Origin of the sequence: Nitrosomonas marina, from assembly GCF_900111605.1 — a bacterium.
Classification (GTDB): domain Bacteria; phylum Pseudomonadota; class Gammaproteobacteria; order Burkholderiales; family Nitrosomonadaceae; genus Nitrosomonas; species Nitrosomonas marina_A.
Window position 1 is genome coordinate 57,672 of the sequence record NZ_FOIA01000011.1, and the last position, 43,703, is coordinate 101,374.

A 43,703-nucleotide genomic window follows, 5' to 3' on the forward strand; every position below is an offset into this window, starting at 1 on the left:
GCAGCCGAAAACCCCATTTATACGCCAGCAGACGGCAATCTCTGGCTGGCCGCGAAAACCTTTGCCCAAGTCGCTGATGGCAACCACCATATATTACATACCCACGCAACGCGTATCCACTATGTCATGGAAGCTGTCATCATGGCATCACGCAGACAACTCTACAAATCACATCCACTAGCTGTGCTTCTACATCCACATTTGCAACACACGCTCAATGTTAATCATCAACATACATTTCTGAAAGACCGCAAAGGCCGTCCGGGGCGCTTTGGTGAACTATTTGCCGGAAACTATGAGGCGACCACACAGTGCATGGCCAATGGGATGACCAGCTTTCATTTCAAAGCATCGGCTTTTCCGGATGATATTGCCAGCCGGGAAGTCGACAATCCCGATCTTTTCTACCCCTATCGAGATGATGGCATTTTGTTATGGGATGCAATCCAGCACTTTAGCAAAGAATATATTGACCTCTATTACAAATCAGACAAGGATGTTACTGACGATCTTGAAATTCAGGCGTGGGCAAATGATATTGCCGCGCAAGATCGCGGCAGAATTCCCGGGTTTCCCATGAAACTTGAATCCAAACACGTGCTGGCTGAAACAATTGGCCATATCATCTTCCTCTGCACCGCGTTTCACTCCTGCATACACTTTAATCAATATAAATACCCGGGATTTGTTCCCAATATGCCGTTCTCCGCCTATGCCCCACCACCAAATAGCAAAGACAGTCAAATAGATGCGACGGATTTATTCAAGCTTCAACCGGCTTTTCGCGCTGCTTATTCACAGACCTGGACTTTTTTTCAGACCAATTTCCGTGTTAACCGGTTAGGGCAATACAGGTTACGGCAATTTGACCCGGAGGCACGCGCTGTCATAGAACGGTTTAGAGGCCGATTAGCTGAAATAGAAACCGAAATTGACCAGAGAAACCATAATCGTCTCTTTCCCTATGATCGTATGAACCCCCGGACGATTCCAAATGGGGTAACCGTTTAAAAGTCCCGGCATGCAAAATTTAGTTTTGCAGATATTTTTCAAAAAATCATATAACTTTTGACAGATTTTCTCTTAATGCAAATAAACAGAGCAAAAGCGCTGCACAGTTCCCGTTACAATATTCTGTTGTATTCCGTAAAACAGCTAACATTGCAACATAAAGAGCAAGCCAGAAAAACACTCATTGCTGGAATCAGTTGTCCGCAAGCGATTCTGAAAGGCGTTTACCCATTTCTAAAAACTGGACACACTGAGTGATAAATGGTTTACTTTCATTAACCCAAATGGAGCAGGACATAGGATGCAATACTTGTTAGTTAAGTTTCGGGAAGATCGGGATGTTGTCGTGGATGGGCATATTCTGGGTGTTACAAACCGAGTAATTGAACTGGAAGAGGGCCTGCACACTATCAGTCTTGCAGAACCATATGATTTTATGCCTGACAAATACGAAATCCCCGTAATCAACTCCACTGTTGTAAATCCTGTAGAAGTTGAGTTTAATTAGTATGTTACAGCGGATCGTGCTGATTTTAATTTTCTGTCTGCTGTCCTCAGGCTGTGCCACGTATATATTGAATCAGCCTTTGGAAAGTTATGAGCCGGACCAAGGCTATCGGTTTCCTGAAATCATCGAAGACGATTCGCCGGATACACAAAACTCCGATTCTTTATTTGTCTGTCTGGCTTTCTCAGGCGGGGGGACACGCGCTGCAGCATTTGCCTACGGCGTTCTAGAAAAACTTCATAAGACTCCTATTCAATGGGAAGGCAAAACAAGCAGTTTACTGGATGAGGTGGATTGCATCTCTGGAATATCCGGTGGTTCATTTACAGCCGCTTATTTCGGTCTTTTTGGCAAGCGCATTTTTCAGGATTTTCGTATGCGCTTCCTGAATCGGGATATTCAGGGAGAATTACTTGCACGCGCGTTGAATCCACTTAACTGGCCGCGCCTTGCTTCACCCAAATTCAACCGTATCGATCTTGCCACAGAGCTGTATAACGAAACGCTTTTTGATGGAAAAACGTTTGATGATCTGGTTGCGCGGGGAAAACGTCCGTTCATTATTATCAATGCGACCGATCTTGTCAGCGGACAATCTTTCGAATTTACGCAAAATCAATTCGATTTCCTGGGTTCTGATCTTGGTAAGCTACCGGTGGCCCGTGCTGTTTCGGCATCTTCAGCGTTTCCTTTCTTACTCAGCCCCGTCAGTTTAAAAAATTACACACTGCCTCCGGAATTCTCAACACCGGAAGACATCGCGAAAGGACTAAAAAATTACGATTACAATCGACGTCTATGGCATTGGGCCATCCGTCACTATGAATATCTAAATAAAAGTGAACGTCCTTACATTCATCTGATGGACGGTGGGCTTTCGGACAATATTGGCATGCGCGCAATTGAAAACGAATATCGACGCAGCGGTGGTTTTATACGCCAACGAATTAATAGCGCCGGAAGGAAAAGCGGCATCAAGAAACTGGTTTTTATCGTGGCAAATGCCCGCACTGAAAGCCAGGACAAAATCAGCAAAAGTGATATACCACCGGAAATATCAGAAGTCGGTTTTAAGACCGCGACTATCGCATTGGACAACTACAGCTTTGAAACTATTGAATCAATGCGCGATTTAGTCAATCAACGCCGTCAAACCCAGGACACACTGGCACAATGCAACCGCAAGATTCAAGAGTGTCCTTCGGTTCAGCCTTTCCCTCAGCTAAGCCGGGAAATCGAGCCCATTTTTATCGATTTGAATTTCGAGGCTCATCCTGACCCGAAAATCAAAAAAGAACTGCAAAGTTTACCCACCAGCTTCGTTCTACCTGAAGAAGCCGTTAACCAGTTAATACGTGCTGGCGAAGAACTGCTTGAAAATTCTGACAATTTTCGAAAACTAAGACAAAAGCTGCAACCTGACGCACCAGATTAATGTCGCCAGGAACTAAACACCAGGATATTCAATGTGAACATGACGGATCAGCAAATCAATTCCTCGGCAAACACCAGTCCTGCACAAACAGAAAACATCAAGCGGGTTTTTGATAAACAGAAATCCAATGCGCTGATATTGCGCACCAGCACCGCAGACAACCGCATCGCCAAAATCAAGAAGCTGCGCGACGCTGTTCTGGCGCGCCGGGAAGCCATATACAAGGCTTGCTATGACGATTTCAGAAAACCGGAAACCGAGGTTGACCTGACTGAAATTTTTCCGGTCAAACTGGAAGCAAATCACGCCATTCAGCATCTGAGAAAATGGATGAAGCCGGTAAATGTTATGCCCACCAAAGCTACTTTCGGCACACGCAGCCACATTCGCTACGAGCCGATGGGTGTCAATTTGATTATTTCTCCATGGAATTATCCAGTCAATTTGACCTTATGTCCGCTAGTATCCGCTATTGCAGCTGGCAATACCGTGATGATAAAACCATCAGAAATGACACCCCATACGTCGGCGTTTTTACGAGAATTGATCGAGGATTTATTTGATGAAAACGAAATAGCCCTGTTTGAAGGTGATGCCACAGTCTCCCAGCAACTATTAGACCTTCCCTTTAATCATATTTTTTTTACCGGTTCGCCAGCTGTCGGCAAAATTGTCATGGCAGCAGCAGCCAAACATTTAAGCAAAGTAACATTGGAGCTCGGCGGCAAAAGTCCGACTATCATTGACCAAAGCGCCAATATCAAACAGGCCGCCAAAACCATGGCTTTTACCAAGTACACAAACAATGGACAGACGTGTATTGCCCCGGATTATGTTTATGTGCATCACGCTGTGCAACATGATTTTGTCGCAGCAGTCAAACAGGAGATCAACCGCGCATATGGTCAAACGCCTGATGTTCAACAGGCCAGCCCTGATTACGCTCGCATTATCAATAACAATCATTTCAACCGCATAAAAGGACTCGCTGATGACGCCATTGCACATGGTGCTCAGCTAGACGCTGGCGGCATCACCCAAGATGATGGCGAGAATTTTATTTCACCTACTGTATTGAGCAATATAGACAAGACAAGCAAAATCATGCAAGAAGAGATCTTCGGACCCCTTCTTCCAATTCTTGTATTTGATGATATCAACGAAGTCATTGATCATATTAACTCCAACGAAAAACCCCTTGCGCTCTATATATTCACCAAGGACCAGGAACTCGCGCAAAAGGTTCTGAATGAGACGTCATCCGGCGACGCCTGCATCAATACAGGTCTGATACACTATTTGCATGCCAATTTGCCATTCGGAGGCGTAAACCATAGTGGTATCGGAAAATCTCACGGCATTTACGGTTTCCGTGCTTTTTCACACGAACGGTCTGTAGTACGCAATCTCTTTGCACCTACACTACTACTGGCGCCGCCCTATAACAAATTCGTAAAATGGCTGGCAAAATCTGTTGTCAAATATATGAGTTGATCGGCAGATCAGTGTACTGTTTATTAGCGCCGGGAGTAGCTACAATGCCTTGTAGACCGACTAATATCATGCGGTCAGGTTTATTTTGCGATGACTATCATAAGCAATGTGAATACCAATGACAGCGAGTATAAAGCACTGCTAGCAGAAGCTATTCGTTTGCTTGAATCCGGTGAGCACGAAGCAGCGCTGAAACATCTGCGTCACCTGAATCCAACAGAAATGGATGGCGGTGGAAACGCATTGCTTGGACTGGCTTTTTTTCGCAACGAATCCTACGAAATGGCTGCAAAATACTACGAAGCAGCGCTTAAAACACAACCGGACAGCGATGAGTGGCGCGACATGCTGGCGCGCGCACGAGCGAATATGGTTGCTGAAATCCAACGACCGGTTCCACCAATTCATTTTTTTGAACGCGACACATTGCTGGCACCGGCAGTCAATACCCAAAAAAAACTGCCTGAACCATTGCAGCCAGGCACCCCGCCAGCTATCATCAAGCGGATAAGATACATGCTTGGCAATAGTATAGGCATTATTGCAACAGGCATAATGAACGGTATGACGCTGTTATGGGGCACCCTGGCAGGCTATCGCGACAGAATCTGGACTAACTGGTACCGGCGGGGTATTTTTCTGGGAATTTTGACGCTTGCCTACATGCGCGAATGCCTCAATAAAAACAATCTCAGAACCACCTATCCTGCCGACAAACTTGTCGGTTTCCAGCCGAAGAATCAGAAACCGCCCGACGGTGTAACACACTTTCGAACGGCCGATGGCACCTGGAACAATCTTGCAGATCCCAAAGAAGGCGCAGCCGGAACACGATTTCAACGCAATGTTGCAAACACGGCGATCCTTCCCGAAAGTGACGACAGATTGATGACTCCGAATCCACGTGAGATCAGCAGGCTTTTACTGACACGCAGTGAATCAATGAAGGAAATTCCTTTCTTGAATCTGCTGGCGGCCGCTTGGATTCAATTTCAAAATCACGACTGGATCAGCCACGGTGAGAACGTATCTTGGGAATATCACAAAATTCCACTTTCTGAACACGATCCTGCGCGGACTAAATACCGGCAGACACACATGTATGTTCCCAAGACGCAGCCCGATCCGACACACACGGCTGGCAATGAGCAAACACCCATTACCTTTATCAACGAAGTCACGCATTGGTGGGATGGTTCGCAAATCTATGGCAGCGACCAGAAAACAGCCGACTTTCTTAGAAGCGGCATGGAAGGAAAGCTGCGCATAAACAAGGACGGAACGCTGCCTATTAATAACGATGGTATCGAAGAAACAGGTTTTACGCGGAACTGGTGGGTTGGCCTTGCTATGTTACACAATCTGTTTGTACGCGAACATAACGCTATTTGCGATCATCTCAAATCAGCATATCCCGCATGGAGTGACGACCGTTTATACAATGTGGCACGCCTGATCAATGCCGCGGTTATCGCAAAAATTCATTCTGTGGAATGGACACCGGCTATTTTGCCGAATCGCTGCCTCGATATTGCACTCAACGCGAACTGGTTTGGCATTTTAACCAATCTTTTCCGATCCAGACGGAACCGCAAGACCGTCGCCGATATAAACGTTCGAAACCCAGAATTGGGCGGCGTTGTTGGCAATCCCATAGATAAACACAATTCTCCTTACGGGCTCACCGAGGAATTTGTGGAAGTCTATCGCATGCACTCGTTATTACCCGAATCTCTCACGCTGCGTACCATAAGCGGCCAGAGACCTGTCGAAACAATATCAATTGCAGAAACCCGGCAAGCAGGCTCATCCAAAATCACTCAACGCATGGCATTGGCAGATTTGTTTTACTCATTTGGTAAAATGCATCCCGGACAACTGGTACTCAATAACTACCCGAAATTCATGCAGGAAATGAGTATCCCGGGCAATCCGCTTTTTGATCTCGGGGCAGTGGATCTGCTGCGCGCCCGCGAACGTGGTGTTCCCCGTTATAATGAATTTCGCCGCCAGCTCGGATTGAATCCAATTAACGCATTTGAAGACTTAACCGACAACAAGGCGCATGTCCGTACTATCCGCAGTTTGTACGGCAACGATGTAGAGCTGCTGGATCTGATGATAGGCACTTTGGCTGAAGGTCATCGCCCAACCGCTTTCGGATTTGGCGAAACCATGTTTCAGATTTTCATGCTCAACGCAACCCGGCGCCTGCAAGCGGACCGCTTCTACACCGACGACTACAATCCACAAGTGTACACGCAGGAAGGACTAGCGTGGATTGATACAACTGATTTTAAAACTGTATTGTTGCGCCACTATCCTGAACTTGGCCAGACCGGACTGGCGAATATCAATAATGCGTTCGAGCCCTGGGATACGGAAATGCCGCTTGATCCGGAACGGCATCCGCTGCACAGCCTGTACTAGTACTCTATCAATATGATATTGCCGGGTTCAGTGAGCTTGTCAGTGTTCATGGCAAGGCGTGTCTTGCAGGAAATAGCCGCTCTATTACCAAAAGACACAACGCAGCCCATGGATGCTGACAAGCTCACCCATAGGGCGTTACCGTGGTGTCCTGCAGCCGTGTTACAGTACTTGAAAAGGGAACAACCCTTTCCCGCGTACTGTGCCTTGCTCCATAACACCACGGCAACGCTGTACTTGGCAATATCATATTGATAGAGTACTAGTACTAGGTCAGGATTTTAATGTATCTGTAACCACTTTATTCTGCCGATCCTCCGTTCAAACAGATCCTCATTACGAGCAAAATGATTTGTAATAGCGCGAAGCAATGTAAACACGACATGAAACATGCAACTATACATCGTGTATAACAGACTGTGTCAGCATGAAATTTGATCTCCCGCCTTGGAACAGGTCGGCAAATAACAAGACAACCCTATTACCCGGCCAAATTCATAACGATCCTTGGCAGAACCCGAAGATTATTTCATCTACTCCAGTACCCCAATATGCTGGCGTATAGTCCCTCGTTCACCTAAGCGGATCATGAAACAAGCAAATGACTTGGCAAAACCCGGACGGGATATAACTTCTGAAAACATAGCAACAACCTGATCTTTTTTCATGATTTCCTGCGCGCGCAGTTCTTCTGATAAAGGTGCCAGAGATTCTGCAAACGACCAGGCTGCTTCCCGCGCTTTTTCCATGCTGAAATTGATAACGATATCGTCCGCTTCTGCAACAACACTATTCAACAATCGGAGCAATGGCCAGATACGCGCTAATTTCTGCTGCACTTCTTCTACCTGACTGGCCAATACCACATTGATTTTATCAAAATCATTCTTCATATCCGGTAATTCACTGACTGGAACAGTATCAACAACGGCGATTCCAAGATCTAGATTAATGTGTGCATTCATCCCCAATAATAAATGCTGTAATACAATAGGACGCCAGTGTTGAGTTTCTTGAAATGCAGCCAACCAAGACTGGGTCGACTGTTGACCTGTTAAATATTGAAAGCATGCTTGAATATAGCGATTTGCAAATATGACGGTAAGCCGGGTTATACGCAAATCGTTTTCAAACATATTCTGCTCGATGCTAATTTTTGTTTGCTCCAGAATCTGTCGATATAGCGCCGCAAAATATCCGATGCGTGAATTATTTTGTTTTGACCAGCTAATGATATGGTTTATCTGTTCGATCGCACCATTTATCGATGATGCCGGTTTCGAGATTGAATCTGGAAATGCTGTAGTAAACATAGCATCGAACCTATTTGACAGAGAGAAATAAAGCGCATTCACATCATACTGAAAAAAACTTTATTAGCAAATTCTGAAGCGAACGCTAATATCTGGACACTGGAATGACGCGGAAATCACTTTCAGTCATTTATATCGAAGTTCTGCTGGCAACACCAAAGTCATCAGGACGTTGTCAGAATCATCGCAACAATATGAGCATCAACTACCGAGGATGCGTTGGTCTGAGTTTTTGGCGCTCACGGTTTGAGCGGTACTGTTAACTGCAACCGGTGCCCAAGGATGAGCAGATGTTGATGCGACTGACTGACAAAATCCAGTCTGGAGGGACTGTAACCTGGTTCCTGGCGTACTGTTCAACCAGGCAAGTACATAGTTAAAATAAATGTCCCTGGAAAATTTACTCTGTAACTGATAATGTTTCTTGTACCTTTTTTATGGATTGTGCTAAAGTCCTTACCATGGTTATTGTTAAAAAATAGGTGGCTCTGTTATTCATAAAATCATCGTATAAATAAGAAATAAAAGCTTTTCAGCTGTTCAGGCGTTTTGTTCTCTTGGAGTTAATAATTTTTGAGTAGATTTTCAAATCTTTGAAGGAGTAACGAAAATGAATAATACGGTAAAAACCTGGTTGGGCAAATCGCGTGAGGAGCTTGATGAAATCTATCGTAATGCCGAACCGGGCAACATCCCGAGTGGCGATACGCACGGAACTGCTATATTAGCGGGTTCTATATTTTCAAAAATCGTCGCCGCATTTGCTCGTCTGTTTGCATGGCAGGGCAAAGTGTTCGATCTTTTCTGTCCTGGAGCGCAGGCAGGCCTGCTTGTCAATAAAATAACACCATTCAGCCTGTCATTCATAGTTGCAAAAGTGTATCGCGATAAAAGCTGGCTGGATGGCAAGGATACTATCGTTATAGATTATTCCAAAACTTCATTTGTTGCCAAAGCGATCCGCGACGAAATTCGTGAAATAGAACCTGGTGTCTATCTAGGCAAAGTATGGTGGGGAAAATGGCGGGTTCTTGATTTTGCCCTGACTCGCGATAACGTAGATTAGAGTTATGTACAAACAACGCCCAGCTTGAGACACAATCATGACACCTCAGTCCACTTTTATGATCACCGCGACGGTGCGCGTTGGGGAGCTTAAAAATTTACGCACACTGTTAGCATCATTGAACCAGGAAGAAATACCTGGACACGCCAATCCTGAAAACAATCTGGTACCATTTGGCAAATTTGACCGCCTGCATTTTGCGCGCTTTGTCATTATAGAAGCAAAAACAGCGCACGAAATCACTGCATTTGGTGTCAACCCGAGACCATGGCGCCCCACTCTTGCTTTTCTTGGAGACATTGACGGCGACAAGGAATCATTTCTGGCACAACTAGCTGAGCACGCAGCATCCGGCCTGAAACAAATATTTTCATATTGTGAAGATTTTTCCGAAGAAGGCTCTGACTTGTTGGAATGGATGAAACGCCACAATGTGGACCAACAGGCAAATTACGTCAACTGGATTGGTCGAACAGTCAAACAAATTCATGAAGAAGCCGCGCTACATCAGAGTTTGTCTGCTTATTTACAACAAATCGTCGATGAAGTCGGGCGGGAAAACATTCGGCCGCTACGGCAAAAACTGCTGTCTTATGTTGAAATGGAAAAGCATAAAGGCAGATTGACCCTCACACCCCCGGAACCAACACCTGTCGGTTGGAAAACTAAAAATTTAATGCACAAGTTTGGCGTTCCACTGATACTGTTGCTTTTATCACCAATTTTCCTGATTATCGCGCCTTTTTTTGCGATACGGTTACGAATGCTGGAGCGTTCGGATCCGGAACTTTTTATAAGGCCCAGTCGCGAACACATCAAGACCCTGACAGTTCAGGAGGACTGGGATGTAAGCAATCAATACAGTGTTTTCGGCGATGTGAAGCCTGGCCTTTTCCGGTTGCTGACTTTCAGATTTATCGTCTTCCTGACCGACTATATCGCCAGGCATATTTATAACCGGGGTTACCTCACGCGCATTAAAACTATTCATTTTGCACGCTGGGTATTTGTGGATAACAACCATCGTGTCTTTTTCGCCAGTAATTATGATGGCAGTCATGAAAGCTATATGGACGATTTTATTAACAAGGTCGGCTGGGGTTTAAATCTATTGTTCAGCAATGGTGTCGGTTATCCGACTACCACATGGTTAATAAAAGACGGTGCGCAACGGGAACATCCGTTCAAATACACGCAACGGCGACATCAAATACCTACCGAAGTCTGGTACAAGGCTTATCCGGGATTAACTGCCGTAGATCTGGCGCGTAACAGTCGAATCCGGCAAGGAATAGAAAACCGGCAATGGAATGATGCAGAACTCCGCGAATGGTTGAGCTTGATTTGAGCAGGGGCGTGAAATGAATAAAACAAGCAACTTTGAATTTGATGACTTGCAGGGACTGCTGCGCTTTGGCCATGGCAAGTTAACCGATACCTGTTTTTTGCTGCTGAATATTGCAGACGTAGATGCTGCCAAACAGTGGTTGAGCGCTGCGCCAATCACTGATGCCAGTACCACCGACACTTTACCGGACACCGCTTTGCAAATTGCTTTTTCCGTCGAGGGACTGCGTACGCTGAAACTCAGGGAATCCGTAATAGAAGGATTCTCGGATGAGTTTATTGTCGGCATGACAGGCGATGAAAGCCGCTCGCGTCGACTTGGGGATGTAGACGACAACACACCGTCCAAGTGGGAATGGGGAGGCAGTGAAACTGCTGTTCCGCATGTTTTATTATTGCTTTATGCCAGACAGGGCGAACTGGATCACTGGCGGACAACGGTCGAAGGAGAACATTTCGCAGAGGCATTTCATTTACTGAGTCAACTGCCGACCCAGTCTATTAATGATATTGAACCGTTCGGGTTCGTGGATGGTATCAGTCAGCCTACCATTGACTGGATGCAGAAACAAAGCACGGATATTCATGAACGTGACCGCTATTCCAATTTGCTGGCGCCAGGCGAAATGGTATTGGGCTATCCGAATGAATATGGACACTACACACCGCGACCGCTTATTGACCCGCAAGAGGACAGACTTGCAGCGGAACTGCCTGACGCCGAAGACGAACCGCGACTTAAAGACCTTGGCCGCAATGGAACTTATCTGGTAATACGGCAGCTAAGCCAGGATGTCCCTGGCTTCTGGCGATTCCTTGACAAAGAAGCGGCATCCGATGCTGACCGGCGCGAACAGATCGCTACCGCCATGGTGGGCAGAGAGCGCAACGGAACACCATTGATCGCAGAACACATCCCCGGCATTGCAGCTGAAGATCATGGAAATAATTTTACCTTTGACCTCGATCCGAAAGGAAATCATTGTCCGATTGGCGCACATATCCGCAGGGCAAATCCGCGTACAGGCGATTTTCCACCGGGTGTGACCGGTTTGTTCAGTCGCCTGATCAAAATACTCGGTTTTGCGCAGGCGCCGGAAGAGGACTTGATCGCATCCTCCCGCTTTCATCGTTTGTTACGCCGGGGACGCAGTTACGGTTCTGTATTATCGCCGGAGGACGCAGTAAAGCCTGATGCGCCTGCCGGCGATCGCGGCATACAGTTTATTTGTCTGGTCGCCAACATTTCCAGGCAATTTGAGTTTGTTCAGAATGCTTGGATGGTCAATAGTAAGTTTGGCGGCGTACAGAATGAAAGAGGACCATTGGTAGGGCACCGAAAACCATTAATTGACGGTCAATCCACTGATCATTTTAATCGTCCCGACGCAGCAGGAACGATGAGAACAGTTTGTCATTTGCCGCAATTTGTAACAGTACGCGGCGGTGGTTATTTTTTTATGCCGGGGTTACGCGCTTTGAAATACATTGCCGCCACACCGACTAACGGGAGAGATAGCGCATCATGATGGACAGAAACCCTATCGTCAGCCGTATACTTAAAGCCATTCATAATTTTCTGATTATTTTGTTGCGCATAGAGCGTCGGCTTGAGCCCTGGTTTCGTCAACAATGGGATTTTCTTTTCCGTGAACCGTCAGCCCGATTTATCCAGTACTTAAAGAACCGGCGTCGTAAAAATCTGGGGTTAAAGATTGCTGAAGAAAGAGTCGATCCTGACGAGGAAGAGAGTCTGAACCAGATTATCGATCTCATGTCCGATCAAATGCGCGGGCGTTTTAAACCTGGCGGGTATGAACGCGGCGGCAATACTAAAACGCATGGAATTGTTCGCGCGACAGTCACCATACGTGATGACCTGCCTGAACATTGTCGTAAAGGAATTTTTGCGGAACCGCGCAGTTACCCTGCTTATGTGCGTTATTCCGGACCCGGGCCGAACGTACCCGCCGACATCAACGATGTCGGTTTTATGAGCATGGCGGTAAAGCTCATGGGGGTCCCTGGCGAAAAGCTTATGGATGAGGAAAAATTCACACAGGACCTGATTACCACCAGTGGTGGCGCAACATTTGTCACACCCAACACAAGGGAAAATGTCAAACTGCAGTACTGGAGCCTAAGGGACATGACATTGTATTATTTTCTCAACCCGATGGACTCCCATATTCTCGATTTTTTCATGCAGAGCCTGTGGAACGAAACCCAGTACAACCCGCTGGGACAGCGGTACTGGAGCTGCACGCCGTATTTGCTGGGTGAAGGCCAGGCCATGATGTACACATTCATCCCCAAAACAAAAGACGTTGAACGACACATTCCGGGCCTTCCCTTCGGTGAAGTTCCCTTTAATTATCTGCGGGATAACATGGTTAAAACATTAGCTGAAAAAGATGTCGAATTTGATTTGATGATTCAACTGCAAACTGATCCGCATCTAATGCCGATCGAAGATGGATCGATTCGCTGGCCGGAAAAATTATCACCTTTTATACCAGCTGCAACTGTACATATTCCAAAACAGAAATTTGATTCCGAAGCGCAGTTTGAATTTGCCAAGCGCCTGAAAATGAACCCATGGCATTGTTTGCCCGAACATCGGCCTTTGGGCAACCTAAATCGTGCACGATTTAGAATGTATTATGAATTGTCCCGGTTTCGCCAGGAAATGAATGAAACCACACATTTGGAACCTACCGGGGACGAAGTATTTGATTAATTTAAAGACAAACACGCAGTGCTCATGCATATAAATGCCATTAACAGCGCCTTATCAAGACGCTACACACGGATTTTTGAAAATTTCTTATTCAATAATTCCGTTTTTTAGACATAATCTTTACGCAACCAAATTGATACACGTTACGACAAAAAGGAAACCCGATGCACTAGATGACCAACAATAATCCGGCCCCGGCATATTTGATCAGAAAATAGCTGTTGCTGGTTTCTTGTTTACGCGGACAAATTAAAGCAATATTTCCAGCAACAATGGGAGGATATCATGAAACTTGGTTTAGCTCTCTCTGGTGGCGGATTCCGTGCCGCTTTTTTTCATATTGGTGTTTTGGCCCGCATGGCGGAAATTGGCAAACTCAGACAAGTTGAGGTCATTTCTACGGTTTCAGGTGGTTCGATTGTAGGCGCCATGTATTACGTCAAACTGAAAAAACTGTTTGAAACGAATATATCACCTTCAAACGAACAATTGGTTCAGCTGGTTCAGGAGCTGGAAATCGAATTTCTTGAAGGCGTACAAAAAAATATCCGTATGCGGACATTCCTGAATCCGCTCAAAAATCTCAAAATGTCTCTTGCCAGCTATTCGAGGAGCGATCGCTTAGCTGAACTTTATGACAAATTTTTTTACCGCCCGGTACTCAACCCTGTCAGCAGTGAAATGATAAAAATGCGCGACCTGAAGATTAATCCCGGCGGCAGGCCAGCGCATCCCGATGAATTCAATAAAACTTCCCACCAGCATTTCGCTTCCCAGCTGCCCATTATAAACACACTAATAGAAAACGAAGCATGCAAACTACCCATAATTCTGATCAATGCCACTTCATTAAATAGCGGACATAACTGGCGCTTTGAAGCATCGCGGATGGGCGAGCCCGATGCAACAGGGTCTAAAGCTTTATCAAAAATCGACAAAAATTGCCGATTCAGCAGACCAAAAACGTATGAGGACATGCCTGAAAGACCTAGAGAAACCAAGCTGGGACATGCAGTCGCTGCCTCTGCTTGCGTGCCAGCCTTGTTTCACCCTTTGTCTGTCAGCGAACTGTATCAGGAGGATTGCCGCATCCAGCTTGTTGATGGCGGAGTACACGATAATCAGGGTATCCAAGCGCTTATCGACAGGCAATGTGACGAAATGATAGTCAGCGATGCATCTGGTCACATGAGTGATGAAACAGCGCCATCTACCCAGATACATCAGGTATTAATGCGGAGCAATAAAATCCTGATGGATAGGGTACGGGAAGAGGAACTAAAAAGTATTCTTGATGATAATGACATCAAAGTAACCTTTATGCATTTGCGTCAGGGCCTGACTAAAAAAACTTTTGCATACATCAACGAACCCAATCCGATAACATCTGAGCCGAGCCAGACTCTCTGTTTCGGCGTTCATCCGGAGATTCAGGATGCAGTTTCTCATATCCGCACCGACCTGGATTCATTTTCAGACATTGAAGCGGATACACTGATGGCTGACGGCTATTTAATGAGCAAGTATCAGTTTGAAGAAAAGAAGGCAAAGATTCAGGGGAATTGGCGATTCTCATATATGTTTGATCTGGTGACCAGCAACAACAATCCCGAGTTAATCAAGCATCTCAAAACTTCAAGCAAACAGTTCCTGAAGGTGTTCTTTTTAAAACCGATGATAAGTATCACTTTATTCCTGCTGCTTGCAGCTATCATCGGTGGCGCTATCTGGTGGTCGTTCGGCGACCAGATACAAGCCTACCTGGATCAGCCACTGAATATAGAAACAAGGTATGACTTATTCATTTATATTGCTGTGGCCGCTCTTTTCATGATTTTATCGTTTCTGTTTGCTCGATTGAAAGTGTTGTATTCCTTGCGCAAATCGATCTGGCGGTTTCTTGCACACGCTCTGCTTCCTGCATTGGGATCGATATTCATCATGCTGCACCTGGTAACATTTGATAAAGTCTTTTTGAAAGCTGGAAAACGGGAAAAATTTATCAAACAGCGCAAGGAGTAGAAATTCAAGGCAAGGCAAGGATGAACAGGGAGTATTGAAGATGATTATCATAAGCTCAAGAGAAAATTTTATTGATCCGGACAGAATTTCCGCTAAAGGACACATAATTCGGAAAATAGACTTTAACAAAGATAAAACGCTGCGTGACAATATTCTGCTTCCTGACTTCCTGATCCTACTAAAAGAATTAACCCAGATTTCCCGTTAGGAAAATTTCTAATGGAAGCCGTTAGAGAAACTTGTTGAATATAAAGTTGTTTCTATAAATTTGAGTTGCTTAAATCTGTAAGTTTTCCTTCCGGGAGATTTCGACAAAAGTTTTATTTGATTGGTTTTTCGTTATTGGGAAATCCCTAATGGAAAATCTGGGATTAAAGAACAAAAATACTTTGATATTGGTACACGGATATAATAATGAGCAGTTTGAAGGTTACGATGCATATCAAATTATAGAAAACCAGATTAAAAAAATAATTCCCGGTATCTATGATTATGTGATTAATTATTCCTGGCCTGGTGGCGATCAGTTGCTGGAATGGTGGCAGGTAAAAACAAGATCCAACTCCATTGCGCGTGTTTTTCGTTTTCTAATTGAAGCACTGGCAGGAACAGCAAACAGTCTGGACATGATGACACACAGCCTGGGGGAAAAGCCTTGGTCTTTTTTCAAAAAACAAACTGGTCGCGAAATTATATAACAGAGCAGCGCCCTTATATGTATCGGTAGCAATACCTGCGCTTGTCACATACACACGATCCATTTCTTACTCGAAAAACCAATACTGACAAATGAGGATATAGTCTCATTCTGCGCCAGTTGCCTTTAAGCAAATATTATTTGCCTGCCCTATGGTAAACTAAGTTATCTAACGCATAACTTAAAGTATGCACGGCGCGGCACGAAAAAAATTATACTGTTTTTTGTAGGGTGGACTTTAACCAAACCATGTAAATACTATAAGATTCATGTCACAATAGCAGCAGGTTAATTTGTGTTGGTGATTTGACAATATCGTTAAGACTATAACCTCGATTGATCGTTATCAAAGAGAACAAACGGCATTCACCCTCAAAGAAAAATTAGCTATTGTTTTTTAATCCTGATAGTTGTCCACACGCTGATGTTTTAGTCTATGCAAATAAAACATTACAAAAATTCACTCCTATATAGAACAAACCTGGAAATTTGTTAATAATGGGCTGGATGATGAGTACAGTTGGTAATCTGCTGGCAAATTACCTGACGAAACCGCTCAAGAAAACAACGCATATCGCACCGATCAACCAGGAAACGTTGCGGGCGACCCTGCAACCGGGCGATGTATTGCTCGTCGACGGAAATACACGTCTGAGCGTACCAATTAAATACCTGACACAGTCCACCTGGTCACATGCCGCAATGTACGTCGGCGAGGATGCGTTGCCCGCACGCGAGTCCTGGCAGATGCCGCTGGTTCTGGTCGAGGCAGATTTGAAATACGGCGTACATGCCATAACACTGGCACATTATGCACATCTAAATACGCGTATCTGCCGCCCCGTCGGTTTACTGGAAGAAGATCGCAAACGCGTAGTCGATTTTGTCGTTGAACGTATCGGCCATCATTATGATCTGAAAAATATTCTTGATCTTGGCCGCTACCTGTTTCCGTTCGCACCGGTTCCAACCAGACTGCGGCGACGGCTGTTGGCACTTGGCAGCGGTGATCCGACTCGAGCGATCTGTTCGACTCTCATCGCGCAGGCATTTTATTCCGTGTCGTATCCCATACTGCCGGACATCAAACGCGAATGGATGGATGATCCGGAGTGTGCTGACTGCTATGCCGAAATATACCATATTCGACATCACAGCCTGTACACACCACGCGATTTCGATATCTCGCCTTTCTTCGATATCATAAAACCATCGATTGTGAACGGCTTCAATTATCGCTCAATCAATCTGAAAACAAGTCATGAAACATCTCAGAGAACAGCTGAGACTTCACCCGACCCACAAAATTCCGCTTCCAAGCAAAAGCATTCCGCTTCGTAGAAGAAGAACATCAACTGGATACGGCTGAATCTAATTTAGTAGAAATAAGACAAACTAAGCAAGATCAGATACCATCATTACTTTCCCGATGAAAACAACTGCTGTCAAAAGTATTGATTTTCTGGTTTTAGTGATAGCAATGAGCGGTTCCCCTTAAAAGACAGGTTAAGTCGAGATCAGCCAGATGTTACAGCAGGCACATCAGTATCAGAAACCGATGCTGACAGCAGGATCATTCCTCAAATCTGTTTGTAATCGGGTACCGCCAGGTCGTGCCAAAATCACATTGTGTGATACGAATGCCGGGGGGCGACTGACGGCGTTTGTATTCATTGATCTTGATTAGATGAATAACACGATGAACATCCGGTTCGCTGAAGCCTTTTTCGATAATTTCAACTGACGACAAATTATTTTCAATATATGCTTCCATAACCGCATCCAGCACTTCATATGGGGGCAGACTGTCCTGATCAGTCTGATTATGGCGCAACTCTGCCGTCGGCTCGCGTTCTATAATACGCTGCGGAATGATTTCGGCAATTTGATTACGATACTTACACAGCTGATAAACCATGGTTTTGCTGATATCTTTTAAAACTGAAAAACCACCAGCCATATCGCCATATAAGGTACAGTAACCGACGGCAATTTCGGATTTATTACCGGTGGTCAGAACGATATAGCCGGTTTGATTTGACAATGCCATCAGTAATGTACCGCGTATACGTGCTTGCAGATTTTCAGGGACTGTGCTGACGTAATTATTGTCCGGTGAGACCTGAAAGTCATTTTTCAGTGTCAGTAAAAAATGATCAAACAATGGTTTAATCAAACTCTGGTTATGTTTGACACCCAATGTTTTAGCCATCGTTGCCGCATCCTCGAGGCTGAAACTCGATGTATACTGGGTGGGCAGCATGACAGTCTGTACCCGTTCGGCGCCCAGCGCATCCACTGCAATCGCCAGCGTCAATGCTGAATCTATACCACCAGACAAACCAATGAGCACGCCGGGAAAACTGTTTTTGTCAATATAGTCCCGTACCCCCACGCATAAAGCCTGATATATGCTGGCGACCGTCGACAGTTGAGGTTCGATATTACCATTCACCGGCTCACGGTTTTCGATTTCAACCAGACCTAGTTCCTCATTGAATTCCGAGAACTGGTGCGTCAATATGCCTTGCCTGTTCATCACAAAAGACGCGCCATCAAATACCAGCTCATCCTGACCACCCACTAAATTGGCATGAATTACGGTGATACCCGTTTCGTTAATAAATTGCTGGGTGAGCTGATAGCGGGAAACCTGCTTATCGATATGGTATGCTGATGCACTCAGCACCAGCAAATGATCAACATCCGCATCAAACAATACGTTGCCCTCTTGGGCATGAGCCTGCCAAAAATCTGCGCAGATCAGAATGCCAAACGTCTCTCCGGCCACTTCGAACCGGCAAGGTTCTGAGCCTTTGTCGAAATAGTAATACTCGTTGAAAAACGGGGCCCGGTTCAGAACACGCTTATGATGGAATGCTATAATTTCACCATCCTGTATGACTGATGCCGCATTGTAAAGCTTGCCATTTCTGAAGTCCGGATGACCGACAACCGCTATGATCCCGGAAATCTTTTGAGCCAGATCGGTCAATGCATTGGCGCAGTGCTCATAAAAAGCTTCTCGCAACAACAAATCAACCGGCGGATAACCGGACAATGCCAGTTCCGGCGTTACAATCAAATCGGCACCGGCGTTTTTTGCTTCCTCTACTGCAACGACAATTTTTGCAGCATTACCGGCAATATCACCGACAGCAAGGTTGAGTTGAGCTATGACAATCTTCATGTAAGAACGAACTCATCCGAACCGGCTAAAAAGGCAACGTAACATCCGGCATAATCCGTTGGATGTTGTCACGAAAATCCTGTTGAATGCGTTCAAGCGCTGTTATATTCTCGGCTTCAAAACGCAGTACGATAACAGGTGTTGTATTCGATGCGCGCGCTAGTCCGAATCCATCTTCATATTCAACCCGCAGCCCGTCAATTGTTATAACCTGCCTTGCGCCGCTGAAACGCGCATGTTGCTGAAGCGCCGCAATCATGGCCTGATTTTCTCCTTCCTGGACCCTGATCTGCAACTCCGGCGTATTGACTGAATCGGGGAGGCTGTTTAAAACGCTTTCCATATCGTCAGTGTGACTTAGTAATTCCAGCAGCCGTGCACCGGCATATAAGCCATCATCAAATCCGTACCAGCGCTCCTTGATAAAAAAGTGCCCGCTCATTTCACCTGCCAGCAATGCGTTTGTTTCCCTTAATTTGGCCTTGATAAAGGAGTGACCTGTCTTCCACATTATGGGAACGCCGCCATGCTTTTCGATCCAAGGCGCCAGATTGCGCGTACATTTGACATCAAAAATAATCTGGCCACCCGGATTTCTGGACAACACATCTGCAGCAAACAGCATGAGCTGACGATCCGGATAAATAATATTGCCTTTTTTGGTCACGACGCCCAGGCGGTCGCCATCGCCGTCAAAAGCAATCCCGATTTCGGCATCGGTGGTTGCGAGCGCATGGATTACATCGCGCAGATTGTCAGGCATCGACGGATCAGGATGATGATTGGGAAACGCGCCATCGACATCACAAAACAGTTCAATCACATCGCAGCCCAGTTTCCGGTAAAGAACTGGCGCAAATGCGCCTGTAACGCCATTGCCGCAATCAACAACGATTTTCATCGGACGATCAAGCTTAACATCACCGACTATTCTCTGAATATAGTCATCCCCAACATCGCGTTTGGCGTAATTGCCATTACCATGCGCGAGTTCCTGGTTGTCAATGCGTATACGTAGCGCCTGTATGGAATCTGCCGCCAGTGTTTCGCCTCCCAGAACGATTTTGAAACCGTTGTACTCCGGTGGATTATGACTACCTGTCACCATGACGCCGGAAAAGCTGCAATGTTCAAATGCTGCAAAATAAAGTATCGGCGTTGCCACCATGCCCACATCCAGCACATCAACACCGCTTTTAAGAATACCTTTTATCAGTGCCTCAGCTAGTGAAGGCCCAGACAACCGGCCATCCCGTCCTACTGCAATTGAAGCAACGTGACGGGCACGCGCTTCGGAACCAATTGCATGTCCTATGGCCTCAACATGGTCAGTGGTCAGGTTTTGATCAACAATACCCCGGATATCGTAGGCCTTGAATATCTCATGTGGAACAGATTGCTTTGCCTCGTTCATAATACCCAGCGCCAGTTATTCATCAAAAAAATCATGTCAATGGTGTCCCGCAAGCGGACCGCCCTTAAGCGTATAGTGGGTACCGCAATAAGGACACAAAGCCTCGCCAGTTTTCTCTATCGGCAGAAAAACCCGTGGATGCGTATTCCATAGTTGCATCTCGGGAGTCGGACAATGTAACGGCAACTCATCGACCGTAATTTCAATTTCTCTATTTTTATTATCTGTTTGCTGATTCATAATTAATACATTCCCATTAAGCTTAACCAACTAAAGTAAGCCAATCACTGTGATCGGTGTTTTTACCCTTGACACAATCGAAAAACAGGCTTTGCAGCTGCGTTGTTAGCGGACCGCGTTTGCCGCCGCCGATAGTACGGTTATCCAATTCACAAATAGGCGTGATTTCTGCAGCTGTGCCGGTAAAAAATGCCTCATCGGCGCAATAGACTTCATCGCGTGTAATGCGTTTTTCCGTAACAGGGATACCCAGTTCCAGTGCCAGTTCGATGACAGAGGCACGGGTAATTCCCTCGAGACAGGACGTCAAATCAGGTGTATAAAGCGTGCCGTGCTTAACGATAAAAATATTTTCACCAGACCCTTCCGCAACGTAGCCTTCCGAATCAAGCAGCAATGCTTCATTATAACCGCATAATGCGACTTCCTGATGAGCGAGTATAGAGTTGGCGTAGGTTGTCACCGATTTGGCGCGACACATGTTGATGTTGACATGATGACGGGTAAATGAAGACGTTTTCACGCGTATTCCTGTTTCCAGACTGTCGGCGCCCAGGTAAGTGCCCCATGACCATGCTGCAATGGCGACATGGACTGATAGTGTTCTCGCAGAAAGTCCCATTGCCTCGGAACCGTAAAAAACGATCGGACGAATATAACCTGATGTCAGATTATTCTGTTTGACAACATCACATTGCGCCTGCATGACTGTCGCCTTGTCGTACGGCATTTTCATCATAAAAATATGCGCTGAGTTAAAAAGCCGATCGGTATGTTCTCTTAACCGAAATATAGCCGCCCCCTGCGCCGTCTCATAAGCGCGCAATCCCTCAAATACACCCATTCCATAGTGAAGCGTATGTGTCAGCACATGCGTATTGGCTTCCCGCCAGGGAACCATTTCGCCGTCGTACCAGATAACGCCGTCACGATCAGCCATTGACATCCAGAAACTCCCGAAAAAAGACCTGTTGAAAATCGTATTCTAACTGATTTTTCCTGCCGCGTTGAAAGCTCTCTGCCAAACACAGCATACAAAAAAAAGCGATCAACGATTTTACAACAACATGTGGAAACGCCCAGCAACTATATCTTTCGACTGTCGTACGCCCAGTTCAACAGCGCCTGCCTCTGTTTACGGCGACATTTCAGGTCACCTTTCAGACAATTTTTCCTGATTTGCGCAGTATGCCGCTTCATTGCCTTCCACCGTTTGATTTGACGGATATCGTCTGAACATCTGCGCCCCATAAAATAGCGACAATACCATTGAAACCAGCCCCTCGGATCATCCGTATGAATCCAGCCTTTCTCACGCCAGACTGCCAGCGATTGAGACGCATTGACACCATAAAAATTCATTTCCGGTACATGTCGCTCATGGCACAGCCGAGCATTGGCAAACCAGTCTGCAGGGAATTCATCAACACAATCTGTCATATATTTGCCGCCGAACACTCCCATTTGCAGCATTTGCCCGGGAGTCAGTTCAGGTTTGAATTCAGGATGGAAATGCTCTCCGGCCGGTTCGGTCAGATAGTACGAAAACTGTTGCTGCATCAGATCATTAACGACTACTTTGCGTTTTTTCATGCCGTTTCAACTAAATTTCACATATCGCCTGTAATTGATGCGTTGATACGGAGAGCCGGAAAATCAGTGAACCGTCGGCCCCGCATCGCGAAAAATGGCATCGATCGCCAGCGCATCAAAACGGTACTCACGATTACAGATATCGTCATGAACAATAACCTCGCCGCGTTCACGCAAAATAGAATTCACCTCTTCGCGCCCCAGCGATTGTAACATTTCACAGATTTTTGCAGTATTTTCCTGACAACCATAGCTGATCGACTGCGCTTCGAAGATGCGGACGGATTCTTCAAAAAACAGACGTCTGAGTATCTCCTCAGAAGTGTGTGCAAACAGGGTACCATCATAGGCGGTTGCCGCCAGCGTTTCTATACGCGTCCAGCCGTCGGGATCTCGTTCGTCGGTCAATGGCATTTTCTGCAACAGAATACCCAGAACGGAAGCATTAGACGTCGCCAGAAACAAACGCGATGACAACTGCTCGGACTGTCTGAAATAGTGTTCGAAAATCTCGCCAATGGTATCGCCATCCAGCGGAACGATACTCTGATAGGCTTCTCGCATTGAATCCTTGTCCAGTGTCAACACCAGTCGGCCGTGTCCCAGCAACTCCGGAACAGGCTGTACAGAAATTTTCGGGGTATATTTTGCCATACCTCTCAAATACAGGTTTTTGTCACAATCAATCACTAGCATGGAAACAGGACCGTTACCCTGTAGCTGAACGGTCAATCGCCCAGGCTGTTTGAGTTGGTCGCTCAACAACAGCGTAACAGCACTCATTTCACCAAGTAATTGCATCACAGGCTCTGGATATTTCCGGTCTTGCACCATTTGCCGCCAGACACTGTCAAGATGCACGACAGCACCGCGAATATCCAGATCTTCCAGTAAAAAACGTTGTACATAGTTATTCATTTAATACTCAACCCCTTCTTTTTTGTATTGCAATCCATGCTTGCCCCAAAGCAACAGCGCTGTCATCGGGTGGTATATTCCGAGCTGTATAAATGGATAATACGTCGCCCGATGAACTGTTTTTAAGTTTATTCATCAGCCCCTGCAGCAAGACCCTATTATGAAAGCAGCCACCGCCCATGGCAAGCCGGGTTATGCGATAGCGCCGAACGGCCTGCAAAACCCATTCAGCCAACCCGGTAGATAATGTCGCATGAAATTTCGACGCTGCTCTGGCAATATCCCGTTTGATCGATTGATTACTCGCCAGGTATGAAAGCAATGGAAAAAAATCAAGCGTATTGTCTTCTGTGACCAGATAACCGTTTTCCAGCGCGTCTTCCGGACCGTATTGTTCGGCCAGTTGTTGCAAGGCGACCGCTGCCTGGGCTTCATGCGCTTGAACCATGTTCACACCCAACAAACCCGCCGCCGCGTCGAATAGCCGGCCCATACTGCTTGTCCGAGGACAGTTAATATTTCTCTGCAGCATGGCGGCAACTGAAGGAGCAGCCAACTGAGCAGGAAAACGCTTTTCAATTTCATCACTGCGACCTGCCCTTGCCAGCACGGCGGCTGCCATGCGCCAGGGCTCCTGCGCTGCCCGATCTCCGCCGGGCAGTGGCAGTTTTGCCAGATGACCGATACGTTGAAAACCACTATCGTCTACATACAATAATTCGCCACCCCAAGGCGACAGATCCGAACCCAGTCCAACACCATCCAGAGCCAGACCAACCACCGGCTCTGTAACCCCATGCTCGGCGCAGACAGCCGCGACATGTGCATGATGATGCTGTACAGCGATAACGGGTTTACATCGACTCGCCGCAAAGTTGCGTGCAAACATGGTACTGTAAAATTCAGGATGCAGATCATGTGCAATTATTTCAGGCACAATGTCCAGCTGCAGGCACATTTCTGCAACAACGGCATCCATTTTTTTTCTCGCTTCAACACTACTCAAATCACCGATAACAGCGGAAAGATAGGCCTGGTTTCCTTGGGACAGACAGACAGTATTTTTCAACCACGCCCCGCAAGCCAGAACAGACGGGCCGCTGACCGGCAGATTGACAACCCGAACAGCTGACAGGTCAATTTCAGTCACTGGCATGCTGTGTTGAAACAATCGCTCTTTTCGCCTTTACTGCACAGTGATGACTACGTTTGATCCAATCGAACCATGCCGGCATACCAGTCCCCAGGGTGGCTGATACCTGAATGATTTGCAGCGACGGATTGACCCGATGCGCATATTCGATTACGCGACAAACATCAAATGACAGATAAGGCAGCAAATCGCATTTATTCAACAGCATTAAATCCGCTGCACGAAACATATCCGGATATTTGAGCGGTTTATCCTCGCCTTCAGTCACCGACAGAATTACCACCTTATGCGCTTCACCCAGATCAAATCCAGCCGGACAGACCAGGTTGCCGACATTTTCGATAAAAAGTGCACTGTTTTCCTGCAAATCGAGTCGCTGAATGGCATGCCCCACCATGTGTGCGTCAAGATGGCATCCCTTGCCGGTATTGATTTGCAGCGCCTGTACACCGGTTGCGCGAACCCGCATTGCATCCTGATCGGTCTGCTGATCGCCTTCTATAACCGCAATCGACAAGTCACTCTGCAAAGCCCTGATAGTCTCGACCAGCAGCGTGGTTTTACCGGAACCGGGGCTCGACACAAGATTCAACATCAAAATACCATGTTCCGCCAGAAGTTGACGGTTGGTTTGCGCATACCTGTCATTTTTAGCCAGAACAGCCCGTTCGATTCTGACCCGGCGCGATTCGCCCACATCAGATACGCCGTGTTCATGCACATGCGCACGCCTGCTCCCTGAATAGTCGTGATCGTGTTGGTGCAAGATTGTCCCATCCACATGAACCTGATCCGATCCGCAACCACATGTTGTACACATTGCCCGCTCCTACTCTACTTCCATTTCTGAAATCCGTATTTCATTGCCACGAATTACATCTGTCGCATAACAGCCGCAATTCGGACAGGCATCATACAGGGTACTGATAGCCGCTTCGCAACCACATTGCACGCAGCGACAGCGACCGGGTATATCGATGATTTCCAGCACCGCCTGTTGCGCGACGGTACCGTCAACAACAGTGGAAAAACAAAACCGCAATGCGTCTTTCTCAACGCATGACAGCTGTCCAATTTCAACCCATACCGTTTTTACCCGAATAAATCCCTGTTCGGCTGCAGACTCTTCGATTATCTGCAACATATTTTCGGCCAGCGACAGTTCATGCATTTCTCATCCCTAATCCCATTCTACTCATATTACCGAACAGCGTAATACTGGCTGTGTTCATTGTGGCATACTATGGCACTACATTGACAACAATAACAGTGTTGCACGATCAATCAAACAGCACCCTCGAATGTTTGTATCGCCGATCTATAAACCGTATCGCCAATTCAAGATTTTTTGCAGCCTTTTCACTCAACCTGTCTCCCAAGGCAAAATTATAACCGCGAATCCGCAATAAGAAAGCAGCCGGCGCATCGCGTTGATAAACCAGCTGGTAAACATACAGCAGTGCGGCCGGCGTTAATGCATGGCTGGTATAACTGTCATCCTTTTGTGCACAAATGGTTGAAAACACGAATGGCTCAGTACAGCTGACATCCGCATCAACAAAGATAACCTCATCTTGTCCCTGCAGATCGGTCACATGCTCGACCAGCAATTGCATATCACTACGGCAGCTGACATTTTCGCATTCGGACAGGACGGTTTTTTCCACACACAATAACCCAAGCACATCGTCACCCCGACCTGGATTGCCATAGCCAAAAATAAGCAGACGCTTCACAGTTTGAGAAGATAAAATCCGTTTGTTAGTATATTGCTTTGTTTTCTCATATTCTTGGAAACGATGCAACAACTGCTGATTACGCTTGGAATCATATTGTTAATTATCGGTGTGGCTTGGCCAGTATTGTCCAAACTGCCTTTCGGCCGTTTGCCGGGCGATATTTATATCGAGAAAGAAAACTTTACGTTTTATTTCCCCCTGACAACCGGCCTGCTGATTTCAATCATCCTGTCCGTATTGTTATGGTTCTTGACGCGTAAATGATACCGGACAAGCACATTTTATTTGCCGCTCCGGTTTAGCTGTGTAGAGCGGCCATTAAATAATGCTGAGGCATCTAATACCAGGTCAAAATCGACAACGAGTATTCAAGCTATTGGATATTGCAGTCAATAGTGCGTAAACTGTTCAAGTCAACAGTTATTTTGGAGGCATGGCTGCATCGGTCAATTGAACTGCCGCACACTTAGATAACGGCTTTCATGAATGATTCGCACTGCAAGCAGACATATGACTACCCTGGTACTTTATCAATATGATATTGCTAGAGTACTAGTAAACTGCATAATTTGAAAGGAGAAAACACAATGTCGACAGTTACTTTTGAAGTCAAAACCTATGAGATCAAAATTGCACGCGAACTCACCGCTATGTCAGGCGGAGTAACATCCAAATTTCCCGCATATATTTTATGCAGGGGCGATAACTATCACGTCGTAATTTATATTCTGAACGACAGCAGTCCGGTACCTTCCAACACATTCATTCCGGAACGTAAGCGCGGCACGATCTTTGCTCCAAAATGGCAATATGAGTGGTTTGTCGATCTGTTACGTAATGAGAAACCGGTTTATTGCTATCTGAACAGCCAGTCGCCGGACTGGAATGCGCTTTACACGGGCCAGGAACCCGTTGGTGAACACGAAATGTAAATTATAGTTTCGGTCGCGAATCTGTTCATGATAGATGACCTTGATTATAAGGCATGATGACCGAGTCCGACACCGCCGTTTAAACCCGGTGCTAAAGCGGTAGCAGCAGCTTCTACTCACAAACAATCATTTTACAAACTTACATACAACCAGTTCATGTCGGCGGGCTTAGGACTCTTGTGTATTTCTTTCTATTGCTGTCATGTCATACAAGAGCTTAGCAGCAATCAACTGAATACGTTTTTCATAATGCATTTTATTGCATGTTGTGCGCTGTCTTTAAAAGCGAGACAATGGGAAAATTGTCATTTTCCTGCGCAATAGATAACGCACTCTGGCCAAGCACATTCCGTGCATGAATATTGGCCCCTTTCCCAAGTAAAATTTCAACGATAGCCGGCTGATTTTTCTGTACGGCAAACATAAGTGCGTTCGAGCCGTTCTGGTCGCTGACGTTTATATCGAGCGACTGTTCAAGTAGATTAAAGACAATATCGTATTGCTCAAATACGATTGCGTTCATCAGTGCGGTTCGACCGATTCGATTCTGTTTATTGACATCGGCTCGTCGCTTCAGCATCAGCTTCACGGTATCCAGATGCCCGTAAGAAGCCGCTATCATCAATGCAGTATCACCCAGTGAAGTATCTTGCGCATCGACAGGCATGTTCGCATCCAGAAATAATCCAACCAGGTCTGTTTTACCATGCTCGGCCTGCAGAAAAAAATTCGTCAGATCGAAATCAATACCTTTTTCATTTAGCTGATAGCGCGCATTCGCTCTTTTTCTCGCTGCAAGTTCCTGTTGATCGAGCGCACGATCCATAGCAACTTTCATAGCCTGTGCCTGCTTGCGAACATCGGCCAACAGGGCATCAACGGCATGATGACCTGGATTAATCTGCTTTGCTTTAATCAGATTAGACTGCGCAGTTTTCCAGTGTGATTGCGAAATAGCCTGTTTTGCCCGGCGGATAAAATGATGTTGAATACGTTCAATTCCTTGAATCGCTTCACTGTTGTCCGGCTGAATTTCAAGAATCTGTTGATACGTTGCAATCGCGTTATTGTCTTTCGGCAATGTCAAATGACTGTTCTGTTCCAGCGTAACAGCCTGAGCAAGCAGCATCTGCACAGTTTCATCAGGATGTTCGGCCTGCAACTCAGTGGATTGATGCTGATATTTTTTTCCGCTGTCGTCGTTAGTATCAACAACATTGAATGTCACGCTCGCAGCTGCATGATTGGTCGTGGCTTTATGCTGATTTAGCCCATGAAAACCATCCTGGGGCAGTTCATTAACAGGAACCCAGATTTCAGATTGCGCGTTCACGGCGACCTCATTCGACTGCTCGCTGGGTTGCAGCACAAAGAATTGTTGAAAAACAATCACTGTCGTTATGGCTACAACTGCGGAAACAGCACCCGGATATATAAATAAAAGCCAGTTGCGGCTGCGTCCTGTGAAGCTCTCATGATGCTGTACGGGTACAGGACCATATGAAGGGTCCGGTTGCGGTTGCGCATCCAGATCCGGATTGACGGACTCTTGAATATTGCCCTGCAAGGAGGAGCATGCATCGTTTTCTTCGAGCAAGCTGAGTTCTGCAGCTTCAGCAATTTCCTGATCTGTAACCGTCGAATACTGCTTTCTGTCAGCCTGAAACAACGCCATACCGCAAATCGTATTGATATGCCACGGAATTCCGTTTGCAAGCGCGGCAACCGAACGAACTGCGCTCTCGGTAAAAATCGGCTTACCCGTATACTGTACAACGTAAAAACGATGATCAATATAGTTCTTGACTTCAACGTCGCTGAAGGCATTCAGATAATGAATACCTTGAAATATGTTTTTATCCAGTGTTTGTAGTGCTGCGTTCAGCGATTTCTCCAGGCCGCCGCGACCAGCCAGAATGAGTAAAGCCGAATTTTTGCCGGCATTCCGCCTGGCAATGGTGTCCAGTAGCTTTACCAGCGTATCTATATCTATTTCATCGGTAGCGTCCATCTCATACACGGTTTTGCTGCAGTCACCCGCAGGGTTCTCACCGTCATCCCGAACCGCTGCGATCACACCGGAAAAATCATGTTGAGAAGGCTGGCTCAATTCCTGCATACCGACGTAGGCAGACAAATCTTTATAACAGATATCCGGTTCATGTTGTATGACTGTCTTGACTGCGCGCGCAATCAAAGTCGACTTGCCTACACCTGCCGGCCCCAACAAGCAGACAATACCAGTCGACTGAGCTATTGATTTGGTCAATCGATTGAAAACCAATTGGTGACTGTCCGGCAGATAAATGTTGTCTTGCCGGATCAACTGACTGAAAGGGTTCTTATACAACTTAAAAAACTGGCTATACATGTCATCGGTCTTCTTTTAATGCTATTCTTAAGTTACCAAGGGGAATATTATATCGTCAGGCCGATAAAACGGCCTTAAGCAGATTATCTAACACAATATCCGTAAGCCTGGCAATCAGTTAGTACGGTTCCGTTTTCGAACCAGACTTACATAAGACAGGCATTTATTTGCTTTCCACGACAACGATTTCTACTCTTCGGTTCTGCGCTCGTCCTTCAGGGTTGTCCCGTCCGTCTGGTGTTGTATTGGGAGCAATCGGATATTTCTGGCCATAGCCGCGCCGAGTGATTCTCAAATCATTGACACCGTAGGCAACCAGGGCATCTGCTACGGCATCAGCACGATTCATCGATAATCTCTCGTTATAATGACTATTACCGATTGAGTCCGTATGTCCTTCGATTAGAATGTGTCTGCTTGACGCCCTGGGATTTATTAGTATACTGCCAATATCAGACAGCTTTTCCTGCGCGGCGACTGTTAATTGACTGCTGTCGAATTCAAAATACACCTCGGGTAAAAACACGACTATGCCCTTTTCATGCTGTGCCGTTTTAAGACCCATGTCGCCGAGCAGTTCAAGCAATTGCCTGTTACTGTACTGACTGGCGCAACCTGCGGCCAGCAATGCCAATAAAAAGATGAAAAGCAGCGTTTCTTTATTCATTGCGGTTCCATCTACCAATCAAAATTACCGACCCAGAAATTACCCATGCACAATAGAGTATCTGTAACAGTCAGCCGAGCAAAAGTCCCGAACAACAGTTTTTGAAGCGGCTTGCTTTCAAGCTGTTTAAGCGCAGTGCCGCGATACCTGGCTAACCCGTTCCTGTCAATCCGGCCTGTCATCCAGAATTTTTGAAATCGTAAACGCTCCACGCAACTCGCCCAGCCTGTAACCAGTGGCTTCATCGCGGGGATATTTCTCTGCCAGAGCGGCTTGCACCGGTTCTGCAATCTGTTCCCCATGGCAAGCCAGGCAAACACCGTCAATCGGTATCGCCTTCATAAACCGGTAGCGTATTTCATCCTCACGTGACTCAATCATGCTGCGCTGAAGACTGACGGCCGCCGCGCCCGACGCCAACTGCTGTTCAAACGCGAGTAGCGTGGCACGTTCCCATTCATCAGGCCGGTTTGCCGGATTGCGCAATTTCAGACTGATACGCCCCACTGACCACCCATCTTTTGACAGTTCCTCGGCGATACGGGGTGCGCTGACATTACACACCGATATTGCGCTGGCCGGCCCGCCCGCCTCGATCGCTGCTTTCAGTCGCGCCTTGAGTTGCATACCTAATTGCGCCGCAAGCTGCTTTGATTTTTCTTCAAGCTGTTCTGTATCGACTTGCTCTGCAGCCAGATGAACCGATAATGACAGTAACAGAATTGCTAACGTTATGTTGCGCATGGTTCCTCCTCGCATTTAAAAAACATAACCAAGGCGTGCGCCCAGAGTATCCATTCCTTCGTTCTCGCTCGCTGTGTAGGCATTGGAGACATGGTCAAAATAGACAGAAAAAGTAGTTCTTGATGTCAAAAAATATCCAATTTCTAATGGAATGTGAAAAAGTACGCGCGATCCCAGCGCTTTCCTGCCGACATGCGTCGAATGAAGCTTTCCATCATGAACAGCCGCGCCAACACCGGTGACGACAAAAATACCCGAACTGAGGTTATATTGCCACAGAATATCGAAGTAGCCCTTTGAAGTATCACCATTCGTGTTGATTGAACCGCCCAGCGCAGGCCGCAGCTTGCCGCCCAGAACATCAAGAGAAGGCGCTAGTACCACTTCAATATTGAGATCGACACCGTTTTCGCGGTGAAATCCGCTCCAAAGATCGCCCACATCATGCGCCAGCACGCCAAACTTTAACTGATGAATCAGACCGGCAGCCGACTGCCGATCATTTTCCGCTGCATGAGGCGTCTGCATCACCAATATACTCAAAATTAAAACAATCAGTATCTGCCACACAGACGAAATAGCCATAGCCACGCTCTCTCTGATTTTCAACAGCCTGTTAAATACGAGCCTACCATATATGAAACAACTGCTTCATTCAACAGCTCGGCAACCCGAACAGTTTGCACATTCACAGGTACGCCTATTCGATTGCGCGAATCAATAGTTTGATCGGCATTCGGCAACACATGTAAATTGAAGAAACGCAAGCCTTACAATTAGCCTGTGCCTGCCCTAAAACGAAGATATTGCTTGCAATTCGCAACGATCCGTCAGAAGAAAATACCTCATCCGGTTATCTTACCGTACATCCCCATTATCACTACAATTTTATATCCATGTTGACAGGTCAACATATATTTGTTCCATCATTTATGTAATAATTTCTTTGCGTTGGAAATTTAAATAAAATCTCAAAACAAAAAACTTCCTGTAATTTCTCTCGCAGATTCGAAACCAGGGTTAAATTATTTCATTAATTTCAGGGTGATGCATATGACTCCTTTTATAGGCGAATTGGTTGGAACCTTTATATTGGTTTTATTGGGCAATGGCGTCGTTGCCAATGTCGTTCTCAACAAATCCAAAGGCATGAATGCCGGCTGGCTAACCATTGCGGCCGGCTGGGGTATTGCACTTTTTGTCGCAGTCTACGCGGTTGCGGCTTCCAGCGGCGCGCATTTGAATCCTGCCGTCAGCATTGGTCTGGCAGCGGCCGGAAAATTTGCCTGGGCGGATGTGCCGGGCTATGCCATTGCGCAAATGCTAGGTGCAATGCTCGGCGCGTTGATCGTATGGATTACGTATCGACAGCATTTTGATCAGACAACCGATCCGGATGCGCAACTGGCCGCCTTTTGTACCGGGCCTGCGATCAGAAATCCGGTTCACAATATTGTAACTGAAGCTGTAGGTACCTTTGTGCTGGTTTTCGGCATCATGATGATTGTATCGCCGCAAACCAGCCTGGGTGCACTGGACGCACTGCCTGTGGCACTGCTGCTGTTCGGTATTGGCCTATCGTTGGGCGGCCCCACGGGATTCGCCGTCAATCCCGCTCGCGACCTGGGCCCGCGCATCATGCATGCAATCCTTCCAATACCGAATAAACGGGACAGCGACTGGGGTTACGCGTATGTCCCAGTTGTTGGGGGTATCCTCGGGGGGCTTTTAGCCGCCGTTGTGTACAGCATTTTATAACAAAAAAAATCCCAAACCGGCACGGGATACGCGAACCCCATGCCGGTTTGCCAACCGACGCATTATCAAAACCATGTGAAACCGATTCAGAGCGCCAAGGCGAGACACGAAATATTGCCGCCACTGGAGTTGAAAACAACCTGCTGCTGTCTTCAGGCAATATCAGTCTCAAGCAATCTGTCAAAGTATCCGTTAACAAATAAGGCATTTCTAATTACGCCTTATACTACAAATGTATTCAATTTAATCATACACGCGTCTCAGCACCTCCATGCTTCACCAGCCGGTGAACCAGCTTCCCTTCCGCATCCAACAGTTCCACCTGTAGCGGCATTTTGCCGAGGGCATGCGTTGCGCATGACAGGCAGGGGTCGTAGGCGCGTACGGCGACTTCCAGGTGATTGAGCAGCGCTTCAGTGATTTCATGCCCATCGAGGTATTGATTGGCGACGCTGCGAATGGATTCATTCATGGCCTGGTTGTTGCTGGTGGTGGAAACGATTAGATTTGCTTTGGTGATGATGCCTTCGTCGTTGACGGTATAGTCATGGAACAGCGTGCCTCTGGGGGCTTCGATAACACCGATGCCCTGCTGACGCCTGTCACCCTTTTCGGCAGTCAGATCTGTGCCGGTAATTTCATTATCGTGCAGCAGGTGCTGGATCGACTCGGCGCAATGCAGTACTTCGATCATGCGCGCCCAGTGGTATGCAAGCGTATTATGTACCGGCCCTTCCCCACCAAACGCCTTGAAGCGCCTGCGTGCAGCTTCGGCAAGTGGGGTGGTGATGGCGTCGCAGTTGTTAACGCGCGCAAGCGGACCGACCCGGTACCAGCCTCGATCGTTGCCAAGTTGCTGCAGATACGGAAATTTCATGTAACTCCACGCGCGCACTTCCTCGCGCAGTATCTGCCGGTAGTCGCAGTAGTCCTGATGGTCGAAAATCGGCGTGCCACCGGAATCGCATGCACGCAACCCGCCGTGATAAAATTCCAGTGCTCCCGTATCGTCAACAAGACTCAGATAATTCGAATGAAACATGGCAAAATCCGCATGCTCCGGGTGCTCCGTATGAATTTGCTCGTTCAACCGCAGTGCATTCTTGCTCCACTGCAAAACATTCTCAATATCCGCCAGTAACGCGTCGCGCCAGGTTTGCGACAGCGGTCTGTTCATGCCACCCGGCAGGGTGCCGGTACCGTGCACGCGCTTGCCAGTAATTGCCTCGATAATCTGCTGGCCGTACTTACGCATCTTGATGCCCTGCATGGCAATATCGGGGTATTTTTCAAGCACACCCGCTATATTGCGGCGCATTGGATCGCTGCCGAAACCGAACAGAAAATCCGGCGACGACAGATGAAAAAAATGTAGCGCATGCGATTGCAGAATCTGACCGAAATGCAACAATCGACGCAGCTTTGTTGCTGTTGGTGTCAGCTGATTGATGCCTGCGAGCTGGTCGACCGCTTTGGCCGCTGCAAGCTGGTGACTAACCGGGCAGATACCGCATAAGCGCTGTACGAAAAATGGCACTTCCCAGTAAGGCCGTCCCTGGATAAATTTCTCAAAACCGCGGAATTCGACGATATGCAGACGCGCTTCTTGTATGTGGTTATCACTGTCGAGCATCAGCGTAATTTTGCCATGCCCCTCAATGCGCGTGATCGGATCAATCGCGATGCGCCGCGTGCCGGTAGCTGTAGATTTTGATGATTTACTGTCCGTCATAAGGCTGTCTCAGTCGTAATGCAGCTGGTCTGCTGCCAGTTGTGGTTTCTGGCCATCTAGCTGCGGCACCAGCAATTGCAAAAACGCATCAGCGGATGGCGGACAACCAGGCAGGAAATAATCAATCTTAACCACTTCCTGTACGGGATAAACTTTGTCCAGCAAAAGTGGCAGTTCCGTATCACTCGGAATCTGCGGATTAGTTACGCCCGTTCCATTGAGATACACTTCTTCAAGGCATTCGCGCAAATCAAAATAATTGCGCATTGCCGGCACGCCACCGGTAATTGCACAGGCTCCCACAGCGATCAGAATCGTACAGTTGGCACGGAATTCACGCAACACCCGCACATTGTCCGCATTGCATACACCGCCCTCGATCAAACCGATATCGCTCGGACTGCATTGTTTAATATCTGTCAGCGGAGACCGGTTGAATTCAATCCGGTCATTCAACAGCATCAGTTTTTCGTCAATATCCAGAAATGACATATGGCAACCAAAACACCCGGCCAGCGATGTCGTGGCGATTTTGAGTTTACGTTCAGCCACGATCATCCTCCTTGCGGGGCACATGTTCCGTCATTGCCGTGTCGCTGATTGATTGCCTATCGTAAATACGTTCAGCGACCGGCGAATCAAAACTCCGCTCCCTGATCAGAATGGCGCCGACCGGACAGATCTTGGCCGCCAGATCTTTCGCTTCAATATTGCTGTCACCCAATTTTCCTGATGCGGTATTGACAATCAGGCGGGCATGAATGCCGCGTCCGGCGATAGCGAATACATTTTTTTTATCGACATCACGGCTGGCGCGAACACATAAATCGCATAAAATGCAACGATCCCGGTCCAACAAAACAGTCGAATGCGATGCGTCGATTTCCCGGCGTGGATTGAATTGATGAAAATGTTCTTCGAGCATGCCAAGATAATAACCCATTGCCTGTAACCGGCAGTTGCCCGATTTTTCGCAGGACGGACAAATATGATTTCCCTCGACGAATAACATTTGCGTGATCGACAACCGTGCAGCATTCAGTTCCGGCGTGTTGCTGCTGACCTGCTGGCCGGATTGCGCCTGAGTGACGCACGCCGCGACTGACTTGCCATTCGCCTCAACCATGCACAACCGGCAATTACCTGCGGGCGTCAGCCCCGGATAGTGACACAGGTGCGGGATATATATTTTAACAGCCAACGCCGCATCCATGATTGTCTGCCCGGCATCAAACGGAACCGTTTCACCATCTATCGTAATGCTATTTGCATCAATCGCCTTATTGGCTTCATTTGTCATAGGCTTAATCCAGGTGGGCATCCGCATCGTCGCGATGCGTGATCTGTCGAGCGGTCTCCAGCGCCGCTTCCAGATCAATCTGCGGTGAAAACGCCTGCTGCATGATACGTTTCTCAAATAAACCGGGAAACTGTCTCAGACTGTCAAGCATATGATTGGCTGCGGTATGTCCCAGACCGCAGTGCGAATAGCGCATTATCAAGCTGCTTAGCCGTTTGATTTCTTCGATATCCGCCGCTACCGCACGTCCGTCGACGATTTTTTGCAAACTGCCTTCCATCAGGCGAGTACCTACTCGACAGGGGGTACAGAAACCGCAGCTTTCATGCGCAAAAAAACGTGCGAAATTCTGATTCACCGTCAGCAGATCGCGATTCTCTCCGAATACAAGGAACGAACCGCCGGTCGACACACCCTCAAAACTGATCCGCCGTCGAAAATCCCTGTGCGCCACAAGTGTTCCGGCAGGCCCACCGATCTGTACCGCCTGCACGTTGTCTGCACCGCAATCATCAAGAATCTCTTGAATACTGACGCCAAAAGCGTATTCATAAATGCCCGGATTTCGACAATCGCCGCTGACACTCAAAATTTTACTGCCCGTAGATTGCTCCGTTCCAGCCATTCTGAAATTGTCACTGCCATGAGTGACAATATACGCGGCTGCAATAAAAGTTTCTACATTGTTCACGGCAGTCGGCTGCCCAAGATAGCCATGCGTAACCGGAAATGGCGGGCGTATTCGCGGCACGCCCGGTTTGCCTTCAAGCGATTCGATCAGCGCAGACTCCTCTCCGCAGATATACGCTCCTGCGCCGACGACAATTTCAATATCAAAATCAAAACCGGCATGCCCCAATATCGAACAACCCAGCAGATTATTGCTGTAGTGCAACTCCAGCGCTTCCTGCAAATGAGCCAGCAAATACCGGTACTCGCCACGCAGATAGAGGTATCCTTTTCTGGCGCCGATCACTAACGCGCAAATTGTCATGCCCTCAAAAAGTGCACCAGCATGACATTGCAACAAAACGCGATCCTTGAACGTACCGGGCTCACCCTCATCTGCATTGCAGACAACGTAATGGGCATCGCCTGTCGCTTCCCGGCATAACCGCCATTTTTTACCGGCACTAAAACCTGCACCACCGCGTCCGCGCAAGCCGGAATGTTCAATCATATCAAGCGTGCGTCCAGGGCCGGCGGACAGCGCTTTCGTTAAACTGTTACCCGACGAACCGGTATTGTTCAGCAGCATGCCACTCTGTCGAATAGAGCGCGTTATTTGAAACCAGTCCTGCGGCCACTGACACAACGTCAATTGTTGTTCAACTAGACCAGCTATCCGCGTCACTTTCGTTTCATCGAGTCCCACCAGCGGTATACCATTGATGAGCATGGATGCACCGTGATCACACATCCCGATGCAGGATGTTTCACTGATACTGACAAGACCGTCTGCGCGCGTTACTCCAGGGTCAACGTTCAGACTCCGACAAAGCATTTTCAGCAGATCGGTTTTACCGGCCTGATATCCGCAGCTTGTACAGTTACTGAGCAGCATATGATACCGCCCCACGGGTTTACGATAAAAAAAGGAATAAAAATCCACGACTGATGCGACCTGACTGACGGGCAAATTGAATTCACCGGCAACCCGAACTATTGTTTCTGCCGAAATATGACGATCTTGTTGCTGCAGTGTATACAGTCTGTGCAACAGATGCTGTTTATCGAATATAAGACTGTGCGGCCAGCTCTGATTCTTCATAACTACCAGCATAACGGTATTCTGGCCTGTAATGCAACTTACGATCTAGTACTCTATCAACATGATATTGCCAGGTTGCTATCAGGCCAGCAAAGCGGCTACGATACCGGTAATAAAAATACCATCAAAGGTACCAGCCCCGCCAATTGAAGCGTGGGGCGCCCCTAGTTGCGGAATTTTCTTCAAATGCATTAAGTCAGCGCCGATCAACACCCCCAGTGTACCACTGATGTAGGCTAGCGGAGCGCTTTGATCCGGACTTAAATACAATCCAACCAATGCCGCACTGACAGGTGCAATCAATACTGGCATACCGATACCCAATCCCGGAATGGGACGGCTGAAGTAATGGCTGACCGCAGCGATGATGCCGATTCCAAACAGGGTAATCAACAGTGTCAGGCCACTATTGACAAAAAGATAAATCGAAAGCGCAACCGGAATGAGACACCCTCCCAGGTTGATCGAAACCAGCGTTTCATTATAATAGGGATAAACAGGAATTTTTATAATGCTCCAGTACTTCTCCCGCACTATATGCGATGGATCGGCTTCACTTTTAATGCGCAATACCGGCAGGTTGACCACGCTTCCAAACAATGACAGCAACAGAACTGTCAAACCCATCTCAGGCGGCAGATTCAGTTTTTCGAAAGCAAATGCAAGCAACTCCAGCTGAATCAGTATCAGCAGGACTCCAAGCAGGAACAAAAAAAAGATTAAATGGGGTGGTGAAAACTGGTTTTTCATTAAATCGTCGTTATTTTCATACTTGAACGCGCATATGGTTTGTCTGCATTGATAGGTAAACCCATAAGCCATGTGTCATGCAAATTCCAGAGACGTATTTCCTGTCGGTCTTTACAAAAAACGCCATACCGAAAATGTCGCTCCCTGGCCAATCGTATTGCCATCAGGGTTCAATATGTTCCAGACAACCGCCTGATCAACCAGAAACCGCTTTCCAGTGCTTGAAATCCTGACCCCGCGATAATCGGCAATATAACCTTGCGTTCTGGCCTGCTGCAACACCCTGGCGCGTTCCTCCCGGTTTACGGGCTCTGCGGTCATACGTGAAGGAGTCCTGGTAAACTGCCGCCAGTCCATTTCCCACAAATTTAACGCCGCCTGGTTACCGTAATTGAGCACCGGGTCCTCCCTCGTCTGGTGCGATACAACAACAAACGAGCAGTTAAACAAATAAGACGCCTGCTCATATGTAGTGCCTTTTCGCGGTATTAGTTCCTGTCTGGTCCAATATGCGTAACTGTCCAAAAGATATTGGCACCATCGAAGCATTTGCGGGCTTTTCCAGTCGGTTTGTGTTGACATCATTCGCTCTATAAAAAACCAGAGAAAAAGTTTAACGTATTTTTTTAAATGATTCAGTCCAATTCCTTTACAATAAGGTTACATTTAATTCAGGGTTATTTATGGATCCGAATGCAATCGTCACACGCGCCAAATCCATCTTCTCGCTGCCCGAGGTCGTATATAAAATCAACGAATTGATAACCTCAGGAAATACCACCAATCAGGAACTTGAACAGACTATACTCAACGATCCGGCATTAACTGTCAGGCTTCTAAAACTGGCAAACAGCGCCTATTTTGGATTTCCAAAAAAAATTGAAACCGTCTCCTATGCCATTACTTTAATCGGACATAGAGAACTACGCAATCTTGCACTTGCTTCTACTGTGGCAACTGTATTCAAAGGTATTTCGGCAGACCTGATCAATATGGAATCATTCTGGCATCACAGCCTCAGCACCGGTATAATTGCGCGGTTGATGGCTTATGACATCAATTGCCGTGAACGGATATTTATTGCCGGGCTGCTGCACGGAATCGGTAAATTAATCCTGCTCAATCAGTTCCCTGAAAAATCCAGCCAGATACTCAGTATCGGTGAAACAAATGAGGGTGCTATCGCAAACGCTGAACGGCAGGTCTTCGGCTTCACCTCAACGGAAATATGCGTCGCATTTCTGAAAGAGTGGAATTTACCGGCAAGCATCTGGAAGACGGTCGCCTATCAACACGACCCGACCAGTGTCGAACACATTAATTCCGATCCATACATCCTGCATTTGGCGATACTGATTGCGCGCTATAAACAAAAGCACCGAAATCGTGATATTGCCGCAAACGACATACAATCCTTATGCAAAACGGAAATTTATGAACGCCTGGGGCTGGACAATGAAATGATAGAATTAATCAATACTGTAGCCGAGCTTCAAATTAATGAAATGCTCAATTGCATTAGACCCGGGGCCACTGTTGATAACGCCTGATTGATTATTGAAAATGACTGGGCTGAGTTACGTATCTGGAAACGATCAGATCAAGTTGTTGAACTGATGAGCGGTGGCAGGATAATGTGTCTGGAAAGGTAGCGTATAGTATGTAGAAACAACTAGTAGTGACATCTACACGAAGAAGTGAATAGAAACTGTGGAGATTATAAAACTTTTTTCACCTTTCTAAAAAAAAGAACCAAGCACACAGACATTTGTTTACCGATGGAAACAGATGCCTGTGTGCTTTTCCAAACCAATCAATTTACATGTTGTAAATGATCAGTCCAATTACGATAAATGCAGCGGTCGTAATACCGATCAGTTTCAGTGTTTGTGAATCTGTTGCTCTGTTTTCATCATTGCTCATAACTTAATCTCCTTATTGAATTGTTGACAATTTTGTCTTAATTTCACCAACTAAAAAAGCCGATAAAAACCGACTTAACCACTAAACAACCACACAAAAAAAGCGGGGTTGTGTCAAAAAATACGACAGATTACTCTGCTCCCCCAGTATTTTCTAGCGGTTTTGACAACCGTGTAGCGGCTCCCTATTTCTAATGTAACCTACTGGGTTTATTATTATTTTTAATATAACAACCTTCCTTATTTTTCACTATCAGGCCATTACATTCTAGATTCTAACCTACATTTTTCGACAATGAAAGTTAAGATTGCATTAAACCTTAAAATTTTTGCGGTTTTTTTGTTTGTATGGCGCATTGCCTGATAAATAATTTTAATTGCTGTTATATGGCCTCTCCAGAAAGTCCGGTTAAACTAATACAAAGCACACGGTTTGAACAAAAACTTACTCAGTCATGTCCTAATCGAGTATCTACGGAATCAACTTGTTCTGCTATGCTTACACCCGCCAGACTCTGGCAACCAGCCAAAACGTCAGGATTGACAACTTTGTCTGTAATTAAATTTTGACCACAAACTATATTTACGGTCGCATTGGAGTAAAAAATGGATAGTTTATTGGCTGCAATTGAGCAATGGATTCCAGTTGATGTTCTTATCCACTTGACGATTATCTCCCTGATCAGCTTTATCGCTTCACTGGTACTCATACCAATCATCTTGATTCGTCTGCCTTACGATTATTTCGACATCAGCGTGCCGCGCTACTGGATGAAGAATCACCACCCAATTTTACGTATTTTCGGATTAATCGCGAAAAATTTACTGGGCGGTGCTTTTCTGATAGCCGGATTCATTATGCTGTTTTTGCCTGGCCAAGGCATATTGACAATGCTGATTGGCCTGTCATTTGTCGATTTTCCCAAAAAACGCTTGCTGGAAGCCCGAATTATTGAACAGCCAGTGATTCTGAGAACGATTAATGCCATGCGCCAAAGATACAAAAAACCGCCTTTAATCCTATGACACAAAAAGTGCCCGATCACGCGCCTCTATCATCATCGGGCTGTACGAGATAAATGAGAATGGCAGTTAAAATCATCACCAGACGAAATGCAGCTTGCTGACTATTGGCAACCTGCGATTGCCACATCAAGAACCATTCCCCCCCGATTGCGATAATACCGGTAAACCAGAGTAAAATTCCCACTGTCAACCCTGAAATCGCAAATCTTTTCGACCGGTTAAACAATTCCGGATTGCGCCTCGCCTTGAATAAATAAAAACCGCCATAACAGCACAGCGCGGCTATTATCGCTTCAATCAATATGATCAAACCATAAACCAGATGGTGCGCCCATGGCGCTTCAATGGCGCGCCACATTCCCGTATTGCCGGGAAATGTCGTGTCCATTTTGAGTACATGTGCAACGAACGTGTAATTCGATTCATAATCTGTTACGTTATTGAAAACCACCAGCAGTGCAAAAAAGGCCACGGCCCATACCAGTACAACTTTTGACAGCCTCGTATACATATGCGACCGCTCTTACTGATGTTTTAAAACATACTGAATCAAGATCAGTATAAGCCCATGATAGTTATTTCCGGTCCGGGCGGGTTACCAACGCCACGTAACCGGAAATACCATGAAATACTGTCAGTCCGTCAAATCGGTATCAGCAACTTGCTGTATCCCTGTCAGCAACCACGCAGCACCGGATTCTCTGAGATTTTTCTCAACATGCCAGACTTCATCGAAATCCTCCGGTTCGCCATCAGGTAATTCCCGCATTTGTCCGGTAAAACGCACGCTCGCAATCGCTGAGTCATCATTTGCCTCAACATCAAGCAGCTTCGCATCGATAAACATGACTTCAGATTTTTGCGCGACGTCGCCCCGCTCCTGGATTTGCATACTGATCTCCGCAAACATTTCGGGCGTCGTATATTCCCGTATATCATTAAGATCTCCCGTATCATTTGCTGCTTGCAAACGAATGAAAGACATTTTGGCATTACGCAAAAATGGTTCGACCTGAAAACCTGGAGGAATATTCGGTCGATTTGCTTGGGTCCGATCACTGTCAACCGATGCAGAACTTCGCGCAGCACCCCATGGTGGCGTTACTGTACTATCCTGCGAGGATGTATTCGTACCCGAATACTGCATTCGTTGTGTCGATTCAGCAGCGCGCGGCCTGCGCAACATGCGTATGATAAAAAACACCACACCGGCAATCAGAATCAACATGATGATATCGGCCATATTGATCCCTTCGAAGGCACCGCCCATAAATAATGCCGCCAACAAACCGCCAGCCGCAAGACCTGCTAGCGCACCTCCCCACTTACTGCCGCCACCAACTGGCGTCGCTGGTGATTGCGCCGGCGTTGGTGACTGTTGCTGATTTGGCGTGGACTGCTGGTTTAATGACTGACGCTGCTTGCCAAAGCTTTTGCCGCCACCCATACGCCTCGCTTCCGCATCAACCGCTATCAGGCTTACAGTAAAAAAGGTTAATATCATGAAGCTAAAAATTTTTTTCATAACTGATCTCCCAGTTTATTGCAAAAGTGATGAGTATAGCATCGGCTATGATTCTGTAGACATATCTGACCATCATTCTGTATTAAAACCCGGTGTTCAGGAATTGGTTTATCTAAGCAAATGCAATCGGGGAACAGCATCATAATCGATCCAGACTATTGCATTTTGCCGGAACCGCAAACCAAGCGCACAAACCGTTTCAAAACTTGTGCCTAAAACGCAGAATCCTGTTTCATCTGGCCAGGTTCCAGCTGGATCAAGACTGGTACTTTCAATCAAACATACCGCACAGCGTCCAAGCGCTCTTTGAAGTATCAAATGCGCCTTCCGATTATTTTGAGCACTTTGTATTCTGCCTAGTGGATTAAACGCTGTAATGATTGCAGCATTTGATACCTGCTTTGCTCTCATCAGCTTGTTTATTGGTGCTGAATACCGATCAATATGCATAATAAAAGCATCGGTACCCGCACCAACCCTGTAATCGGCAAGACGATATTGCGCGACAAGAATATCCGGTAGTTTCGATGTCAACTCAACTCGATTCCAACAGTCGTCATCTGTAAAACGAATTCTTACATCCCAATCAACGTATTATTTCAAAACTACTGAACTTAATAAATATCCATTTCAGGAACAAGTCCGACAAAATAAAAAAAACCATTTTTTCCTTGAAACTTTTTTTAAAAATAGCCATCATATGAATATGGTTTCTCAAAAATGAGAAGCTTGATGTTTGCAATAACTACACACAAAATAAAGGAGAGACTGTTATGGCAACAACTATGAGAACGAGTGGCGCTGCGAGTGCTGACTACGACATGTCATTGTGGTACGACTCCAAGTACTACAAGATAGGTCTGGGGCTGATGCTTGCGGTAGCGATATTCTGGAT

Annotated in this window: 42 protein-coding genes (1 of these 42 only partly in view); 18 read left to right on the forward strand and 24 right to left on the reverse strand. The window is 46.5% G+C overall.

Annotated features, from left to right (window positions below):
* From BMY62_RS06585 to BMY62_RS06610, 5 genes are all read left to right on the forward strand, one after another.
* A protein-coding gene (locus BMY62_RS06585) for a lipoxygenase family protein (RefSeq protein WP_256207457.1) crosses the window boundary here: on the forward strand, nt 1-1,011 show its 3' portion. The gene continues 657 nt to the left of window position 1, outside the view; only the last 1,011 of its 1,668 coding nucleotides appear in the window; its start codon lies beyond the left edge, outside the window; its stop codon occupies nt 1,009-1,011.
* 301 nt (nt 1,012-1,312) lie between these two features.
* Nucleotides 1,313-1,519 (forward strand): hypothetical protein, encoded by a 207-nt coding sequence (locus tag BMY62_RS06595; RefSeq protein ID WP_090627150.1) that lies wholly within the window; start codon nt 1,313-1,315, stop codon nt 1,517-1,519.
* 67 nt (nt 1,520-1,586) lie between these two features.
* The gene (locus BMY62_RS06600; protein ID WP_218142945.1) at nt 1,587-2,954 is read left to right on the forward strand and encodes a patatin-like phospholipase family protein; all 1,368 of its coding nucleotides are present in this window, start codon (nt 1,587-1,589) and stop codon (nt 2,952-2,954) included.
* Between the two features lie 39 nt (nt 2,955-2,993).
* A complete protein-coding gene (locus BMY62_RS06605) occupies nt 2,994-4,448 on the forward strand; it encodes an aldehyde dehydrogenase family protein (RefSeq protein WP_090657916.1) in 1,455 nt (484 codons plus the stop codon).
* 90 nt (nt 4,449-4,538) lie between these two features.
* Nucleotides 4,539-6,878, forward strand: a complete 2,340-nt coding sequence (locus BMY62_RS06610) for a peroxidase family protein (protein ID WP_090657918.1) — start codon at nt 4,539-4,541, stop codon at nt 6,876-6,878.
* Nucleotides 6,879-7,411: 533 nt separating this feature from the next.
* Here the strand turns inward: BMY62_RS06610 and BMY62_RS06615 are convergent.
* Nucleotides 7,412-8,191 carry a DUF5995 family protein gene (locus BMY62_RS06615; RefSeq protein WP_256207458.1) on the reverse strand — a complete coding sequence of 260 codons (780 nt, stop codon included), beginning with the start codon at nt 8,189-8,191 and terminating at the stop codon, nt 7,412-7,414.
* 610 nt (nt 8,192-8,801) lie between these two features.
* Here BMY62_RS06615 and BMY62_RS06620 point away from each other — a divergent pair.
* The 8 genes from BMY62_RS06620 (at nt 8,802) to BMY62_RS06650 (ending at nt 17,404) form a co-directional block, all read left to right on the forward strand.
* Nucleotides 8,802-9,257, forward strand: a complete 456-nt coding sequence (locus BMY62_RS06620; RefSeq protein ID WP_090657920.1) for a hypothetical protein — start codon at nt 8,802-8,804, stop codon at nt 9,255-9,257.
* Between the two features lie 37 nt (nt 9,258-9,294).
* The gene (locus BMY62_RS06625) at nt 9,295-10,605 is read left to right on the forward strand and encodes a hypothetical protein (RefSeq protein ID WP_090657922.1); all 1,311 of its coding nucleotides are present in this window, start codon (nt 9,295-9,297) and stop codon (nt 10,603-10,605) included.
* 13 nt (nt 10,606-10,618) lie between these two features.
* A complete protein-coding gene (locus BMY62_RS06630; protein ID WP_090657924.1) occupies nt 10,619-12,133 on the forward strand; it encodes a Dyp-type peroxidase in 1,515 nt (504 codons plus the stop codon).
* Entirely contained in the window at nt 12,130-13,344 is a 1,215-nt protein-coding gene (locus BMY62_RS06635) for a catalase family protein (protein WP_256207459.1), read from the forward strand. The genes BMY62_RS06630 and BMY62_RS06635 overlap by 4 nt, the downstream gene beginning before the upstream one ends.
* Before the next feature lie 285 nt (nt 13,345-13,629).
* Nucleotides 13,630-15,366, forward strand: coding sequence for a patatin-like phospholipase family protein (locus BMY62_RS06640; RefSeq protein WP_090657925.1), 1,737 nt, complete (start codon nt 13,630-13,632; stop codon nt 15,364-15,366).
* A gap of 40 nt (nt 15,367-15,406) precedes the next feature.
* Complete coding sequence (locus BMY62_RS16085) at nt 15,407-15,574, forward strand: hypothetical protein (RefSeq protein WP_177170318.1); 168 nt, start codon at nt 15,407-15,409, stop codon at nt 15,572-15,574.
* 148 nt (nt 15,575-15,722) lie between these two features.
* Nucleotides 15,723-16,064: an alpha/beta hydrolase gene (locus BMY62_RS06645; RefSeq protein ID WP_090657927.1), complete on the forward strand. Its 342-nt coding sequence runs from the start codon at nt 15,723-15,725 to the stop codon at nt 16,062-16,064.
* A 509-nt stretch (nt 16,065-16,573) separates the two neighbouring features.
* A complete protein-coding gene (locus BMY62_RS06650) occupies nt 16,574-17,404 on the forward strand; it encodes a YiiX/YebB-like N1pC/P60 family cysteine hydrolase (RefSeq protein WP_256207460.1) in 831 nt (276 codons plus the stop codon).
* A 232-nt stretch (nt 17,405-17,636) separates the two neighbouring features.
* Here BMY62_RS06650 and BMY62_RS06655 read toward each other — a convergent pair whose 3' ends face one another.
* From BMY62_RS06655 to BMY62_RS06700, 10 genes are all read right to left on the reverse strand, one after another.
* Complete coding sequence (locus tag BMY62_RS06655; protein ID WP_090657931.1) at nt 17,637-19,253, reverse strand: NAD+ synthase; 1,617 nt, start codon at nt 19,251-19,253, stop codon at nt 17,637-17,639.
* A 25-nt stretch (nt 19,254-19,278) separates the two neighbouring features.
* Nucleotides 19,279-20,667, reverse strand: a complete 1,389-nt coding sequence (locus tag BMY62_RS06660) for a phosphomannomutase/phosphoglucomutase (RefSeq protein WP_090657933.1) — start codon at nt 20,665-20,667, stop codon at nt 19,279-19,281.
* Nucleotides 20,668-20,703: 36 nt separating this feature from the next.
* Complete coding sequence (locus BMY62_RS06665) at nt 20,704-20,907, reverse strand: zinc-finger domain-containing protein (RefSeq protein ID WP_090657935.1); 204 nt, start codon at nt 20,905-20,907, stop codon at nt 20,704-20,706.
* Between the two features lie 22 nt (nt 20,908-20,929).
* On the reverse strand, nt 20,930-21,853 hold the full coding sequence (locus BMY62_RS06670; RefSeq protein WP_090657937.1) for a branched-chain amino acid transaminase: 924 nt from the start codon (nt 21,851-21,853) through the stop codon (nt 20,930-20,932).
* 140 nt (nt 21,854-21,993) lie between these two features.
* Nucleotides 21,994-22,500, reverse strand: a complete 507-nt coding sequence (locus BMY62_RS06675) for a hypothetical protein (protein ID WP_090657939.1) — start codon at nt 22,498-22,500, stop codon at nt 21,994-21,996.
* A 63-nt stretch (nt 22,501-22,563) separates the two neighbouring features.
* Nucleotides 22,564-23,418 carry an Hsp33 family molecular chaperone HslO gene (gene hslO / locus BMY62_RS06680; protein ID WP_090657941.1) on the reverse strand — a complete coding sequence of 285 codons (855 nt, stop codon included), beginning with the start codon at nt 23,416-23,418 and terminating at the stop codon, nt 22,564-22,566.
* 7 nt (nt 23,419-23,425) lie between these two features.
* Nucleotides 23,426-24,574, reverse strand: a complete 1,149-nt coding sequence (locus BMY62_RS06685) for a Kae1-like domain-containing protein (RefSeq protein ID WP_090657943.1) — start codon at nt 24,572-24,574, stop codon at nt 23,426-23,428.
* A complete protein-coding gene (hypB, locus tag BMY62_RS06690) occupies nt 24,561-25,391 on the reverse strand; it encodes a hydrogenase nickel incorporation protein HypB (protein WP_090657945.1) in 831 nt (276 codons plus the stop codon). The genes BMY62_RS06685 and hypB overlap by 14 nt, the downstream gene beginning before the upstream one ends.
* Nucleotides 25,392-25,400: 9 nt before the next feature.
* Nucleotides 25,401-25,742, reverse strand: a complete 342-nt coding sequence (hypA, locus tag BMY62_RS06695) for a hydrogenase maturation nickel metallochaperone HypA (RefSeq protein ID WP_090657947.1) — start codon at nt 25,740-25,742, stop codon at nt 25,401-25,403.
* A 109-nt stretch (nt 25,743-25,851) separates the two neighbouring features.
* Entirely contained in the window at nt 25,852-26,307 is a 456-nt protein-coding gene (locus BMY62_RS06700) for a hydrogenase maturation protease (protein WP_090657987.1), read from the reverse strand.
* A 63-nt stretch (nt 26,308-26,370) separates the two neighbouring features.
* On the opposite strand from BMY62_RS06700, the gene BMY62_RS06705 reads away from it, so the two are divergent.
* Together BMY62_RS06705 and BMY62_RS06710 are read left to right on the forward strand one after the other, a co-directional pair.
* Nucleotides 26,371-26,574 carry a DUF2905 domain-containing protein gene (locus tag BMY62_RS06705; RefSeq protein ID WP_090657949.1) on the forward strand — a complete coding sequence of 68 codons (204 nt, stop codon included), beginning with the start codon at nt 26,371-26,373 and terminating at the stop codon, nt 26,572-26,574.
* Between the two features lie 323 nt (nt 26,575-26,897).
* A complete protein-coding gene (locus tag BMY62_RS06710; RefSeq protein ID WP_090657951.1) occupies nt 26,898-27,242 on the forward strand; it encodes a hypothetical protein in 345 nt (114 codons plus the stop codon).
* 256 nt (nt 27,243-27,498) lie between these two features.
* On the opposite strand, the gene BMY62_RS06715 is transcribed toward BMY62_RS06710, so the two are convergent.
* The 4 genes from BMY62_RS06715 to BMY62_RS06730 form a co-directional block, all read right to left on the reverse strand.
* Nucleotides 27,499-29,613 carry an ankyrin repeat domain-containing protein gene (locus BMY62_RS06715; protein WP_090657953.1) on the reverse strand — a complete coding sequence of 705 codons (2,115 nt, stop codon included), beginning with the start codon at nt 29,611-29,613 and terminating at the stop codon, nt 27,499-27,501.
* Nucleotides 29,614-29,776: 163 nt separating this feature from the next.
* Nucleotides 29,777-30,280 (reverse strand): OmpA family protein, encoded by a 504-nt coding sequence (locus BMY62_RS06720; protein WP_090657955.1) that lies wholly within the window; start codon nt 30,278-30,280, stop codon nt 29,777-29,779.
* A 165-nt stretch (nt 30,281-30,445) separates the two neighbouring features.
* The gene (locus tag BMY62_RS06725; RefSeq protein ID WP_177170320.1) at nt 30,446-31,024 is read right to left on the reverse strand and encodes a Tll0287-like domain-containing protein; all 579 of its coding nucleotides are present in this window, start codon (nt 31,022-31,024) and stop codon (nt 30,446-30,448) included.
* A gap of 15 nt (nt 31,025-31,039) precedes the next feature.
* Entirely contained in the window at nt 31,040-31,609 is a 570-nt protein-coding gene (locus BMY62_RS06730; protein WP_256207463.1) for an acyloxyacyl hydrolase, read from the reverse strand.
* Nucleotides 31,610-32,077: 468 nt separating this feature from the next.
* Between BMY62_RS06730 and BMY62_RS06735 the strand changes: the two genes are divergently transcribed.
* Nucleotides 32,078-32,782 (forward strand): MIP/aquaporin family protein, encoded by a 705-nt coding sequence (locus BMY62_RS06735; protein ID WP_090657959.1) that lies wholly within the window; start codon nt 32,078-32,080, stop codon nt 32,780-32,782.
* Between the two features lie 247 nt (nt 32,783-33,029).
* Here BMY62_RS06735 and BMY62_RS06740 read toward each other — a convergent pair whose 3' ends face one another.
* The 6 genes from BMY62_RS06740 to BMY62_RS06765 form a co-directional block, all read right to left on the reverse strand.
* A complete protein-coding gene (locus tag BMY62_RS06740; protein ID WP_090657961.1) occupies nt 33,030-34,514 on the reverse strand; it encodes a Ni/Fe hydrogenase subunit alpha in 1,485 nt (494 codons plus the stop codon).
* A 9-nt stretch (nt 34,515-34,523) separates the two neighbouring features.
* Complete coding sequence (locus BMY62_RS06745; protein ID WP_090657963.1) at nt 34,524-35,072, reverse strand: NADH-quinone oxidoreductase subunit B family protein; 549 nt, start codon at nt 35,070-35,072, stop codon at nt 34,524-34,526.
* Nucleotides 35,059-35,814 (reverse strand): 2Fe-2S iron-sulfur cluster-binding protein, encoded by a 756-nt coding sequence (locus BMY62_RS06750; protein WP_090657990.1) that lies wholly within the window; start codon nt 35,812-35,814, stop codon nt 35,059-35,061. Before BMY62_RS06750 ends, BMY62_RS06745 begins: the two co-directional genes overlap by 14 nt.
* A gap of 4 nt (nt 35,815-35,818) precedes the next feature.
* Nucleotides 35,819-37,585 (reverse strand): NAD(P)H-dependent oxidoreductase subunit E, encoded by a 1,767-nt coding sequence (locus BMY62_RS06755; RefSeq protein WP_090657992.1) that lies wholly within the window; start codon nt 37,583-37,585, stop codon nt 35,819-35,821.
* Nucleotides 37,586-37,666: 81 nt separating this feature from the next.
* Complete coding sequence (locus BMY62_RS06760) at nt 37,667-38,407, reverse strand: DUF1614 domain-containing protein (RefSeq protein ID WP_256207464.1); 741 nt, start codon at nt 38,405-38,407, stop codon at nt 37,667-37,669.
* 39 nt (nt 38,408-38,446) lie between these two features.
* Nucleotides 38,447-38,917 (reverse strand): MEKHLA domain-containing protein, encoded by a 471-nt coding sequence (locus tag BMY62_RS06765; RefSeq protein ID WP_090657965.1) that lies wholly within the window; start codon nt 38,915-38,917, stop codon nt 38,447-38,449.
* A 101-nt stretch (nt 38,918-39,018) separates the two neighbouring features.
* Here BMY62_RS06765 and BMY62_RS06770 point away from each other — a divergent pair, with 101 nt between their 5' ends.
* Together BMY62_RS06770 and BMY62_RS06775 are read left to right on the forward strand one after the other, a co-directional pair.
* Nucleotides 39,019-39,885, forward strand: a complete 867-nt coding sequence (locus tag BMY62_RS06770; RefSeq protein ID WP_090657967.1) for an HDOD domain-containing protein — start codon at nt 39,019-39,021, stop codon at nt 39,883-39,885.
* A gap of 978 nt (nt 39,886-40,863) precedes the next feature.
* A complete protein-coding gene (locus tag BMY62_RS06775; protein ID WP_090657969.1) occupies nt 40,864-41,283 on the forward strand; it encodes a PGPGW domain-containing protein in 420 nt (139 codons plus the stop codon).
* 16 nt (nt 41,284-41,299) lie between these two features.
* On the opposite strand, the gene BMY62_RS06780 is transcribed toward BMY62_RS06775, so the two are convergent.
* The 3 genes from BMY62_RS06780 to BMY62_RS06790 all read right to left on the reverse strand — a co-directional run bounded on the left by BMY62_RS06780 (nt 41,300) and on the right by BMY62_RS06790 (nt 43,342).
* Complete coding sequence (locus BMY62_RS06780; protein WP_090657972.1) at nt 41,300-41,794, reverse strand: DUF2165 family protein; 495 nt, start codon at nt 41,792-41,794, stop codon at nt 41,300-41,302.
* 123 nt (nt 41,795-41,917) lie between these two features.
* Nucleotides 41,918-42,808 (reverse strand): Tim44 domain-containing protein, encoded by an 891-nt coding sequence (locus BMY62_RS06785; protein WP_090657974.1) that lies wholly within the window; start codon nt 42,806-42,808, stop codon nt 41,918-41,920.
* 108 nt (nt 42,809-42,916) lie between these two features.
* A complete protein-coding gene (locus BMY62_RS06790) occupies nt 42,917-43,342 on the reverse strand; it encodes a DUF3293 domain-containing protein (protein ID WP_090657975.1) in 426 nt (141 codons plus the stop codon).
* Nucleotides 43,343-43,703 lie beyond the last annotated feature (361 nt).

What these genes read in the sequence shown, in the direction of transcription:
- BMY62_RS06595 (WP_090627150.1), top strand. Translation starts at nt 1,313, where the DNA reads ATGCAATACTTGTTAGTTAAGTTTCGGGAAGATCGGGATGTTGTCGTG.
- BMY62_RS06605 (WP_090657916.1), top strand. Translation starts at nt 2,994, where the DNA reads ATGACGGATCAGCAAATCAATTCCTCGGCAAACACCAGTCCTGCACAA.
- BMY62_RS06610 (WP_090657918.1), top strand. Translation starts at nt 4,539, where the DNA reads ATGACTATCATAAGCAATGTGAATACCAATGACAGCGAGTATAAAGCA.
- BMY62_RS06615 (WP_256207458.1), bottom strand. Translation starts at nt 8,191, where the DNA reads ATGTTTACTACAGCATTTCCAGATTCAATCTCGAAACCGGCATCATCG.
- BMY62_RS06620 (WP_090657920.1), top strand. Translation starts at nt 8,802, where the DNA reads ATGAATAATACGGTAAAAACCTGGTTGGGCAAATCGCGTGAGGAGCTT.
- BMY62_RS06625 (WP_090657922.1), top strand. Translation starts at nt 9,295, where the DNA reads ATGACACCTCAGTCCACTTTTATGATCACCGCGACGGTGCGCGTTGGG.
- BMY62_RS06630 (WP_090657924.1), top strand. Translation starts at nt 10,619, where the DNA reads ATGAATAAAACAAGCAACTTTGAATTTGATGACTTGCAGGGACTGCTG.
- BMY62_RS06635 (WP_256207459.1), top strand. Translation starts at nt 12,130, where the DNA reads ATGATGGACAGAAACCCTATCGTCAGCCGTATACTTAAAGCCATTCAT.
- BMY62_RS06640 (WP_090657925.1), top strand. Translation starts at nt 13,630, where the DNA reads ATGAAACTTGGTTTAGCTCTCTCTGGTGGCGGATTCCGTGCCGCTTTT.
- BMY62_RS16085 (WP_177170318.1), top strand. Translation starts at nt 15,407, where the DNA reads ATGATTATCATAAGCTCAAGAGAAAATTTTATTGATCCGGACAGAATT.
- BMY62_RS06645 (WP_090657927.1), top strand. Translation starts at nt 15,723, where the DNA reads ATGGAAAATCTGGGATTAAAGAACAAAAATACTTTGATATTGGTACAC.
- BMY62_RS06650 (WP_256207460.1), top strand. Translation starts at nt 16,574, where the DNA reads ATGAGTACAGTTGGTAATCTGCTGGCAAATTACCTGACGAAACCGCTC.
- BMY62_RS06655 (WP_090657931.1), bottom strand. Translation starts at nt 19,253, where the DNA reads ATGAAGATTGTCATAGCTCAACTCAACCTTGCTGTCGGTGATATTGCC.
- BMY62_RS06660 (WP_090657933.1), bottom strand. Translation starts at nt 20,667, where the DNA reads ATGAACGAGGCAAAGCAATCTGTTCCACATGAGATATTCAAGGCCTAC.
- BMY62_RS06665 (WP_090657935.1), bottom strand. Translation starts at nt 20,907, where the DNA reads ATGAATCAGCAAACAGATAATAAAAATAGAGAAATTGAAATTACGGTC.
- BMY62_RS06670 (WP_090657937.1), bottom strand. Translation starts at nt 21,853, where the DNA reads ATGTCAATGGCTGATCGTGACGGCGTTATCTGGTACGACGGCGAAATG.
- BMY62_RS06675 (WP_090657939.1), bottom strand. Translation starts at nt 22,500, where the DNA reads ATGAAAAAACGCAAAGTAGTCGTTAATGATCTGATGCAGCAACAGTTT.
- hslO (WP_090657941.1), bottom strand. Translation starts at nt 23,418, where the DNA reads ATGAATAACTATGTACAACGTTTTTTACTGGAAGATCTGGATATTCGC.
- BMY62_RS06685 (WP_090657943.1), bottom strand. Translation starts at nt 24,574, where the DNA reads ATGCCAGTGACTGAAATTGACCTGTCAGCTGTTCGGGTTGTCAATCTG.
- hypB (WP_090657945.1), bottom strand. Translation starts at nt 25,391, where the DNA reads ATGTGTACAACATGTGGTTGCGGATCGGATCAGGTTCATGTGGATGGG.
- hypA (WP_090657947.1), bottom strand. Translation starts at nt 25,742, where the DNA reads ATGCATGAACTGTCGCTGGCCGAAAATATGTTGCAGATAATCGAAGAG.
- BMY62_RS06705 (WP_090657949.1), top strand. Translation starts at nt 26,371, where the DNA reads ATGCAACAACTGCTGATTACGCTTGGAATCATATTGTTAATTATCGGT.
- BMY62_RS06710 (WP_090657951.1), top strand. Translation starts at nt 26,898, where the DNA reads ATGTCGACAGTTACTTTTGAAGTCAAAACCTATGAGATCAAAATTGCA.
- BMY62_RS06715 (WP_090657953.1), bottom strand. Translation starts at nt 29,613, where the DNA reads ATGTATAGCCAGTTTTTTAAGTTGTATAAGAACCCTTTCAGTCAGTTG.
- BMY62_RS06720 (WP_090657955.1), bottom strand. Translation starts at nt 30,280, where the DNA reads ATGAATAAAGAAACGCTGCTTTTCATCTTTTTATTGGCATTGCTGGCC.
- BMY62_RS06725 (WP_177170320.1), bottom strand. Translation starts at nt 31,024, where the DNA reads ATGCGCAACATAACGTTAGCAATTCTGTTACTGTCATTATCGGTTCAT.
- BMY62_RS06730 (WP_256207463.1), bottom strand. Translation starts at nt 31,609, where the DNA reads ATGGCTATTTCGTCTGTGTGGCAGATACTGATTGTTTTAATTTTGAGT.
- BMY62_RS06735 (WP_090657959.1), top strand. Translation starts at nt 32,078, where the DNA reads ATGACTCCTTTTATAGGCGAATTGGTTGGAACCTTTATATTGGTTTTA.
- BMY62_RS06740 (WP_090657961.1), bottom strand. Translation starts at nt 34,514, where the DNA reads ATGACGGACAGTAAATCATCAAAATCTACAGCTACCGGCACGCGGCGC.
- BMY62_RS06745 (WP_090657963.1), bottom strand. Translation starts at nt 35,072, where the DNA reads ATGATCGTGGCTGAACGTAAACTCAAAATCGCCACGACATCGCTGGCC.
- BMY62_RS06750 (WP_090657990.1), bottom strand. Translation starts at nt 35,814, where the DNA reads ATGACAAATGAAGCCAATAAGGCGATTGATGCAAATAGCATTACGATA.
- BMY62_RS06755 (WP_090657992.1), bottom strand. Translation starts at nt 37,585, where the DNA reads ATGAAGAATCAGAGCTGGCCGCACAGTCTTATATTCGATAAACAGCAT.
- BMY62_RS06760 (WP_256207464.1), bottom strand. Translation starts at nt 38,407, where the DNA reads ATGGCTTATGGGTTTACCTATCAATGCAGACAAACCATATGCGCGTTC.
- BMY62_RS06765 (WP_090657965.1), bottom strand. Translation starts at nt 38,917, where the DNA reads ATGTCAACACAAACCGACTGGAAAAGCCCGCAAATGCTTCGATGGTGC.
- BMY62_RS06770 (WP_090657967.1), top strand. Translation starts at nt 39,019, where the DNA reads ATGGATCCGAATGCAATCGTCACACGCGCCAAATCCATCTTCTCGCTG.
- BMY62_RS06775 (WP_090657969.1), top strand. Translation starts at nt 40,864, where the DNA reads ATGGATAGTTTATTGGCTGCAATTGAGCAATGGATTCCAGTTGATGTT.
- BMY62_RS06780 (WP_090657972.1), bottom strand. Translation starts at nt 41,794, where the DNA reads ATGTATACGAGGCTGTCAAAAGTTGTACTGGTATGGGCCGTGGCCTTT.
- BMY62_RS06785 (WP_090657974.1), bottom strand. Translation starts at nt 42,808, where the DNA reads ATGAAAAAAATTTTTAGCTTCATGATATTAACCTTTTTTACTGTAAGC.